The organism is Sulfitobacter sp. KMM 9851 (assembly GCF_057178245.1).
Genome location: NZ_CM169991.1, coordinates 1759923 through 1816944 on the forward strand (window position 1 = coordinate 1759923; position 57022 = coordinate 1816944).

54 protein-coding genes (1 of these 54 running past the window's edge) are annotated in these 57022 nt (G+C 61.1%); 29 read left to right on the top strand and 25 right to left on the bottom strand.

Features of this window, described 5'->3' with window-relative positions:
- Positions 1–53: 53 nt before the first annotated feature.
- Positions 54–1772: an extracellular solute-binding protein gene (locus AC1965_RS08655; RefSeq protein ID WP_483887013.1), complete on the top strand. Its 1719-nt coding sequence runs from the start codon at positions 54–56 to the stop codon at positions 1770–1772.
- 20 nt (positions 1773–1792) lie between these two features.
- On the opposite strand, the gene AC1965_RS08660 is transcribed toward AC1965_RS08655, so the two are convergent.
- The gene (locus tag AC1965_RS08660; protein ID WP_483886873.1) at positions 1793–2416 is read right to left on the bottom strand and encodes a helix-turn-helix domain-containing protein; all 624 of its coding nucleotides are present in this window, start codon (positions 2414–2416) and stop codon (positions 1793–1795) included.
- 114 nt (positions 2417–2530) lie between these two features.
- On the opposite strand from AC1965_RS08660, the gene AC1965_RS08665 reads away from it, so the two are divergent.
- The 3 genes from AC1965_RS08665 (at position 2531) to AC1965_RS08675 (ending at position 5230) form a co-directional block, all read left to right on the top strand.
- A complete protein-coding gene (locus tag AC1965_RS08665; protein ID WP_483886874.1) occupies positions 2531–3175 on the top strand; it encodes a DsbA family oxidoreductase in 645 nt (214 codons plus the stop codon).
- Positions 3176–3441: 266 nt separating this feature from the next.
- The gene (locus AC1965_RS08670; RefSeq protein ID WP_483886875.1) at positions 3442–3873 is read left to right on the top strand and encodes an adenylyltransferase/cytidyltransferase family protein; all 432 of its coding nucleotides are present in this window, start codon (positions 3442–3444) and stop codon (positions 3871–3873) included.
- 151 nt (positions 3874–4024) lie between these two features.
- A complete protein-coding gene (locus AC1965_RS08675; protein ID WP_483886876.1) occupies positions 4025–5230 on the top strand; it encodes a multidrug effflux MFS transporter in 1206 nt (401 codons plus the stop codon).
- A 3-nt stretch (positions 5231–5233) separates the two neighbouring features.
- Here AC1965_RS08675 and mfd read toward each other — a convergent pair whose 3' ends face one another.
- Entirely contained in the window at positions 5234–8695 is a 3462-nt protein-coding gene (mfd, locus tag AC1965_RS08680) for a transcription-repair coupling factor (protein WP_483886877.1), read from the bottom strand.
- 31 nt (positions 8696–8726) lie between these two features.
- A complete protein-coding gene (locus AC1965_RS08685) occupies positions 8727–9254 on the bottom strand; it encodes a component of SufBCD complex (protein WP_483886878.1) in 528 nt (175 codons plus the stop codon).
- Positions 9255–9374: 120 nt separating this feature from the next.
- On the opposite strand from AC1965_RS08685, the gene hemB reads away from it, so the two are divergent.
- Together hemB and AC1965_RS08695 are read left to right on the top strand one after the other, a co-directional pair.
- The gene (gene hemB, locus AC1965_RS08690) at positions 9375–10376 is read left to right on the top strand and encodes a porphobilinogen synthase (RefSeq protein ID WP_483886879.1); all 1002 of its coding nucleotides are present in this window, start codon (positions 9375–9377) and stop codon (positions 10374–10376) included.
- Positions 10377–10494: 118 nt separating this feature from the next.
- Positions 10495–11061, top strand: coding sequence for a lipid-binding SYLF domain-containing protein (locus tag AC1965_RS08695; protein ID WP_483886880.1), 567 nt, complete (start codon positions 10495–10497; stop codon positions 11059–11061).
- Positions 11062–11439: 378 nt separating this feature from the next.
- On the opposite strand, the gene AC1965_RS08700 is transcribed toward AC1965_RS08695, so the two are convergent.
- Positions 11440–12324, bottom strand: a complete 885-nt coding sequence (locus AC1965_RS08700) for an NAD(P)-dependent oxidoreductase (protein WP_483886881.1) — start codon at positions 12322–12324, stop codon at positions 11440–11442.
- A 98-nt stretch (positions 12325–12422) separates the two neighbouring features.
- On the opposite strand from AC1965_RS08700, the gene AC1965_RS08705 reads away from it, so the two are divergent.
- Together AC1965_RS08705 and AC1965_RS08710 are read left to right on the top strand one after the other, a co-directional pair.
- Positions 12423–14888 carry a penicillin acylase family protein gene (locus AC1965_RS08705; protein WP_483886882.1) on the top strand — a complete coding sequence of 822 codons (2466 nt, stop codon included), beginning with the start codon at positions 12423–12425 and terminating at the stop codon, positions 14886–14888.
- A 2-nt stretch (positions 14889–14890) separates the two neighbouring features.
- Positions 14891–15454: a pseudouridine synthase gene (locus tag AC1965_RS08710; RefSeq protein WP_483887014.1), complete on the top strand. Its 564-nt coding sequence runs from the start codon at positions 14891–14893 to the stop codon at positions 15452–15454.
- On the opposite strand, the gene AC1965_RS08715 is transcribed toward AC1965_RS08710, so the two are convergent.
- The 5 genes from AC1965_RS08715 to trkA form a co-directional block, all read right to left on the bottom strand.
- The gene (locus AC1965_RS08715) at positions 15451–15852 is read right to left on the bottom strand and encodes a DUF2177 family protein (protein ID WP_483886883.1); all 402 of its coding nucleotides are present in this window, start codon (positions 15850–15852) and stop codon (positions 15451–15453) included. The genes AC1965_RS08710 and AC1965_RS08715 overlap by 4 nt on opposite strands.
- Positions 15853–16018: 166 nt before the next feature.
- Complete coding sequence (hflX, locus tag AC1965_RS08720; RefSeq protein WP_483887015.1) at positions 16019–17272, bottom strand: GTPase HflX; 1254 nt, start codon at positions 17270–17272, stop codon at positions 16019–16021.
- Between the two features lie 41 nt (positions 17273–17313).
- Positions 17314–17553 carry an RNA chaperone Hfq gene (gene hfq / locus AC1965_RS08725; protein ID WP_007119530.1) on the bottom strand — a complete coding sequence of 80 codons (240 nt, stop codon included), beginning with the start codon at positions 17551–17553 and terminating at the stop codon, positions 17314–17316.
- 129 nt (positions 17554–17682) lie between these two features.
- Complete coding sequence (locus AC1965_RS08730; protein ID WP_483886884.1) at positions 17683–19221, bottom strand: TrkH family potassium uptake protein; 1539 nt, start codon at positions 19219–19221, stop codon at positions 17683–17685.
- 17 nt (positions 19222–19238) lie between these two features.
- Entirely contained in the window at positions 19239–20615 is a 1377-nt protein-coding gene (trkA, locus tag AC1965_RS08735; protein ID WP_483886885.1) for a Trk system potassium transporter TrkA, read from the bottom strand.
- 132 nt (positions 20616–20747) lie between these two features.
- Here trkA and AC1965_RS08740 point away from each other — a divergent pair, with 132 nt between their 5' ends.
- Complete coding sequence (locus tag AC1965_RS08740; RefSeq protein WP_483886886.1) at positions 20748–21233, top strand: hypothetical protein; 486 nt, start codon at positions 20748–20750, stop codon at positions 21231–21233.
- A gap of 76 nt (positions 21234–21309) precedes the next feature.
- Here the strand turns inward: AC1965_RS08740 and ntrX are convergent, their stop codons facing one another.
- From ntrX to dusB, 5 genes are all read right to left on the bottom strand, one after another.
- Positions 21310–22722: a nitrogen assimilation response regulator NtrX gene (ntrX, locus tag AC1965_RS08745; RefSeq protein ID WP_483886887.1), complete on the bottom strand. Its 1413-nt coding sequence runs from the start codon at positions 22720–22722 to the stop codon at positions 21310–21312.
- A complete protein-coding gene (locus AC1965_RS08750; protein ID WP_483886888.1) occupies positions 22715–24967 on the bottom strand; it encodes a sensor histidine kinase NtrY-like in 2253 nt (750 codons plus the stop codon). Before AC1965_RS08750 ends, ntrX begins: the two co-directional genes overlap by 8 nt.
- 101 nt (positions 24968–25068) lie before the next feature.
- On the bottom strand, positions 25069–26439 hold the full coding sequence (locus AC1965_RS08755) for a response regulator (protein ID WP_483886889.1): 1371 nt from the start codon (positions 26437–26439) through the stop codon (positions 25069–25071).
- 1 nt (position 26440) lies between these two features.
- On the bottom strand, positions 26441–27523 hold the full coding sequence (locus tag AC1965_RS08760) for a two-component system sensor histidine kinase NtrB (protein WP_483886890.1): 1083 nt from the start codon (positions 27521–27523) through the stop codon (positions 26441–26443).
- On the bottom strand, positions 27520–28485 hold the full coding sequence (dusB, locus tag AC1965_RS08765; protein WP_483887016.1) for a tRNA dihydrouridine synthase DusB: 966 nt from the start codon (positions 28483–28485) through the stop codon (positions 27520–27522). The genes AC1965_RS08760 and dusB overlap by 4 nt, the downstream gene beginning before the upstream one ends.
- Positions 28486–28690: 205 nt before the next feature.
- Here dusB and AC1965_RS08770 point away from each other — a divergent pair, with 205 nt between their 5' ends.
- Genes AC1965_RS08770 through AC1965_RS08780 form a run of 3 tightly spaced genes read left to right on the top strand, consistent with a single transcriptional unit; the run spans position 28691 to position 30793 of the window.
- Positions 28691–29821: a bifunctional 2-C-methyl-D-erythritol 4-phosphate cytidylyltransferase/2-C-methyl-D-erythritol 2,4-cyclodiphosphate synthase gene (locus AC1965_RS08770; protein WP_483886891.1), complete on the top strand. Its 1131-nt coding sequence runs from the start codon at positions 28691–28693 to the stop codon at positions 29819–29821.
- A complete protein-coding gene (locus tag AC1965_RS08775; RefSeq protein ID WP_483886892.1) occupies positions 29818–30306 on the top strand; it encodes a phosphatidylglycerophosphatase A family protein in 489 nt (162 codons plus the stop codon). The genes AC1965_RS08770 and AC1965_RS08775 overlap by 4 nt, the downstream gene beginning before the upstream one ends.
- A 7-nt stretch (positions 30307–30313) precedes the next feature.
- Entirely contained in the window at positions 30314–30793 is a 480-nt protein-coding gene (locus AC1965_RS08780) for a CinA family protein (protein ID WP_483887017.1), read from the top strand.
- A gap of 79 nt (positions 30794–30872) precedes the next feature.
- Here AC1965_RS08780 and AC1965_RS08785 read toward each other — a convergent pair whose 3' ends face one another.
- Positions 30873–31325, bottom strand: coding sequence for a type II toxin-antitoxin system RatA family toxin (locus AC1965_RS08785; RefSeq protein ID WP_483886893.1), 453 nt, complete (start codon positions 31323–31325; stop codon positions 30873–30875).
- A 68-nt stretch (positions 31326–31393) separates the two neighbouring features.
- On the opposite strand from AC1965_RS08785, the gene hpt reads away from it, so the two are divergent.
- The 4 genes from hpt (at position 31394) to AC1965_RS08805 (ending at position 33579) form a co-directional block, all read left to right on the top strand.
- A complete protein-coding gene (hpt, locus tag AC1965_RS08790; protein WP_483886894.1) occupies positions 31394–31930 on the top strand; it encodes a hypoxanthine phosphoribosyltransferase in 537 nt (178 codons plus the stop codon).
- Positions 31927–32100, top strand: coding sequence for a hypothetical protein (locus AC1965_RS08795; RefSeq protein WP_483886895.1), 174 nt, complete (start codon positions 31927–31929; stop codon positions 32098–32100). The genes hpt and AC1965_RS08795 overlap by 4 nt, the downstream gene beginning before the upstream one ends.
- Positions 32101–32202: 102 nt before the next feature.
- Positions 32203–32682 carry a c-type cytochrome gene (locus AC1965_RS08800; RefSeq protein ID WP_483886896.1) on the top strand — a complete coding sequence of 160 codons (480 nt, stop codon included), beginning with the start codon at positions 32203–32205 and terminating at the stop codon, positions 32680–32682.
- 3 nt (positions 32683–32685) lie between these two features.
- A complete protein-coding gene (locus tag AC1965_RS08805; protein ID WP_483886897.1) occupies positions 32686–33579 on the top strand; it encodes a c-type cytochrome in 894 nt (297 codons plus the stop codon).
- Here the strand turns inward: AC1965_RS08805 and lipA are convergent.
- A complete protein-coding gene (lipA, locus tag AC1965_RS08810; protein ID WP_483886898.1) occupies positions 33576–34529 on the bottom strand; it encodes a lipoyl synthase in 954 nt (317 codons plus the stop codon). The two genes, AC1965_RS08805 and lipA, sit on opposite strands and share 4 nt — an antisense overlap.
- A 242-nt stretch (positions 34530–34771) precedes the next feature.
- On the opposite strand from lipA, the gene AC1965_RS08815 reads away from it, so the two are divergent.
- Positions 34772–35320, top strand: coding sequence for a redoxin family protein (locus tag AC1965_RS08815; RefSeq protein ID WP_483886899.1), 549 nt, complete (start codon positions 34772–34774; stop codon positions 35318–35320).
- 109 nt (positions 35321–35429) lie between these two features.
- Here AC1965_RS08815 and AC1965_RS08820 read toward each other — a convergent pair whose 3' ends face one another.
- Positions 35430–36341, bottom strand: a complete 912-nt coding sequence (locus AC1965_RS08820; protein WP_483886900.1) for a LysR substrate-binding domain-containing protein — start codon at positions 36339–36341, stop codon at positions 35430–35432.
- 97 nt (positions 36342–36438) lie between these two features.
- On the opposite strand from AC1965_RS08820, the gene AC1965_RS08825 reads away from it, so the two are divergent.
- Positions 36439–37935, top strand: a complete 1497-nt coding sequence (locus tag AC1965_RS08825; RefSeq protein WP_483886901.1) for a catalase — start codon at positions 36439–36441, stop codon at positions 37933–37935.
- Positions 37936–38026: 91 nt separating this feature from the next.
- Here the strand turns inward: AC1965_RS08825 and AC1965_RS08830 are convergent, their stop codons facing one another.
- Entirely contained in the window at positions 38027–39127 is a 1101-nt protein-coding gene (locus AC1965_RS08830; RefSeq protein WP_483887018.1) for a DUF6456 domain-containing protein, read from the bottom strand.
- A 283-nt stretch (positions 39128–39410) separates the two neighbouring features.
- Here AC1965_RS08830 and AC1965_RS08835 point away from each other — a divergent pair, with 283 nt between their 5' ends.
- Positions 39411–39710: a DUF6477 family protein gene (locus AC1965_RS08835; protein WP_483886902.1), complete on the top strand. Its 300-nt coding sequence runs from the start codon at positions 39411–39413 to the stop codon at positions 39708–39710.
- 12 nt (positions 39711–39722) lie between these two features.
- Here the strand turns inward: AC1965_RS08835 and AC1965_RS08840 are convergent, their stop codons facing one another.
- Positions 39723–41261 carry a trimethylamine methyltransferase family protein gene (locus AC1965_RS08840; protein WP_483887019.1) on the bottom strand — a complete coding sequence of 513 codons (1539 nt, stop codon included), beginning with the start codon at positions 41259–41261 and terminating at the stop codon, positions 39723–39725.
- Between the two features lie 177 nt (positions 41262–41438).
- On the opposite strand from AC1965_RS08840, the gene guaA reads away from it, so the two are divergent.
- From guaA to AC1965_RS08890, 10 genes are all read left to right on the top strand, one after another.
- Entirely contained in the window at positions 41439–43001 is a 1563-nt protein-coding gene (guaA, locus tag AC1965_RS08845; RefSeq protein WP_483886903.1) for a glutamine-hydrolyzing GMP synthase, read from the top strand.
- Positions 42998–43282 carry a putative quinol monooxygenase gene (locus AC1965_RS08850; RefSeq protein ID WP_483886904.1) on the top strand — a complete coding sequence of 95 codons (285 nt, stop codon included), beginning with the start codon at positions 42998–43000 and terminating at the stop codon, positions 43280–43282. Before guaA ends, AC1965_RS08850 begins: the two co-directional genes overlap by 4 nt.
- Positions 43279–44148: a DMT family transporter gene (locus AC1965_RS08855; protein WP_483886905.1), complete on the top strand. Its 870-nt coding sequence runs from the start codon at positions 43279–43281 to the stop codon at positions 44146–44148. Before AC1965_RS08850 ends, AC1965_RS08855 begins: the two co-directional genes overlap by 4 nt.
- A gap of 140 nt (positions 44149–44288) precedes the next feature.
- Positions 44289–45371, top strand: a complete 1083-nt coding sequence (locus AC1965_RS08860) for an OmpP1/FadL family transporter (protein ID WP_483886906.1) — start codon at positions 44289–44291, stop codon at positions 45369–45371.
- A gap of 113 nt (positions 45372–45484) precedes the next feature.
- Entirely contained in the window at positions 45485–46414 is a 930-nt protein-coding gene (locus AC1965_RS08865; RefSeq protein ID WP_483886907.1) for a DMT family transporter, read from the top strand.
- Between the two features lie 14 nt (positions 46415–46428).
- Complete coding sequence (locus AC1965_RS08870; protein WP_483886908.1) at positions 46429–47280, top strand: ATPase; 852 nt, start codon at positions 46429–46431, stop codon at positions 47278–47280.
- A gap of 83 nt (positions 47281–47363) precedes the next feature.
- A complete protein-coding gene (metA, locus tag AC1965_RS08875; protein ID WP_483886909.1) occupies positions 47364–48281 on the top strand; it encodes a homoserine O-acetyltransferase MetA in 918 nt (305 codons plus the stop codon).
- A gap of 1 nt (position 48282) precedes the next feature.
- Positions 48283–49245, top strand: a complete 963-nt coding sequence (locus tag AC1965_RS08880) for an alpha/beta fold hydrolase (protein WP_483886910.1) — start codon at positions 48283–48285, stop codon at positions 49243–49245.
- A gap of 49 nt (positions 49246–49294) precedes the next feature.
- Complete coding sequence (ppk2, locus tag AC1965_RS08885; RefSeq protein ID WP_483886911.1) at positions 49295–50164, top strand: polyphosphate kinase 2; 870 nt, start codon at positions 49295–49297, stop codon at positions 50162–50164.
- Positions 50157–50774, top strand: coding sequence for a TetR/AcrR family transcriptional regulator (locus tag AC1965_RS08890; protein WP_483886912.1), 618 nt, complete (start codon positions 50157–50159; stop codon positions 50772–50774). Before ppk2 ends, AC1965_RS08890 begins: the two co-directional genes overlap by 8 nt.
- On the opposite strand, the gene AC1965_RS08895 is transcribed toward AC1965_RS08890, so the two are convergent.
- The 6 genes from AC1965_RS08895 to AC1965_RS08920 form a co-directional block, all read right to left on the bottom strand.
- The gene (locus AC1965_RS08895) at positions 50775–51761 is read right to left on the bottom strand and encodes an LLM class flavin-dependent oxidoreductase (RefSeq protein ID WP_483886913.1); all 987 of its coding nucleotides are present in this window, start codon (positions 51759–51761) and stop codon (positions 50775–50777) included.
- Positions 51762–51889: 128 nt separating this feature from the next.
- Positions 51890–54004: a methyl-accepting chemotaxis protein gene (locus AC1965_RS08900; RefSeq protein ID WP_483886914.1), complete on the bottom strand. Its 2115-nt coding sequence runs from the start codon at positions 54002–54004 to the stop codon at positions 51890–51892.
- 72 nt (positions 54005–54076) lie between these two features.
- The gene (locus tag AC1965_RS08905) at positions 54077–54541 is read right to left on the bottom strand and encodes a cache domain-containing protein (RefSeq protein WP_483886915.1); all 465 of its coding nucleotides are present in this window, start codon (positions 54539–54541) and stop codon (positions 54077–54079) included.
- A gap of 154 nt (positions 54542–54695) precedes the next feature.
- Complete coding sequence (gene rpsI / locus AC1965_RS08910) at positions 54696–55184, bottom strand: 30S ribosomal protein S9 (RefSeq protein WP_483886916.1); 489 nt, start codon at positions 55182–55184, stop codon at positions 54696–54698.
- A 2-nt stretch (positions 55185–55186) separates the two neighbouring features.
- Positions 55187–55648: a 50S ribosomal protein L13 gene (rplM, locus tag AC1965_RS08915; RefSeq protein ID WP_483886917.1), complete on the bottom strand. Its 462-nt coding sequence runs from the start codon at positions 55646–55648 to the stop codon at positions 55187–55189.
- Between the two features lie 159 nt (positions 55649–55807).
- Positions 55808–57022: the 3' portion of an aminotransferase-like domain-containing protein gene (locus AC1965_RS08920; protein WP_483886918.1), read on the bottom strand. Its footprint extends 201 nt past the window's final position; 1215 of the gene's 1416 nt are visible here — the last part of the coding sequence; its start codon lies off the right edge, out of view; it ends in the stop codon at positions 55808–55810.

Below are 57022 nucleotides of genomic sequence, written 5' to 3' on the forward strand. Positions count from 1 at the left end.
CACTGATTCTGTGGTCCGGGCTGGCACTGGCTGACCCGCAGCACGGGATATCTATGTATGGGGACCCCGCTTTACCCCCCGATTTTGTGTCCCTACCCTATGTGAACGCTAACGCCCCCAAGGGCGGAGACATCGTTCTGGGCAACACCGGGGGCTATGACAGCCTGAACCCGTTTGTGCGCAAAGGCACCTCTCCGTGGCAGTTACCGTTCTTTACACACGAGACGTTAATGGGGCGGTCTTGGGACGAACCTTTCGCGTTATACGGGTTATTGGCCGAATCGATTGAGGTGCCAGACGACCGTTCATGGGTCGAATTCACCCTGCGCGAGGGGGCCCGATTCTCTGACGGCAGCCCGGTCACCGTCGATGACGTGATCTTTTCCTTCGAGCTTTTGGGCAGCGAGGGGCATCCGCGCTATCATGGGCTGCGCGAACAGATCGAAACGATCGAGCAGACGGGCGACCGCAGTCTGCGGCTGACCTTTAACAGCGACAACCGCGAACTGGCGCTTTTGGCCGGTCTGCGCCCGGTGCTAAGCCGGGCACAATGGGAAGGCCGCGATTTCGCCAATGCGCCGTTGGCCGACATTCCACTGGGCACTGGCCCCTATGTGATCAGCGATTATCAGGCGGGCCGACAGGTTATCCTGACCCGCAACCCAGACTACTGGGGCGCCGCGTTGCCGTTCCGGCGCGGCACCAACAACTACGACCAGATCAAGATTGATTTCTACGGCGATGCCAATGTTCTGTTTGAGGCGTTCAAGGCCGGGCAGATTTCGGCCGTTCGCGAATTCAACGCCGAAACCTGGGCCACCCAGTATGATTTCCCCGCGATCACCCGCGGTGATGTGGTCAAATCCAGCTTTCCACACAGCAAACCGTCGGGCATGACCGGGTTTGTCATGAACACCCGGCGCGCGCCCTTTGATGATTGGCGGGTGCGGGATGCGATGATCTCGGCGTTTAACTTTGAATATATCAACGAAACGCTGACGGGCGGTGCATTGCCGCGGATCACCTCCTATTTCTCCAACTCGGACCTCGCGATGCGCCCCGGCCCCGCCATGGGACGGGTGCTGGATCTGCTCAGCGAATATGCCGATACGCTGCCCCCCGGCACCATCGACGGCTATGCCCTGCCCGTCGCAGATGGCTCCGTGCGCAACCGGGCCGGCATCCGCGCCGCGATCCAGCAGCTTGAGGCGGCGGGATATAGTGCCGAAGGCGGGCAAATGCACCGCGCCGATGGCACGCCCTTGTCCTTTACGATCCTACTGGCCAAGGGCAGCAGCGAAAACACCGCGATTGCCGAATTATATGGTCAGGCGTTGGCACGGCTGGGCATCATGGCCCAGATCGAAGTGGTCGATGACGCGCAATTTGTGGCGCGCAACAATGAATATGATTTCGACATGACGTACTTTCGCCGTTCGCTGTCGCTCAGCCCCGGCACCGAACAGAGGTTCTACTGGGGCTCTGAAGCGGCGGATGAGCCGGGCACGCGCAATCTGATGGGGGTAAAGTCACCCGCCGTGGACGCGATGATCGACAGAATGTTGAACGCCCGCGACAACGCTGAATTTGTCGCTGCCACCCGCGCGCTGGACCGTCTGCTGACCGCCGGACGCTATGTGGTGCCGTTCTGGCAGTTCGACGAGGGGCTGATCGCCCATGATGCGCGGATGAAATACCCTGAAACCCTGCCCCTGTACGGAGATGGTCCGAATTTCATGCCCGAGGTCTGGTGGTGGGAGCCTAAATCCTGATTTCAGGTCAGAACCCGGCGTTACGTCAGTGACGTCACCCATAGGATGGTGGCGTCTTCGTCGCTAAGCGATACGACATTGTGGCCCATCGTGGCGTCGTAATAGGCGCTGTCGCCTCGGCGCATATCGACGGGTTCGTAAAATTCGGTGTACAGCCGCACCATGCCCGTCACCACAAACAGGAATTCTTCGCCGTCATGGCGCACCCAGCCGTCGAATTCCTCCATTCGGCGGGCGCGGATGCGGGCGCGGTAGGGCAGCATCTGTTTCCGGCTCAAGCTGTCGGCCAGCAGTTCATGTTCATAGGTGCTGGTCGCCTTGCTTGCGCCCTCGCCCGATTTGGTGATGGCCATGCGCCCGGTGATCTTTTCGCCGGCAGGCGGTGTGAACAACTGCGGCACTGAAATCTCAAGCCCGATCGCCAACTTCTTGAGCGCGTCATAGGTGGGCGACATCAGCCCGTTTTCGATCTTGCTCAGTGTCGAGCGGGCCAGCCCGGCCTGTGCGGCGGCCTGTTCCAGCGTCCAGTTGCGTGCCTTGCGCAGTTGGCGCACCCGTGCGCCAAGGTCGACAGGCGGTGCCGTCTCGGTGCTGCCGCTTTCGCGGGCGATCTGGATCATGGATTTGGGTGCGCCTTGGGTCATGCAGAGTGCTATAGCGGCGCGCCTTGTCCCTTGCAACGGCGCTGGCACTGGACGTGCCGCCAAGGGCCGGGTATGCCGGGCCGCGACCATTGCAACACAAAGTGAGGCCCGGACATGAGCGATCCAATCAAGCTAGACATCATGTCTGATCCCATTTGCCCCTGGTGCTATATCGGCAAGGCGCATCTTGACCGTGCGCTGGCCGATCATCCCGACCACCCCTTTGTCATTGAATGGCACCCTTTTCAGCTAAACCCCGACATGCCCCGCGAAGGCATGGATCGGCGCGCCTATCTTGAGGGCAAGTTTGGCGGCAAGGAAGGCGCGGTGCGCGCCTATGCTCCGGTGGTGGAACACGCAAAAAAGGCCGGACTGACGATCAATTTCGAAGCGATGCAGCGCACGCCAAACACGCTGGATGCGCACCGCCTGATCCATTGGGCCGGCATCGAAGGGCGCCAGACCGCTGCGGTATCCGCGCTTTTCAAGGCGTATTTTGTCGACGCGCGCGACATTGGCGATGCCGAGGTTCTGGCAGACATTGCGGATGATATCGAAATGGACGCCGCCGTGGTGACACGGCTGCTCAAGTCAGACGTGGATACCGCCGACATCCGCGCGCGTGACGATCATAGCCGCAAGATGGGCATTTCCTCGGTGCCGACCTTCATCGTCGCCAATTCCCATGCCGTCCCCGGCGCACAGCCGCCCGAGCTTTGGGCGAAGGTGATCGCGGACCTGCGCAGCCAAGCAGGGTGACGCCTGGGGTGTTCGCACCGCTGGGCATAACCGCCCGCGCGCCGCACCCAAATACACCCCGCCCGCCAATAAATCCTTTGCGTTGCCCCCGGCGCTGTCATAGTTTGTTGGGCAATGAGGGGCAGCAAGCCCCCGATACATATTGAGCGGGTTACATGGCAGAGAAAACAGCGGCGCCGAATGCGGCGAATGAATGTCCTATATTTGAACGCCAACTGATTGGCTTGGCCGATAGTAGGCTCCGCCCCTCGTGGGGTATTGACCCAATGAAGTTGTCGACGCCCGCCCGCCCCCGTGTAGTGCTGACCTATGGCAGTTTCGATCTGCTTCTCCCCGGTCACGTGGACCTGCTGCGAAAACTGTCGGCCATGGGCACTGAACTGATTGTTGGCTGCGCGACCGATGCCTTTAACGCGCAAAATGGCAAACAGACGGTTGTGCCCTTTGATCAGCGCCGCGCCCTGCTGCAACGCTGTCGTTACGTGGACCGGGTGATCGCAGAAGAAAACTGGGCGCAAAAGCGCACTGACATCGTGAATTACAATGTGTCGGTGTTTGCCATCGGCGACAATTGGGCCGGACGTTTCGACGATCTTCAGGACTTGGCGCAGGTCGTTTATCTGCCGCGCGGGTCGCATGGACGCCCGGACCTGCTGCGCAGCCCCGCGCCTCGGGACCCGCAACGCGCCACCGGCTGATTACTCTGAATATGTTAACGATTGCCGAAATCGCAACCGTGGGTTATCTCTGACCCCGTTGCGGACGGTGCCATATGTGCCGCGTCAACGTATTGTGTTCAGCGTATTGTGTGGAGTGATCCCTTTGGCGATGCCTCAAAGTGATTTTAGAATGGGCCGTGTTGAATTTGTAGCGCTGGTGGCGATGATGTTTGCCACCATCGCTTTTTCCATCGACGCGATGCTGCCCGCCCTGCCAGAAATTGCCGCCGAATTGTCGCCAGAACTGGCCCATCGCGCACCGCTGATCCTGACCGCCTTTGTCTTTGGTATGGGCGTTGGCACCTTTGTCAGCGGCCCGCTGTCCGATGCCTTTGGCCGCCGCAATGTGGTCTTTGCGGGGGCGGCGCTTTATATTGTTGCCGCCTTTGTCGCTTGGCTCAGCCGCTCGCTTGAAGTCATGTTGCTGGCGCGGGTGGTACAGGGGCTGGGCGCATCGGGGCCGCGTGTCGTTGCCGTGGCGATTGTCCGTGACCTGTATTCAGGCCGTGAGATGGCGCGGATCGTTTCGATCGTGATGATGGTCTTTGCATTGGTGCCGGCCATTGCGCCCGCTCTTGGCGCCGGGATCATTGTGCTGGCGGGTTGGCGTGCAATCTTTTTGGCGTTTATCCTGTTTTCGGCTGTGGTTATGCTGTGGATGGCGTTCCGACTGCCCGAAACCCTGCCTCCCCAAGACCGCCGCCCCCTCCGCCTGCGCCTTATGGTCGGCGCGGTGCGCGAGATGTTTGCCCACCCATCGGTACGCCTGTCGATCCTTGTACAGTCGCTGGCAATGGCGATGCTGTTCACCATGCTGATGCTGGTGCAGCCGATCTATGACACGGTTTACGGGCGCGGCGACAGTTTCCCCTTTTGGTTCGGGGGCATTGCGGTGGTGTCGGCCAGTGCCAGTCTGATCAACGCGCTGCTGGTGGTGCGCTACGGGATGCGGCGGCTGATCAGCATTACGCTGTTTGGCCAGATCATCCTGTCGGCCATGATGTTCGGGTTCGATCTGGGTGCCCTGCCCGACCCTTACGGCTTTGCCGCCTTTGTGGTGTTCCAGACCTGCCTGTTCTTTCAGGTCGGCCTGACGCTTGGCAATCTCAACGCCATCGCGATGGAGCCGATGGGCCATATCGCGGGCATGGCCGCATCGGTGATCGGGTCGGTATCGACGGTGCTGGCGGCATTGATTGCGTCGCCTGTGGGGCTGATGTTTGACGGCACTGTCGCTCCGCTGGCGCTGGCAATTCTGGTGATGGCGGCGGTGGCTTTTGCCCTGATGATGTACATGGGCTGGGTCGAAACACGGGCGGGTGCTGCGGCAGAGTAACCCCTACCGCGCCGCTTTGGCCTTTTTCTCTTTGGCGATGACCTGTTCGGCCAGATCACGGGCAATGGAAAACGCGCCCTTGATCTTGTCGGTCTCTGTTGCCCAATCCCGGCGCACAACGATCTTGTTGTCTTTGACCTTGGCCATGCCGCGCTGATCCTGGATAAACTGCACCAGCCCCTCGGGCGAGGCGAACTTGTCCTTGTGAAACTGGATTGTCGCCCCCTTTGGTCCGCCGTCCAACTTGGCAATGCCAGCGCGTTTGCACATCGCCTTGATCCGCACCACCAGCATGAGGGTGTTCACCTCGCGCGGCAGCTTGCCAAAGCGGTCGATCAACTCAGCGGCAAAGCCCTCCAGCTCGACCTTGGTGCTCAGCCCGCTGAGACGGCGATATAGGCCCAGACGTACATCCAGATCCGGCACATAGGCCTCGGGGATCAGGACCGGCACCCCGAGGTTGATCTGCGGCGCCCATTGATCATCGGCCTCTGACAGGCCTTCCATCTCGCCCGCACGGATCTTGGCAATCGCCTCCTCCAGCATGGATTGATACAGCTCAAAGCCCACATCGCGCATCTGGCCGGATTGTTCCTCGCCCAGCAGGTTGCCAGCGCCGCGTATGTCCAGATCCTGTGACGCCAGCGTAAAGCCCGCGCCAAGCGTGTCCAGACTGCCCAACACCCGCAGTCGTTTCTGCGCCGTATCAGTCAGTTTCGCACGCGGTTTGGTGGTCAGATAAGCATAGGCGCGGGTCTTTGAGCGCCCGACCCGCCCGCGAATTTGATAAAGCTGCGCCAGACCAAACATATCGGCGCGGTGCACGATCATCGTGTTGGCGGTTGGGATATCCAGCCCCGATTCAACAATCGTCGTTGCCAGCAGGATATCGAACTTGCCGTCGTAAAAGGCATTCATCCGGTCATCCAACTCGCCCGCCGCCATCTGGCCGTGGGCAATGACATAGCTTAGCTCGGGCAATTGTTCTTTCAGGAAGCTTTCGATCTCGGGCAGATCGCTGATGCGCGGCACGACATAGAAAGATTGCCCACCCCGGTAATGTTCGCGCAATAGGGCCTCGCGCAGGGTCACGGCGTCGAATTCGCTGACATAGGTGCGGATCGCCAGCCGGTCGACAGGCGGCGTGCCGATGATCGACAGATCGCGCACCCCCGTCAGCGACAATTGCAACGTGCGCGGGATCGGCGTGGCGGTCAGGGTTAGCACGTGAATGTCAGTGCGCAGCGCTTTTAGGCGTTCCTTGTGACCGACACCAAAATGCTGTTCCTCGTCGATCACCAAAAGCCCAAGGTTATTGAACCTTATGCCCTTGGCCAGCAGCGCATGGGTGCCGATCACGATGTCCACCGTGCCGCGTGCCATGCCGTCACGGGTGGCGGCGGCATCCTTGGCCGATACAAACCGGCTTAGCTGGCGCACTTCGATCGGAAAGCCGCGAAAGCGTTCGGCAAAGCTTTTGAAATGTTGCCGGGCCAACAGGGTCGTGGGGGCGATCACCGCGACTTGCACGCCGGACATGGCGGCGACAAAGGCGGCGCGCATCGCCACTTCGGTCTTGCCAAAACCCACATCGCCGCAGACCAGCCGGTCCATCGGGTTGCCGCTGGTCAGATCGTCCACGACATCGCCGATCGCGCTGAGCTGATCATCGGTTTCGGTATAGGGGAAGCGCGCGCTAAAGGCGTCCCACATGCCCGGCGGCGGTTCCAGCACCGGTGCCTTGCGCAGGGCGCGTTCCGCCGCGATGCGGATGAGTTTATCCGCCATCTCGCGGATGCGTTCCTTGAGCTTGGCCTTTTTCGACTGCCACGCGCCGCCGCCCAACTTGTCAAGCAGCCCTTCCTCATGGCCATAGCGCGACAGCAGCTCAATATTCTCGACCGGCAGATAAAGCTTTGAGCTTTCGGCATATTCCAGAACGAGACATTCATGCGCCGCGCCGGCTGCGGTCACGACCTCCATCCCCAGATAGCGGCCAATGCCGTGGTCCACATGCACCACCAGATCACCGGGTGACAGGCTCTGCACTTCGCTGAGGAAATTTTCGGCCCGGCGTTTGCGTTTTGGCGCGCGGATCAGGCGGTCGCCCAGCACGTCCTGTTCCGAAATGACCGTAAGGTCGGGGGTTTCAAACCCATGTTCCAGCGCCCAGACCGCCAGATGCAGCCCGCGTTTGCCGATGCGGGTGGCATTGGGCACCGGGATTGCTTCGGCCAGCCCCTCGTCCTCGATCAGCCCGGTCAACCGTTCCCGCGCGCCCTCAGAATAGCTCGCGACCAGCACCGGACCTTTGTCCATCTTCGCTTTAATATGTGCCGCCAAAGCACCGAAAAGGCTGATACTTTCCTGCTGTCGTTCGGGCGCAAAGTTGCGTCCGATGCGCACGCCAGCGTCCAGCACACCCGGCCCGGTGGGCTGTGGCAGCGGGTTGAACTGGATCACGCGGTGATCCGCGATGGCCGCCGTCCATGCAGCATCGGTAAGGTACAGACCCTCAGGTGGGGCCGGTTTATAGACGCTGTCCATCTTTGACCGCTTTGCCATGGCCAGACGTCGGGTTTCGTATTGGTCGGCGATGCTGTCCCACCGCGCCAGACGCATCGGTGTCAGTTGATCATCCAGCGTGACGGTGGCCTGCGGCAGGTAATCGAACAGCGTTTCCAACGTATCGTGAAAGAACGGCAGCCAGTGCTCCGCTCCCTGATGTTTGCGCCCCGCACTGATCGCTTCGTAAAGCGGATCATCGGTGCCAGCCGCGCCAAATTCGATGCGATAATTCTGGCGGAACCGGGTGATCGCCGCCTCGTCCAGAATGATCTCGCTGACTGGTGCCAACTCGACAAGGTCCAGCTTTTCCGTGGTCCGCTGGGTCGCGGGGTCAAACCGGCGTGCGCCGTCCAGCGTGTCGCCAAACAGATCCAGCCGCACTGGCCCCAGATCGCCGGGCGGGTAGATGTCGATGATCCCGCCGCGCACGGCATAGTCACCCGGCTCCAACACCGTCGGGCTTTGCACAAAACCCATCCGGACCAGGAAATGCCGCAGCGCGGTATCGTCGATGCGGCTGCCGACATGGGCGGCAAAGGCGGCATCGCGCAGCGTCGCACGCGCCGGGATGCGCTGGCTGGCGGCGTTGAGCGTGGTCAGCAGCACATAGGTCTGCGGCATCCCATGGGTCAGCGCGGCCAGCGTCGCCATGCGCCGGGCGGAAATATCGGCGTTGGGTGACACCCGGTCGTAGGGCAGGCAATCCCAACCGGGAAAGGTGATCACTGGCATGTCGGGGGCAAAGAACTGCAAGGCCGACTGTAGCGCCGCCATACGTTTGTCATCGCGCGCGACATGCAGCACAGGCGCGCCGCGCTTGGCGACCTCGTCAAGGATCGCGCGGGCGTCAAAACCTTCGGGCACGCCCGACAGGGTGATATTTTGCGGTTGGGTCATCGGGTCTCAATTGGGGTTGGGCGGCGTGCTGTCAACCTGCCAAGGGTCCGACGCTCAGGTTTTGGTACATTCCCCAGAGCGCGGTGATGAAAATCGCAACCATCCCGATAATCTGAGTATAAAGCCGGTGTCGCATCAGGCGGCGTTGCAGGCGCTCTCCGCTGGCCTGTTCCAACTGGATCAGCCGCGCGGTCGACAAGCTCAGCAAACCCACCAAAGACATGGGGAACCCCAGCATCAGCACGGCTTGGGCAAATTCGACGTCATAGACAAAGCCGAGCAGGCCCAGCGTGGTCAGCAGGAAACAGGCCAGCCCCAAAAGCCACAACCCAGAGGTCTGGGCAATGTACAGAAGGCGGTTCACGTTGATCCGCACAATGTCTTCCAGATCGGTCTGGGCGTCGCCGCCATGGCGGCGCGCGCGCAGCACCATGTCAAACGGCACTCCCAAGACCCAGTGGCTGGCAGTGGACCACACGACAGCCAGCATGATCCAGAACCACAGGTTCGAGAAAGACCGCAGGTCGATCATTTCCAATAGCGTTTGATACCAGTCCAAGGGTCACTCGTCTGCCAGTCAGGGTTCGAACCTCTTAACCGGACCCCGGGGCAATTCATAGGGTTGAGGCGCGCAAAAATCCGTGGCAAGCCGATGGGAGGTTAAATTGAGGTATTTTTGATGCAGCCCGTCCATGCCCCCTTTCCCGCGACCCGCCTGCGGCGGACCCGTGCCAATCCAGCGGTGCGGGGCTTGGTGCGCGAAAACGCCCTTAACCTCTGCGATCTGATCTGGCCGGTTTTTGTGCGCTCGGGCGAAGCTGTGACAGAACCGGTGCCGTCGATGCCCGGTGTGATGCGGCGGTCGGTCGACACCTTGGTCGATGCCGCGCGCGAGGCCGCTGATCTGGGCATCGGCGCGATGTGCATCTTTCCCTATACTGGGCCCCAGGACCGCACCGCCGATTGCGCCGGTGCCTGGGACCCGCAGAACCCCGCCAACCGTGCGATCCGCGCCATCAAGGATGCGCTGCCGGACATGGTCGTAATGACCGATGTGGCGCTCGATACCTATAATATCAACGGGCACGATGGCTTTGTCGAAGACGGGATTATTGTGAACGACCGCACCGTTGCGGCGCTGGTCAAAATGGCGCTGGCCCAGGCCGAGGCCGGGGCGGATATCATCGGCCCGTCTGACATGATGGACGGGCGCATTGGCGCGATCCGGCACGCGCTGGAAAGTGCCGGTCATTCAGACGTGATGATCCTGAGCTATGCCGCAAAATACGCCAGCGCGTTTTATGGACCGTTCCGCGATGCGGTTGGTGCGTCGGCGGCGCTGACAGGCGACAAGAATACCTATCAGATGGACCCAGCCAACAGCGACGAGGCCCTGCGTCTGGTGGCCCGGGATCTGTCCGAGGGCGCGGATATGGTCATGGTGAAACCCGGCCTGCCCTATCTCGATATCTGTCGCCGGGTCAAAGATGCCTTTGGCGCGCCGACCTTCGCCTATCAGGTGTCCGGTGAATACAGCATGATCAAGGCCGCTGCACAGAACGGCTGGGTCGATGGCGACAAGGTGATGATGGAAAGCCTGATGGCGTTCAAACGCGCGGGCTGTGATGGAATCCTGACGTATTTCGCGCCAGATGTGGCGCGGATTTTGCGCAACTCCTGAACAAAAGGCGGTAATCTGCCCACTCGGGGCCAAAAGGCATGACAAAGGGCCGAATTATGCCTAATGTCTGCGTCAAGTCGGGCAAACCGGCATCAGGCAACAATTACAGGCAAAATCCATGAGCAATCAGACCTATACCCGGCGTATTTTCACCTTGGGCGCCCTAGCCGGTGTCGGCGTCACCGCAGCATGTGGCAACGGTGTTGGCGGGCGCGGCGGTGCGACGATCGACGCCCGCGTTGATGCCACATTGCAAGAAATGTACCGCAGCTTTCCCAACACCCGGCAGTTGTCGGACAAGTCCAACGGCATGCTGATCATGCCGCTGGTGACCGAAGCGGGCCTCGGCTTTGGCGGTGCCTACGGGCGCGGCGCGCTGCGGGTGAACAACGTGACGGTGGACTATTATTCGGTGACCAAAGCCTCGGGCGGGTTGCAGATCGGCGCGCAGCAATATGCGCATGTGCTGTTTTTCATGACCGAAACCGCGCTGAGCGAATTCCGCCGGTCGCCGGGTTGGGCGGCAGGGGCCGATCTGGAATACGTCATCTCGGACAAGGGCGACAGTGTGAACGCCGATACCACCACCGTACTGGCGCCGGTATTGGCCGCAGTCTTTGGCCGCGCCGGCCTGCGGATCGGTGCCACACTTGAAGGCACCAAATACACGCGCATCATCCCTTGAGTTGGGATTAAGATCGCGAATTAAGTTATTGATTTAAAACGGTAAGGCCCGGAATTATGCCACAGGCGCCGGGCCACCACCAGACCCCTTTGGGCTGACACTGGCTGACAATGGCCGTCACCGTGCGGTGCCCTCATCCGATCTTAACCGCCCAAAGGCACTCTTATCCCCGTTGCAACAAGCCTACATACGGACCAGAGGCGCAGACGATCGCGCCATTTCTGACCGGTTCAGACATGCAGGGATAAAATCCTGTCTCTTATATCCGATCTGGCGGCGCCGCCCTTTTTATCAGGCCCAAAACGATCCACATCAACCCAACATCAGGCACACTGCACCGGCGTATCCCCGGCGCAGCGATACCGGATTGCGTCTGCCTCACCCCATGGCGCGCAGGCGTTTGATCAGGCTCGATGTGTCCCAGCGCGCGCCGCCCAGTTTCTGCACATCCTTGTAAAACTGATCCACCAGCGCGGTCAGCGGCAGGCTCGCGCCTGTCTCGTCGGCGGTGTCCAGACAAATCCCCAGATCCTTGCGCATCCAGTCCACGGCGAACCCGTGGTCAAATTTGTCGTCCAGCATGGTTTCATAGCGGTTCGCCATCTGCCAGCTTCCTGCGGCGCCTTGGCTGATGACCTCGACCACGGCACGGCCATCCAGCCCCGCCTTTTCGGCGAAATGCAGCGCCTCGCTGAGGCCCTGAACCACACCTGCAATGGCGATCTGGTTGCACATTTTGGTCATCTGGCCGGCACCACTGTCACCGATCCGGCGGCAGATCTTGGCATAGGCCTGCATGATCGGCAGCGCCCGGTCAAATGCCGCCTGATCGCCGCCACACATGATCGACAGAGCACCGTTTTCGGCACCCGCCTGCCCGCCCGAGATCGGCGCGTCGATAAAGCTTATTCCCGCCGCCTCTGCTGCGGCATAAAGCTCGCGGGTCACGGCGGCAGAAACCGTCGTGTGATCGACAAAGATGGCACCCTTGGCCATCCCGGCAAAAGCCCCGTCATCGCCCAGACAGACCGTACGCAGATCGTCATCGTTGCCGACACAGGACATCACGAAATCCGCGCCCGCTGCCGCCTCGCGCGGGGTCTTGGCCATTGCGCCGCCATGGGCATCGGCCCAGTCTTGTGCCTTGCGGGTGGTCCGGTTGTACACGGTGACGGAATGACCAGCTTTTTGCAGATGGCCCGCCATCGGTCCACCCATGACACCAAGACCCAAAAACGCGAGTTTTGACCCAACTATTCCCATCTGCTTTTCCTCACCAATCAGTTGCGCTATTGCCTGTGGATACACCTATCATCCTGCGCGCTCCGGTCAATCTTACGCGCCCCGGCAAGGAACCACACATGGCCCTGATCTTTCGCTGGCTTATCCGGCTGTCCGTGCTGCTGATCACGGTCAGCGTGGTGGTGGTCGGGCTGGTCTACTGGTTCGCCGCGCGGTCCTTGCCCGACTACAACGACGACGTGTCCGTCTACGGCATCACCGCCCCAGTCGAGATCGTGCGCGACAACGCCAATGTGCCGCATATCTTTGGGCAAAGCGACGCTGACGTGTTTTTTGGCCTTGGTTTTGCCCATGCCCAGGACAGGATGTGGCAGATGACGTTGCTACGCCGCACGGCGCAGGGGCGGCTGTCCGAGGTGTTTGGCATCTCGACGCTTGCCACGGACAAGTTGATGCGCCGGTTCGATCTGCACACACTGGCGCTGCGGTCGATTGATGCGCTGGACGCCGAGGCCCGCAGCGCGCTTGAGGCATATTCCGCCGGGGTCAACGCGCGACTGGATCAAATCAACGCCGAAGCGCTGGGGCGCGGTGCGCCGGAGATGTGGCTTTTCAACGCGCCGATGGCGCCCTGGCGGCCCGCGGATTCGCTGGCCATCGCCAAGCTGATCGGCCTGCAGACCTCGGGCCATCTTGAGGCCGAAGTGATCCGCGCGCGCACCTCGCTGGCGCTGGAAGATCAGGCGCGGCTGGCCGATATCCTGCCCGATACCCCCGGCACCGGGGTGGCCGCCCTGCCCGATTACGCCGCACTTGCCCCCGGTGTGGCGCGCCACGCCGCGACGATACCGCTTGATCCGCACCCGCTGTCGCCGTTTTCGCATCTGGCCTTTGCTGGTGCCTCAAACGCATGGGCCGCGGCGCCGTCGCGGTCCGCCTCGGGTGGAACCTTGCTGGCCAATGACCCGCATATGAATTTCACGGCCCCCGCGATCTGGTATCTGGCCCGGCTGGAACTGCGCAGCGGCGGGGTGATCGGTGGCACGGTGCCGGGCATGCCTGTGGTAATGACCGGACGCAGCGCCGCCCTGGGTTGGGGCCTGACCTCCGCCTACGCCGACGATCAGGATGTCTATATCGAAGAGTTGAACCCGCTCAACAATGAGGAATACCGCACCCCTGACGGGTTCAAGAAATTTGCCAAACGGTCGTCTATCATCAACGTAAAAGACGCCGATCCCGTCACCATCACCCTGCGCTGGACGGACAATGGGCCGGTGCTGCCGGGCAATCACTACAATCTGGCCAGTATCACGCCCCCCGGCCACGTCGCGTCGGTGAATTGGACGCTGCTGAGCGACCGCGACACGTCGCTGGCGGCGGCCATCGACGTGATGCAGGCCAAATCGGTAGAGGAAGCGATTGACGCCGCAGAAGCCTATGTCGCCCCGACCCAGAACCTGATGCTGGTCGACCGTGACAAGATCGCGATGAAGACCATCGGGGCGCTGCCCCGCCGCGATGCGGCACACCAAAGTCAGGGGCGTATGCCCAGCCCCGGCTGGATCTCTGCCAACCGCTGGGACGGCATGATGCCCTATACCGCCAACCCCGAATTTCTAGAGCCGTCGGGCGGCATTCTGGGCAATACCAACAACAAGACGCTGGATCGGCCATTTCCCAACCATGTATCATTTCTGTGGGGTGATACGCAGCGTGTGCAACGCTGGCAGCGCCTGATGCAGAACCGCCAGGTTCACACCCGCGATAGTTTCATCGAGGCGCAGTTGGATACCGTCAGCCCCGCCGCGCGGTCGCTGTTGCCGCTGATCGGGGCTGAACTGTGGTTCACCGGCGCGGCCGCGCCCGACGGCACGGCGGAACGCCAGCGCCAGCGCGCCCTGACCCTGCTGGCCGGCTGGTCGGGTGAAATGAACGAACATTTGCCCGAACCGCTGATCTATGCCGCCTGGATACGGGCCCTGCAGGACCGTCTGATCCGCGATGATCTGGGCCCTTTTGCCGAGGAATTCGATCACGTCGAGCCCTTGTTCATCGAACGGGTATTCCGCGATGTTGATGGTGCGGCAGCTTGGTGTGACGTGCGCCAGTCCGCGCCGGTCGAAACCTGCCCTGACATGGCCCGGCTGGCGCTTGATGATGCGCTGCTGTGGATCAATGAAACCTGGGGCAGCCAGCTTGAATCGCTGCGCTGGGGGGATGCGCATCAGGCGACCCATGATCACCCTATTCTGGGCGACGTGCCGCTGCTGCGGTATTTCGTGAACATTCGGCAGTCGACCTCGGGTGGCGATCACACGCTGCAACGCGGGCTGACGCGCGGCGCCGGGCCTGATCCGTTCTTTAACGTGCATGGCGCGGGTTATCGCGGGGTGTATGACTTTGCCGATCCGGATTCTTCGGTTTTTGTGACATCGACCGGGCAATCGGGGCATTTCCTGTCGCGGCATTACGACGACATGGCGCAGCTGTGGCGGCGTGGCGAATATATTCCGATGTCGCTGGATGCAGGCCTCGCGCGCGCCGCCGCCGTGGGGGTGACCCGGCTGGAGCCCAAGGAATGACCATGCCGCGGGTGATCCTGTTCAACAAACCCTACGGTGTGCTGTCACAATTCACCGACAAGGGAACCGAGGGCAGCGCCCGCCCGACCCTGTCGGCCTACCTGACCGAGCCGGGGTTCTACCCTGCCGGACGGCTGGACCGTGACAGCGAGGGCCTGCTGGTCCTGACGGACCACGGCCCGCTTCAGGCCCGGATTGCGCATCCGAAGTATAAACGCCCCAAGACCTATCTGGTGCAGGTCGAAGGTGCGCCGGATGACGCCGCCCTTGCCGCGCTGCGCGAGGGTGTGATGCTCAAGGATGGCAAGACCGCACCGGCAGAGGTGGCGCAGATCGATGCCCCCGCTGACCTGTGGCCGCGCGACCCGCCCGTGCGGTTTCGCAAATCGGTGCCGGATAGCTGGCTAAAGATAACCATCCGCGAAGGACGCAACCGTCAGGTGCGGCGCATGACGGCGCATGTGGGTCTGCCCACGCTGCGGCTGATCCGGGCCAGCGTCGGGGACTGGGAATTGGCCGGGCTGCAACCCGGCGCAATGCGCTGGTCGACCGAGAACGGCCGCTAGGTCAGCGCGCGGGTGAGCCAGACGCCGCCCGTGGCGGACACAGCCGTCAGCACCGTACCCCAACAGAAATCCCGCGCGACCATCGCCCATGTCCAGTCTTTCAGTGTCGCCAGATTGGTAAACTCATAGGTGCCATAGCCCATCGCCCCGATCAGCGCGGCATTGCCCAGCACCCACATCAGGCTGCGGTCTTGGGTCAGTGCGGGCCAGGAGACAAACCACAGCAGCACCCCGACATAGAAGGCGTAGAATATCACCGCAGGCAGGATGCGGAATTCATCGAGCAGCAGACCGCCGATGTCGCGTTCAAACACTGGTTTGATGAAGAAACTCAGCCCGATGTAGTCGAGACCGAGAAACAGGATGAAGGTGGCGAGGTAGAGGGTGATCAGGGTCATCGTGCAAGGCTCCGTCCGGGGTTACGGGACCATATGAGGCGCGGCGCGGGGAATGCGATGTTTTGGGGTGAAATAAATTGGCTGAGGTGCCGGTTTCTGACCGCTGGGGGACGCTGTCCCCCAGACCCCCTGAGGGTATTTTTAACCCGGAAAAATAAGGGGACGGTCAGATTTTCTGAAACTGCGCTTCTTGGCGGGCGGACCAGCGCACGGTCAGCGCAAAGCCGTCTTCAGTCTGGCGTTCGCTTTCGACCACCTCCTGCGCAAAAAGCCAGGCGCGTTTTTTTCCTTCGGCAAAGCTGAGGGTCAGGTCGGCTTCGCGTACCGCCCCTTGCAGGGCTTCGGCGACGGTTTGTTGCAGCAGCTCCAGCCCCTCGCCCGAGATGGCCGAGATCGCCAGCACGTTTTCGTCGCGCTGTGCACGGGCGCGCACGGCATCCGCGGCGTCGGGGGGCAGCAGGTCAAGTTTGTTCCAGACCTCGAATGTGCGGGTTTCCTTTGGCACGCCCAGGGACGCAAGAATATCGCGCACGTTTTGCGCCTGCTGCTCGGTTTCGGCGTGGGAGATGTCGCGCACGTGGCAGATGATATCTGCGGCCAGCACTTCTTCGAGCGTGGCGCGGAAGGCGGCCACGAGTTCTGTCGGCAGGTCAGAGATGAAGCCCACCGTGTCGCTGAGGATGATCTCGGGACCATCATCCAGCACGAGGCTGCGCATTGTGGGGTCGAGCGTGGCAAAGAGCATGTCCTTGACCAAGACATCCGCCCCGGTCAACCGGTTGAACAGCGTGGATTTGCCCGCGTTGGTATAGCCGACGAGGGCGACAATCGGGTACGGCACCTTGGCACGTGCGGCGCGGTGAAGGGCGCGGGTTTTCACCACCTTTTCCAACTGGCGGCGCAGGCGCACCAATTGGTCGTCGATGGCACGGCGGTCAGCCTCGATCTGGGTTTCGCCGGGTCCGCCGACAAAGCCCAATCCGCCACGCTGGCGTTCCAGGTGGGTCCAGGCGCGCACCAGCCGGGTGCGCTGATAGTTAAGGGCGGCCATTTCGACCTGCAGCACCCCTTCGCGGGTGGCCGCGCGGTCGCTGAAAATTTCCAGGATCAGCCCGGTACGGTCGAGCAGTTTGACCCCCCATGCCTTTTCCAGGTTGCGCTGCTGGACCGGCGATACCGGGCCGTCGACGAGCACCAGCTCGACCTCGGCGGCCTCAAACTTGTCGTGCAGCTCGGCGATCTTGCCTTTGCCGAACAGCATCCCGGCATTCACGGTGCGCAGCGGCACGATGTCAGCGCCGACAACTTCGATCTGGGGCAAGGCTTCGGCCAAGGCCACTGCTTCGGCCAGCGCGGGGGCAGCCACGCGCCGGTCGTTGTCTGATTTGATGTCAGGATGCAGGACCCATGCGCGTGTCATGCGCGGCCCATCCGTGTTGTCGATCTGAAAGTCTGGACGGCTCAAGAAGCGTCTTCGCCCTCGTAGAGGCTGATCGGCTGGCTCGGCATGATGGTCGAGATGGCGTGTTTGTACACCAACTGGCTTTGCCCATCGCGGCGCAGCAAAACGCAGAAGTTATCGAACCATGTGATCACGCCCTGCAGCTTGACCCCGTTGATCAGGAAAATTGTCACAGGCACTTTGGTCTTGCGCACGTGATTCAGGAACGCGTCCTGAAGGTTTTGTCTGTCTGACGCCATGATAGCCTCGCCTTTGTTCTTACTGGCGTCCGCGGACCGGACCCCCCCATTACTGCAAGTATGGAGTGCGTTTGTCGGAGATTCCAGCCCAAATATCAGGCCGCTAGGTGTGTTGAGGGGGCAAGCGTGTCAGGCGCGCCACAAATCCGGGGTCAATAGCGCAATAATTGCCAAGGTTTCGAGCCGCCCGAGCACCATTGCACCGCAAAGCACCGCCTTGGCCCCGATGCTCAGCTCGATCAGGCGGATCGGGGCATCGGCGGCAAATTCGATTAACGGGCCGGTGGTCGACAGCGTTGCCACCGACATGACGATGGCCGCATCAAAGGGTGCGCCGACCAGTGTCAGCAGCAGGGTGATGCCCGCCAGAGACATGGCGAAAAGCATGAAAAGAATCCAGGCGATAAAGGCGCCGTTGCTTTGCAGGCGGCGGCCCGCCGTGCCGGCCCCGCTGACCGAGCTGGGGTGCACCAGCCGTTCCATCTCACGTACGCCGTTTTGATACAGTGCAAAAACCCGCAGCAATTTTACCCCGCCCGCCGTGGTGGCGACGCCGCCGCCGATCAGGGCCAGCCCCATCAGGATCAGTCCCGGTGTGCGCAGGCCAGACCAGCTTTGGGCCTCGGCCCAGTGTTCAGAGACAAAGCCGGTGGTGGTTAGAAAAGACATCACGGTAAAGATGGCGCCCCAGAGCGCCAGCGCGGCCTCGCCCAGGTTTTCCATCGCGGCGACATCATAGGCGCCGATCCAGTGGCGACCGAACAGCAGCAGCGGCACGCCCAGCACCACGATGATGCCGATCCGAAACTCGGGGTCTGTCATCAGACCGCCCTGTGTTGCAGTCACCGTGTCCTTGGAAAAGGTCAGCCGCGACAGGGCAAAAACCATGAACAGCATCATCACCGCCTCGCCGGTGACGCCTACCGCCGCATCCTCGACCCCGCCGATCGGAGAAATGCCAGACGTGGCCAGCACCGACATCGCGTGGCACAGCGCGATCAACGCGGATTCGCCGCCGATCACCAGCAGCAGCCACAAAAGCAGCGTCAGCCCGACATATATTGGCAGCAGGGTGCGGGTGGCGCGCAGCATCCGCGCGCGGGGGTTTATGGGGGCCATGGCGGTGTTGCGGATATCGTCCCGGCGGCCCGGTTCGGCCTGTGACGTCACCTCGAATCCGCCCAGGTGCAAGGGCGCGAGAATGGCCGAGGCCGCGACCCACATCAGCAGCCCGCCCATCCAGCCGACCTGCGCACGCCACAGGTGCAGCGTCGGGCTAAGCCGGGCGGGGTCGTCAAACATCGTGGCCCCGGTGGTGGTGAGCGCGCTGAGCATTTCGAAATAGACGTTCACAAAATGGGTGGTCGGCAGGGCCTCGATAAAGGGCACGGCAAAGAACACCGGCAGGAACACAAAGGCCGAGAGCAGCGACATCAGCGGCCCCAGCGCGCCATGACGGGGCTGTCGGCCGGCGTGGGCGATGCCGATCAGCGAAAACGCCACCAGCCCCAGCAGCCCGGCATAAAGGAACGACCGGCTGGCATTGTGATCGTTGGTGACCAGCCCATAGATCGACGGCAGGATCATCGAACATGCCGAGGCCCCGAACAGCAGCAGGAACAGCGGCAGTTGCAACACATCGTGGCGAAGGGTGGTCAGTTTGCGCAACAGCAAGTCCCTTGCGGTTAGAAAAAGTCGATCGACACCTGAAGCAGTTGTTCGACCCGCGGCACGTCTTCGGCCAGCGCAAAGAGCGCGATCACGTCACCCTCGTCGATGCGGGTGCTGCCCAGCGGGCGGATCACATCATTGCCCTTACGCAACATGCCGATCAGAACCCCCTCGGGGAATTCGATCTCGGACACGCGGCGCCCGGCGAGCGGGGATGTCGACAACACTTCGGCCTCGATCACCTCGGCCTCGGCGTCACCGATGGAATAGACCGCACGCACCCGGCCGTGGCGGATGTGGCGCAGGATCGAGCTGACGGTGGTGGCGCGCGGATTGATATAGGCGTCGATCCCTAGGGGCGTCATCAGCGGCACCAGCGTCGGGTCGTTGATCAGGGCAATGACATAGGGGCAGCCTTCGGCCTTGGCGCGCACGCAGGCCAGCATGTTGGTCTTGTCGTCGTCGGTCACGGCAAGCATGGCATCGGCGCGGCTGATCCCGGCCTCGGCCAGCAGGGCGGCATCCAGCCCGTCACCGTTGAGCACGATGGTCCGTTCCAGTGCCTCGGCCGCGCGTTCGGCGGAGCGGCGGTTTTTCTCGATCATCTTGGTCCGCACGCGCAGCGGCCCGGCTTCGAGGTGCTGTGCGACGGTCAGGCCGACATTGCCGCCGCCAACCAGGACCACGCGTTCCTGTTTGGTCGTCTTCTTGCCAAAGATTTCCATGGTGCGGGCGATGTCGTCGCGGTGGGTAAAGACATAGCAATCGTCACCGACAAAAATCTGATCCTTGGCCTCGGGGGCAAAGAGTGTGCCATCGCGGCGCACGCCCACGACAACGGCGCGCAGGGTCGAAAACAGATCGGTCAACTGGCGCAGGGGTGTGTTGACCACGGGGCAATCGGCATCAATGGAAATGCCCAAGAGATGCGCCTGCCCGTCCATGAACACCTCGGTGTCAAAGGACGCGGGGGCGCTGAGCCGTTGCAGGGCGGCGGTGGCGACTTCTTTTTCGGGGCTGATCACCACGTCGATGGGCATGTGATCGCGGCGGTAAAGGTCGGAATAGATTGCGTCGAGGTAGGATTGGCTGCGCAGGCGGGCGATCTTGCGGTTGATGCCAAAGACCGAATGGGCAACCTGGCAGGTGACCATGTTGACCTCGTCGGAATGGGTGGCGGCGATGATCATTTCCGCATCGCGCGCGCCGGCCCGGTCGAGCACATCGGGATAGCTGGCAAAGCCCGCAATGCCCTGCACATCCAGCGTATCGGTGGCGCGGCGCACCAGATCAGCGTTGCTGTCGACCACGGTGACATCGTTGCGTTCCCCGCTGAGGTGGCGGGCAATCTGCCAGCCGACCTGCCCTGCGCCGCAAATGATCACTTTCATGTAAGGCTTCCTTACCCTTGGCGAATTGCCGGTTCCGGCCCATTCAACATAGATCGGTTAGAGGGCATGACAGATGGCATGGCAAGGGTCAAATCAATTGTCTTGGGGCGCGGTTCAGCGCATAATGGTGACATGAAAACAGATCGTAATCACCTTTTCTTGGTTGTTGTGCTGGGGGGCGCCGCCTTGGCGGCCTGTGCGCCGCTCAATACCTATTACAAACCCGGTGCCACGGTGGCGCAGGTGACCCGCGACACCACAGCCTGCGAGGTCAAGGCACTGCGCGATGTGCCTGCCTCTACCCAGGTGCGGCGGATGCCGCCGCGGTTCGTGCAGGGGCCGCGTATCTGTGATGCGGCCGGCAATTGCCGCTATGGACCGGGCTATTACATCCCCGGCGAAGTGGTGACATTTGATCCCAACGATGGCTTGCGCAAACGGGTCGAGGGGCAGTGTATGGCCGATCGCGGCTTTGCCCCGGTGACGATCCCGCCCTGCCCCGACAGTGTTGCGCGCGCAGCCCCCGCGCGGGCGACGACCACCCTGCCCGCTTTGAGCCCCAAGTCCTGCGTCATCCGAAACAGTGACGGGTCGTTTCAGATCGTCACACGCGGCTGAGGCTGTGGGAGCGAGGGGCCAGCCCCTCGCGCTCCCCGGGAATATTCAGGACCAAAAAGAGAGACAAAAGCGGTGTCTAGCCCGTGACCTCGGCATCTTCGTCGACATGGGCGATGCGCACGCCGGCCTTGGCCGAGGTGACCACGCCCAGTGACTTCAGCTTGCGGTGCAACGCGCTGCGTTCCATGCCAACGAAATTCGCGGTGCGGCTGATATTGCCGCCAAAGCGGTTGATCTGGGTCAGCAGGTATTCGCGTTCAAACGCCTCGCGGGCCTCGCGCAGGGGCAAGGTGGCCAGCGCACCCGACAGGACAACGCGGCCATCGTCTTCGGCGTGGTCGTCTTCGCCGGGCAGTTCGCGCGCCTCGATCGGGCCGGTGCCGTCGCCCAGGATCAGGACGCGCTCCACGAGGTTCTTGAGCTGGCGGACGTTGCCGGGCCAGACCATCGTCTGCATCAGCGCCACGGCATCATCGCTGAGCTGGCGCAGCGGCAACCCCTGGGCGCTGTTGAATTCACCGATGAAGTGGTCGGCCAGCAGCGGAATGTCCTCGCGCCGTTCCTCAAGGCTGGGCACCGCGATGGGCACCACGTTGAGCCGATGAAACAGTTCCTGGCGGAAGGTTTCGGCGGCGATGGCGGCGTCGAGGTCCTTGTTTGTGGATGATATCACCCGCAGGTCGACGCGCACCTTGTCGTTGCCACCGACGCGGGTGAACTGCTGGTCGACCAGCACGCGCAGGATTTTGGACTGGGTGCCAAGCGGCATATCTGCCACCTCGTCAAAATAGATCACGCCACCATGGGCCTGTTCCAACAAACCCGGTTCGACCCCGCGATCGGATGTTTCGCGGCCAAAGAGCATTTCTTCCATCTTGTCGGGTGCGACGCCGGCGCAGTTAACGGTGATGAAGGGGGCCGTGGCGCGGGCGGAATGGGCGTGGATATAGCGCGCGGCCACTTCCTTGCCGGCACCGGCGGGTCCGGTCAGCATCACCCGGCCATTCGATTTAGTCACCTTGTCGAGCTGCACCAGCAGCGCGCGGAAGGCGGCGGAGGTGCCGACCATTTCCGAGGTGGCCACGTCGCGGCGTTTGAGGGTGTTGTTTTCGCGGCGCAGGCGGGCGGTTTCCATTGCGCGGCGAATGACCACCAGCAATTGATCAATGTTGAAGGGCTTTTCGATGAAATCATAGGCCCCCTGTTTGATCGCCGCCACGGCGATCTCGATGTTGCCGTGGCCGGAGATGATCACCACCGGCACATCGGGATTGTCGCGTTTTACCGTCTTGAGGATGTCAATGCCGTCCATCCGGCTGTCCTTGAGCCAGATGTCCAGAATCATCAGCGCCGGCGCCTCGGCATTGATCTCGGCCATGGCGTCATCGGAATTGCCCGCCAGGCGGGTGGCATAGCCTTCGTCCTTGAGAATATCCGAGATCAGCTCCCGGATGTCGCGCTCGTCGTCCACAATCAGGATATCACTCATCAGCCTGGTCTCCTTCGTCAATCGTTAGTGTCACAGCCAGTGGCAGCGTGATCGCCGCCATGGCGCCAAAATGGGTCTGGCCCGCAAAGACGGGCGCGTTTTCAAGGGACAGGCTGCCGCCATGTTCCTCGATGATCTTCTTCACGATCGGCAAGCCGAGGCCGGTGCCTTCGCTGCGGGTTGTCACATAGGGTTCAAACAGGCGTGCGCGGTCTTCGGGCAGGCCAATGCCGTTGTCGCAGATGGTGATCCGAAGCGTCGTGTCCTGACACGTCATCGCCACTTTTATCTGCGGCTTCAAGCCCTCTGGCGCGCCTTTTTCCTTTAGCGTTTCAATAGCTTCGCCTGCGTTCTTGATCAAGTTCGTCAGCGCCTGTGAAATCATCGTGGCGTCGAGATTGGCCATAATCGGTTGATCCGGCAGCGTCATGTCGATCTTGACCCCCGGCTGGCCGGATTGTTGCAGCAGCACGGCATCGCGCAGCAGCCGTCCGACATCCTGAAGGGTGGTTTCCGGTTCTGGCATCCGGGCGAATTTCGAGAACTCGTCGACGATGCGGCGCAGATCACCGGTCTGGCGGATGATGACGCCGGTCATCTGTTCCAATGCAGTGACGTCTTCGTCGTGTTCCAGTTTGGTGATGAACTTGCGCTTGATGCGTTCGGCACTGAGCTGGATCGGGGTGAGCGGGTTCTTGATCTCATGCGCGATGCGGCGCGCGACGTCGCCCCAGGCCGCCATGCGCTGCGCGCTGACCAGATCGGTCACATCATCAAAGGCCACAACGTACCCTTCGAGACGGCCATCTTCGGCACGGCGGGTGGCCATGCGCACCAGCAGGTTCTCCATCGCACCCTGACGCGACACCTTGACCTCGCCTTGTGCCACCTCGCCCGGGCCTGCGGTGACGGCTTCGAACATCGGGCCGAATTCGGGCACCGCAAAGGTCAGCGCCAGGGATTGCTGGTTTTCCTCCCAGTCGAGCAGCCGCATCGCGGAGCGGTTGACGAAGGTCACACGCCCTTCGGGGTCAAGCCCGACAACCCCTGAGGTGACAGAGCTGAGCACGGAATCAAACAGCCGACGGCGGCGTTCGATGTGACGCGTGTTGTCCAGAAGGGTCTCGCGCTGGCCTTTCAATTGCCGCGTCATCTGGTTGAAATAACGCCCCAGCATGGCAATTTCATCATCGCCCTCTTCTTCGCGGACCTGCACCTCAAGATCGCCGGCGCCGACCTGCTGTGCCGCACCGGTCAGCCGCCCGACGGGGCCGGACAGGCGTTCGGCAAACCACAGGCCAAGCCAGACTGCGGCAAGGATCAGGATCACGGCAAAGGCGAGATACACAAGCGCAAATTCAAACAGCAGTCGGCCGCGTTCGGATTCAAGCTGTTGATAAAGCCGCACTGTTTCCTTTGTTTCGTCCAGCAGCGACAAGATTTCGCCGTCCACATCACGCGACACATATAGATAGCGATCGACAAAGGAATTCATCGGCACCAGCGCGCGGAATTCATTGTTGGGCCAATCCTCGATCACCAGCAATTCTTCGGTCGCGGCCCGGTCGATCTGCTCGGCGCTGGGGGCTTCGTAGTCAAATAGGTACGACCGATCGCCGCGGGCACGTATCTGGGCGGTGCCGTCGATCAGATAGGCTTCGCGCAGGCCGCGCTGGATCTGGCGCTGGCCCTCGCCCAGCAATTCGCTGTCGGACAGGTTGATGCCCTGCGCACGGGCGTTGTCGATGCTGCGGGCCAGCGCCAGCGCGTCAGATTTCAGGTCTTCGCGCTGTTCCGATTCGTAGGCCTGGGCGGCGGCCAGCGACGATCCGACAACGCCGCGCACGCGATCCGAAAACCATCCCTCAAGGCCGACATTCACCGTCAGCCCGGCGAAAACCGCAACCGTGACCGTGGGGATCAGGGCCATCAGGGCAAAGACCCCGGTGAGCCGAAGATGGAGCCGCGAGCCTGCAGATTTCGCGCGGCGCGCGGCGATCAGACGCGCCACCTGGCTCAGCACGAGAGCGGCCACCAACAGCACGTAAACCAAATCTGCCAGCAAAATCAGACGCAGGTTGAGCGTGTCGGCCCCCTGCGCCAACGGCCCAAGCGCCAGATAGGTGGCAAGCGCCAGCACCGGGCCCAGCACCACCAGCCCGAGCGTGGACCAATTGCGCAGCCGTTTGATCCGCCGAAGGCGTCCAAGTCTTTCTAGTGTAAAACTGCGTGTCCGGGTTGCCACCCGAGAACCTCACCGATGTTGTGGTGCATTGCTGCACCTACCGCCATATTTTGTGGTCCTGATCGGGGTTGATACCCGATGGCCACGGTTATGTGGCGCTTTTACATCATTTTTCGGCCCCGTGTAACCTCAATTTCAAGATCGGTGATTTTCTTGCGCAGGGTATTTCGGTTGATCCCCAAAAGGTCGGCGCATTTGGCCTGATTGCCAGCAGTTGCCGCGAGCGCGATCTCGATCAGCGGGCCTTCGACTTCGCGCAGGATGCGGGCATAAAGACCCGGTGGCGGCAACATGGTGCCGTGCAGATCAAAGTAGCGTCGCAGGTGACGTTCGACCGAGGCACCCAGTTTTTCGGTATTGGCCTGCGCGCGCAACGGTTCAGGGTTGGGCTGGGTGCCGATCACCTGTTCCGCCTCGGCTTCAGAAATTTCGGCGGCGCGGCTGGTCAGGGCCAGTTGCCGCATGGCGTGTTCCAACTGGCGCACATTGCCGGGCCAGGGATAGGTGGCCAGAACGCGGGTGGCCGGGTCGGAGAGGTGGCGCGCGCCGCTGGGGCTGCTGTCGGCCTTGGCCAGGAAATGCGCAGCCAGCATGGCGATATCGTCCACCCGGTCGCGCAGCGCGGGCACCTGTACGGTTGCACCCGACAGGCGGTAATACAGGTCGCGGCGCAGCTTGCCCTCCTTCATCGCGGCGGCCAGATCGGTCTGGCTGGTCGCCAGAAAGCGGGGGCTGTGGTCGCCGGGCGCGTCCATCATCCGGGCAATGCGGGCCTGTACGTCTTGTGGAATATCCGCAATCTCGTCAATCAGCAGGGTGCCGCCTCGTACCCGCGCCAGCACCCGTGCCGGGCCTTCGATGTCAATCAGTTCGGCGGCGGTGACGGTGACAAACGGCAGGCTGCGTCGGTCTGAAAAGTCATGGATCGCCCGGCCAATCAGCGATTTTCCGGTGCCGCTTTCGCCCCAGATCAGCACGGGCAGATCGGTATTCATGATCCGCGCCACCATCCGGTAGAGTGCTTGCATCACCGGGGTGCGCCCGATCATCGGCAGATCATCGCGATCGGCCGGGTTGTCGTCCACCGGGGCGGCGCGGCGCTGCGGCCCGCCGCGCTCCAGCGCCCGGGCAGTGCGCTTCATCAGGTCCGGCAGGTCAAAGGGTTTGGGCAGATAGTCATAGGCCTCGGCTTCGGCGGCCTTGATCGCGGTCATGATGGTGTTCTGGGCGCTGATCACGATGACCGGCAGACCGGGCCGGTCCTGCGCGATCTTTGGCAGCATTTCCAATCCGTTGCCGTCGGGCATGACCACATCAGAGATCACGACATCGCCCTTGCCTTCGGCGACCCAGCGCATCAGCGTCGTCAGGCTGGACGTGGCATGGACCTTGCACCCTGCCCGTGTAAGCGCCTGGGTCAGAACCGTGCGGATCGTGCGGTCGTCATCCGCCACCAGAATGGTGCCATCCATGTCAAATCTCCTCGGGCTGGGATTGTGCGCGGGGCAGTGAAATGCGAAACACGGTGCGCCCCGGCACCGAGGTCACTGAAATCCAGCCCTGATGGTCTGAGATGATCTTGCTCACCAGCGCCAACCCCAGACCGGTGCCGTTTTCACGCCCCGATACGAAGGGGTCAAAGACATCGCTGCGGATATGATCCGGCAGGCCGGGACCGTCGTCGATCACCTCGATCTGAAGCGGCAGCGGCTGACCCGACCCATCAGCGCGGCGCAGGCGAAAGGCGTGTTCATAATAGCTGTGCAGACGGATCGTGCCACCGCCTTTGCCCGCCGCCTCAGCCGCGTTGCGGATCAAGTTCAAGAGAACTTGCAGCAGTTGGTCCTTGTCGCCCAGGGCCAGCGGCAGCGAGGGGTCGTAATCCTCGACAATCGTCATATGCGCCCCAAATCCCAGCAAGGCCGAGCGGCGGGCGCGGTCGAGCACATCATGCAGATTGATCGGCTGGCAGACCGGCGGCACCAGGTTGCCGAACTGTTCGACCTGTTCGAGCAATTTCACGATGCGTCGGCTTTCCGCGACAATCAGGTCGGTCAGTTCCAGATCCTCAGCGCTGAGGTTCATCGACAGCAATTGCGCCGCCCCGGTGATGCCCGCCAACGGGTTCTTGATCTCATGCGCCAGCATTTCGGCCATGCCGATCGCGGATTTGGCGGCGGATTTCACCGAATTGTTCTGCGTCATGCGCCCGGCCAACTCGCGCGGGTTGATCATCAGGATCATCTGGCCATCGACCCCCGTCAGGGGGGCAATCTGCAAGGCGCATTGCAGTGGCGGACGCTGGCCGCTGCCAACATCGACGTCATTCACAAACAGCGGCGTGCCCTTGGCGCGCGCGCGGGCAAAGGCGGCCTCAAGCGGGTCGTCGACCGCCAGCATGTCCCAGACCGGCACCCCGATCACCGATTTGACAGAGGCGTTCAGGAACCCTTCGGCAGCGGGGTTGATATCTGTGATCTTGTCATCCGCCCCGATGATCACCGCAGGCACGGGCAACGAGGCCCAGATCGCCCGGTCAGGCACGGCCGCGTTCACGCGGCGGCCTGACGCGGTGCGGCAAACATCGCCTCGCGGATCAGCAACCGGGTGGCGGCAATATCGGGTGCGGTCAGCAGCGCGCGACGCAGATCGCCCGGTGTGGCGCAGTGATCCATGTACCAGCCCAGATGTTTGCGCGCGACGCGTGCGCCGATCTTGGCCCCGTAAAAGGCCAGTATCGCTTCAAAATGCCCCGCCACCATCTCCGCAAAGTCGGCCCCCTGCGGGATATTAGGCGCCGGTGTTCCATAAAGATCATGCGCCACCTCGGCCAGCAGCCAGGGCCGCCCTTGCGCACCGCGCCCGATCATCACCCCGTCACCGCCGGACTGGTCCAGCGCTGTGCGCGCGGTTGTGCTACAGGTGATGTCGCCATTGGCAATCACCGGGATATCAACCACGTCCTTGACCCCGCGGATCGCGGCCCAATCGGCGCGGCCCTTGTAGAACTGGCAGCGGGTGCGGCCATGGATCGTGATCATGCGGATGCCGGCATTTTCCGCCGCCCGCGCTATCTGTGGGGCGTTCAGCATGTCATCGTCCCAGCCCAGCCGGGTCTTGAGAGTGACCGGGACGCTGACCGCGCCCACCACCGCCTCGATCAGGCGCAACGCATGATCGGGGGTTTTCATCAGGGCCGAGCCTGACGCCCCCTGTGTCACCTTCTTGGCCGGGCAGCCCATGTTGATGTCGATGATCCGCGCGCCCTGCGCTTCGATCATCCGCGCCGCTTCGGCCATTGGTGCCGCCTCGCGCCCGGCCAGTTGCACCGCCGTACCCTCGACCCCAAGACCCAGTTCGGCCTTTTCGCGGGTGCCGGGGCGGTCGGTCAGCCATTCATGGCTTGCCACCATCTCAGACACCACCAGCCCAGCCCCAAAACGCGCCACCAATGTACGGTACGGCAGATCGGTGATTCCGGCCATCGGGGCCAGAAACACTGGCGGGTCAAAACGCATCTCGGGCGCTGTCACGTGCTTAATCCTTGTGCAGTTCCCGTTGGTGTAGCGGTCTATGGCACAAAGCTCAATAAAAGAGGGGATCAAATGAGCCTGACCTGACGGCATATGCCTAAATATTAAGCGCGCACCTGCGCGATTGCACCCGTCGCCGGCTTTGCCTAGACAGAGGTATGCTGAAACGCCCTGCCTTTTGTGTGTGTCCATGTCCGTCGCCGCGCTGATTGTCGCCGCTGGCCGGGGCACCCGCGCCGGGGGTGACGTGCCGAAACAGTGGCAGATGCTGGGCGGCAAACGGGTGATCGACCACACCATTGCGGCGTTCCGTGCCCTGCCCCAGATTTCACAGATCATCGTGGTGCTGCACCCGGACGATCAGAGCCGCGCGGCGGGACTTGCGGGGCCGGATGTGACGCTGGTTACCGGTGGCGTCGACCGCGCCGGATCGGTCCGTGCCGGGCTGGCGGCGGTCAAAGATGCTGACCGCGTCCTGATCCACGATGCCGCCCGCCCCTGTGTCAGCGCCCGCGTGATCACCGATGTGATCGACGCGCTGGCCACCCATGCCGCTGCCGCGCCGGGGCTGCCGATCACCGATGCGCTGTGGCATGGGCAACAAGGCAGTGTTACCGGGTTGCAGGACCGTAGTGGCCTATACGCGGCACAAACGCCGCAGGGTTTCGATCTGACGGCGATCCGCGCCGCCCACACCGCCTATAGCGGCCCTGCCGCCGACGATGTCGAGGTTGCCCGCGCCGCCGGTTTGACGGTTGCGATCACAAAAGGCAGCGCCGATAACCTAAAGATTACCCTGCCGGGCGATTTGGCCCGTGCCGCACGTATATTGGACAGACAGATGGACATTCGCACCGGTAACGGATTTGACGTGCACGCCTTTGGCCCCGGTGACCATGTCACCCTCTGCGGCATTAAAATACCGCATGATCAGGGGCTTGTTGGCCACTCCGACGCGGATGTGGGACTGCATACAGTAACGGATGCGATCTATGGGGCGCTGGCACGGGGTGATATCGGCCAGCATTTCCCGCCCAGCGATCCACAGTGGAAAGGCGCCGAGAGCAATATTTTCCTGCGCCACGCCGCGGCACTGGCGCATACGATGGGATTTACCCTGACCCATGTCGATTGCACGCTCATCTGCGAATTTCCCAAGATCGGCCCGCATGTGCAGCAGATGCGCGCCGCAATGGCCGATATGCTGAACATCGACATCGACCGCGTGTCGGTCAAGGCAACCACATCGGAGCGTCTGGGCTTTACCGGCCGGGGCGAAGGCATCGCCTGTATGGCCACAGCAACATTGGTGAAGGTATGAAACTCGCAACCCTGATCGGCACGCTTTTGGGTGTCGGCTATATCCGCCCCGCACCCGGCACGTGGGGGTCACTGGTGGCATTGCCATGGGCCTGGCTGCTGCATGTCATCGGGGGGCTGCCGCTGCTGGTGGTCGGCATCATCGCGGCCTTTATCAAGGGGTGGTGGGCGACTGCGAAAATGACCAAAGGCAGCGACGATCACGATCCCTCGCATATTGTCGTGGACGAACTGGTCGGACAATGGATTGCGTTGTTGCCGCTGTCCTACGCCGCCTGGTCGATGGAGATATCAATCCTTGCTATGTGGCCGGGCTGGATCGCCGCTTTTGTGTTGTTCCGGCTCTTTGATATCACCAAACCCTTGATCATCGGATGGGCCGACCGGCGTGGTGACGCGCTGGGCGTGATGCTGGATGACGTCTTTGCTGGCATCTTTGCCGCCCTTGGGGTGATGGCGCTGGCGGCGCTTTACCACGGGATGTAACACGATGATGATCGCAGGCGAAATCCTTGAAATAGCGCGAAAAAACGGCGTCATGATCACCTGCGCCGAAAGCTGCACCGGCGGCATGGTTGCGGCTGCATTGACCGATCTGCCGGGGTCGTCCGTGATGTTTGACCGCGGGTTTGTCACCTACACCAATGGCGCAAAAATGCAGATGCTCGGTGTCGACGCCGCCACGCTGAACACCTATGGTGCGGTGTCTGAGCCGGTGGCGCGCGAGATGGCCAAGGGCGCGCTGTCGCATTCTGACGCCGCACTTGCGGTGTCGATCACCGGCATCGCAGGCCCCGGTGGATCAGAGCACAAACCAGAAGGGCGCGTATGCTTTGCCACCGCCACCACAGGACGTATCGAGGCCGAGACTGTCGAGTTCGGCGCGCTGGGTCGCGATGCCGTCCGCCGGGCTGCGCGCGATCACGCGCTGGCCCTGCTCTACAGCAGATTGATCGCGCTACCTGACGCGTAACCGCGCCGCCTTTGCTGTTCTTTTTGGTCTTATATATTCCCCGCCGGAGGCATTTTTCTTTTAGATCCCCCGCCTTCTTTTATATCCCAGACCCGTAAAGCGCTGCCGCCCGCGTTTCAAACGCCCGGACAACCCGCGTCATCGCTTCGTTGAAAACCACGCCGATGATTTTTTGCAAGATCGCGTTGCGGAATTCGAAATCGACAAAGAAATGCACTTTGCAGCCGTCTGGCGCATCTTCAAAGGCCCAGTTTGACTTCATATGTTTGAACGGCCCGTCGAGATATTCGGTGTTGATCTTCATCGCTTCGGGCCACAGCACGACGCGGCTGGTGAACCGTTCGCGGAACACCTTGAAGGAGATCACCAGATCGGCCTCCATCACACGGTGATCGCCGCGGTCCTCGTCGCTGCGGATACGGGCGGCAGCGGTCCAGGGCAGAAATTCGGGGTAACGCCCCACGTCGGCCACCAGATCGTACATCTGTTGCGCGGTGTAGGGCAGATTGCGGGTCTCTGAATGTGTTGGCATTGCTTTCCGTCATTTGGCAGGTTACCCCCTATCTCACTGTTGAGGCGCGCAGATTCAAGGGCAAAGCCATGTCAGACAAGCCATATGTTATCGACGAAATGATCTCGGCAAAGTCCATCGCGGCCCGGATCGAGGCGCTTTCCAAGTCTATCCATGATGAATTTGAAGGCACCGACAAACTGGTGGTTGTGGGGCTGCTGCGCGGATCTTTCGTGTTTATTGCCGATCTGGTGCGCGAGTTGGATCTGCCGATCGAGGTCGATTTTCTCGAAGCTTCCAGTTATGGCGACAGCACCGAAAGCAGCCGCGAAGTGCGTATTCTAAAGGATTTGCGCGGCGCCATCGAGGGGCGTGATGTGCTGGTGGTCGAGGATATCGTCGACACCGGGCACACCCTGCACCATGTCACCAACATGTTGCGTTCACGCGAACCGGCGCGGCTGAAATCCATTGCGCTGCTCGACAAGCCCAGCCGCCGGGAGGTCGATCTCAAGGCCGACTGGACCGGGTTTGAAATTCCCGACGAATTTGTCGTGGGCTACGGTATCGACTTTGCCCAACGCAACCGCAACCTGCCGTTCATCGGCAAGGTTCGTTTCACATGAACCCGATCTGGCTGCTGCGCATGTCCCGCTGGGCGCGCAATCCGCCATCGTTGAAACGTGTTCTTTTGGTCTTTGGCGTCATTGCATTGGCGCTGATCATCGGTGGAATCGAATGGATGGGCTGGTGGCCGGAATGGGCCACCGCCGAACGTATACCGCGCAAGTTCTGAGACCGGATTTGGGGCGTCACGGCACTGCGCCATTGTTCACGTTTTTGTTTTTTGCACGCTCACTTTCCCGTGTTACGCTAGGTCAGCAACAGGGAGATACCGATGAATTTTGCCAGCAAAACAAGCGCGCTCTGTCTTGGTACAGTGATCCTAGCCACTGCCAGCTTTGCCGCGTCGCACAGTGACAAGGCCGCCGCTGCCGCGGTGGAAGCGCGTCATGCGCAGATGGGGCTGATCGCCTATCACACCGGAATTCTGGGTGGCATGGCCAAGGGCGAGGCGGATTATGACGCGGACCTGGCCCGTGCCGCCGCGACCAATCTGCACGCCGCCGCCAGCTTGGCACCCGCCACGATGTGGCTGGAAGGCACCGAACAGGGCGCGGTTGACGGCTCGCGTGCCAAACCCGAAGTCTGGAGCGATGCGGCCGGGTTCGCAGATCGGCTAAACGCGCTACAGACTGCAAGTGCGGCCATGATCGACGCCGCTGCCACCGATCTGGACAGCCTCAAGACGGCGATGGGTGATGTTGGCAAGGCCTGCGGGGCCTGCCACGACGATTATCGCGGCCCCAAGAACTGATCCTTGCGCCGTTATGCCATCTTGCTGATGGGCTGCGCCGTGATTGGCGCGGCAGCGGGGTGGGTGCTGACGCGCCCTGCCCCGCTTGATGCAAATTATGCCGCAGGGCTGACGCCCGATGCGCAGGCCGGGCAACTGATCTTTGCCGCCGGGGGGTGTGTGTCGTGCCACGCCAAACCGGGCGCCGAGGCGGAGGCCAAGAGGGTGCTTGCCGGCGGGCTGGCTTTTGCCAGTGATTTTGGCACCTTCTATGCGCCCAATATCTCGTCCGATCTGGACCACGGTATCGGCAGATGGTCCCTGCCGCAGTTCGCCCGTGCGCTGACGCGGGGCGTGTCGCCGGAGGGTCAGCATTATTACCCTGCCTTTCCCTATACCGCCTACAGCCAACTTGCCCCGCAGGACGTGGCGGATCTGTTTGCCTATATGCAAAGCCTGCCTGCCGCTGCCACACCCGACGTGCCCCATGATGTGGGGTTTCCGTTCAACGTCCGCCGTGGGCTCGGCCTGTGGAAGCTGTTATTTTTAAAAGATGATTTTTTTCTGACGGGGGATCATGATGCGGTGGTCAGCCGGGGCCGATATCTGGCCGAAGCACTGGCGCATTGTGGGGAATGTCACACGCCGCGCAACGCTTTGGGGGCGCTGGACATGTCAAACTGGCTGGCTGGGGCGCCAAATCCGTCGGGCAAGGGCAAAATTCCCAACATCACACCCGGCGGGCTGGACTGGTCCGAGGCCGATCTGGTGGAATATTTCACCTCAGGTTTCACGCCTGAGTATGACAGTGCCGGCGGCGAGATGGCCGAGGTGGTCAGCAACCTCGCGCAATTGCCACAAAGCGACCGTGCCGCGATTGCTGCCTACCTCAAATCCGTGCCTGCGGTGGCGGATTAAGCCAGCCCCAACTTGCGGTTGCGGGCCTCGCGCAGACGGGCGAAATCATCGCCGGCGTGATAGCTCGACCGCGTCAGGGGTGTGGACGACACCATCAGGAACCCCTTGCCATAAGCCGATTTTTCATAGGCGGCAAATTCGTCAGGATGCACAAAACGGTCGACGCGGTGGTGTTTCGGCGTGGGTTGCAGGTACTGGCCGATGGTCAGGAAATCAATGTCGGCGGCGCGCATGTCTTCCATCACCTGAATGACCGATTGCCGGTCTTCGCCAAGACCGACCATGATGCCCGATTTGGTGAACATCGAGGGGTCCAGTTCCTTGACCCGCTGCAACAGGCGCAGGGAATGGAAATAGCGCGCGCCAGGGCGCACCTCTGGATAGAGGCCGGGCACGGTTTCAAGATTGTGGTTGAACACATCCGGGCGCGCCTCGACGACCTTTTCCAGAACCGACGGGTCGCAGCGGATGAAATCGGGTGTCAGAATCTCGATTGTGGTGCCGGGGCTGCGGTGGCGCACGGCGCGGATGGTCTGGGCAAAATGCTCGGCCCCGCCGTCCTTGATATCGTCGCGGTCAACAGAGGTGATCACGACGTGGTTCAGGCCCAGCTTGGCCACGGCATCAGCGACGCGGCCCGGCTCAAACGCGTCCAGCGCCTCGGGCGGTTTGCCGGTGGCGATGTTGCAAAAGGTGCAGGCGCGGGTACAGACCTCGCCCATGATCATCATTGTGGCGTGGCCCTGCGACCAGCATTCACCGACGTTGGGACAACCCGCCTCTTCGCAGACAGTGACCAGTTTATTGTCGCGCATGATCTTGGCGGTTTCGGCATATCCCTTGCCACCCGGCGCCTTGACCCTGATCCAGGCCGGCTTTTTCGGCTGGGCATTATCAGGCTTGCGGGCCTTTTCGGGGTGGCGTTGTTCGGGGATCTTCAGGTCGCGCATTACTTGGGCCTCTGCGGAATGGTCACTTGGTGCATAACATAGTTATCTGGCGGCTGAACACCACCGTCCTTTTATCTGTCACCGCAAGGCTGCCATGCATTTGATACAAGGCTCTGTGCGGGCGGGTAACATGCTGTTTATGCAGGGTATCATCATTGTGCAGTTGCAGCATTTCTGAATTGAAACCAAGGCGAATTTCCAATAGGAGGACGGCAAAGACCAAATACTGAAAGGAAGACGCGATGAAAACCGGTATCAATGTTCCAAATGTCACCTTCCGCACCCGCGTGCGTGACGACAGCATCGAGGGCAACAACCCCTACCGTTGGGAAGACAAGACCAGCGCGGATTTCTTTAGCGGCAAGCGTGTAATCCTGTTCTCCTTGCCCGGCGCCTTTACCCCCACATGCAGCACCTACCAGCTGCCGGGCTTTGAAAACAACTTTGACGCCTTCAAAGAGCACGGCATCGACGCGATCTATTGCCTGTCTGTCAACGACAGCTTTGTGATGAACAAGTGGAAAGAGATGCAGGGCGTGCAGAATATCGACGTGATCCCAGATGGGTCCGGTGAATTCACCCGCCGCATGGGCATGTTGGTGTCCAAGGACAACGTCGGCTTTGGCCCGCGCAGCTGGCGTTATGCCGCCATCGTCAACGACGGTGCGATCGAGGCATGGTTCGAAGAGCCCGGGATCTGCGACAACCACGCTGAAGACCCCTATGGCGTGTCCAGCCCGGAAAACCTGCTGGAGTATCTGGGCGAACAGGCCAAGACCAAAGCGGCGTAAATTTGGCTGATGATGATCGGAAGGCCGGGGTATTTCCCCGGCCTTTTGCGTTTGCCGGGGCTGAGAAAGTCCGGGCGTTAGCTACGGCTTGTTTCCGTGCGCCCTTCACTCAGCCGCGCATTGCCGCCGTCAGCCCCTCGCCGACCTGGCGTAGTGCGCCTGCCAAATGGGTCAGCCAATCGCTGTCGGGGGTGCTGGCGCGGCGGACCAGACCGATGCGGCGCGACGGTTCTGGGTCGTTAAAACGGGCCACGCGCAGCCCCGGTGCCGCGTCCATTTCCGTTTTGGCAGCGATTTCGGGCATCAACGTCATGCCAAACCCCGCCTCGACCAGCCGCGACAGGGTGGCGAGTGACGAAGCACCGGTATTGATACCAGCCTGGGTGCGGTCGCGCTGACACACCTCAAGCGCCTGATCGGTCAGACAGTGGCCATCTTCGAGCAGCATCAGCGGCGTGCGGTTCAGATCGGTCGGATGGGACACGTCGGCTGCTGCCATCCGCTCGGCCGAGCCGGCCAAAAGAAAGCGGTCCTCGAACAGAAATGTCTCTTTCAGGCTACCCTCGCCGCTGGGCAGTGCCATCACCGCGACGTCGAGCGCCCCTTCGCGCAGGGCGGTCAGAAGTTGATCGGTCTGTGCCTCGCGCACCTCGACGCGCAGCGAAATATCCTGTGCGCGCAGCGCCGCCAGAACGCCCGGCAACAGATAGGGCGCGATGGTGGGGATCAACCCCAGCGTCAGCGTGCCTGCCAGCCCCACCTCCCCGCGCGCCGTGGCATCCAGCAGCCTTGCGCGAATCAAGATGTCGTCGGCCTGCCCCAGCACCTGACGGCCCAGCGGCGTCAGCACAGAGGCGCGGGTCTGGCGTTCGATCAGTCGGCCGCCCAAGGCGTCTTCTAACGCGCGTATCTGTACGGAGAGTGCGGGCTGCGAGATATTGCAGGCCTCGGCGGCGCGGCCGAAATTCCCCAGCTTTGCCAAGGCTTTGAAATATTCGAGCTGTTTGAGAGTGAAGTTCATAACCAAAAGCTATCAAAAGTAGAGAAAACTGCAATTGGAAATTATTGCATACCGCTGTCATCCTGCTTTGGAATGATTCTAACCAGAGGGACGACTCATGAGCAACCGCCTGACCACATCCGCCGGCGCGCCAATGCCAACCAACGAGACCAGCCAAACCGCAGGAGAGCGCGGCCCGGTCCTGCTCGAAGACTATCAACTGCTGGAAAAGCTTGCGCATCAAAACCGCGAGCGTATCCCCGAGCGTGCGGTCCACGCCAAGGGCTGGGGCGCCGAGGGTGTTTTCACGGTCACCCATGACATCAGCCAATACACCTGCGCGTCGATCTTTCAGAAGGTCGGCAATACCTGCGATATCCTGTCGCGCTGGTCGACTGTGGCGGGCGAATTGGGTGCTGCCGACAGCGAACGTGACGTGCGCGGTTTCTCGATCAAGTTCTACACCGAAGACGGCAACTGGGACGTCGTGGGCAACAACACCCCGATCTTTTTCGTGCGCGATGCCTATAAGTTCCCCGATTTCATCCGCACCCAGAAACGCCACCCCAAGACGAACCTGCGGTCACCAGAGGCGATGTTCGATTTCTGGGCGGCGCAGCCGGAATGTGTCCACCAAGTGACTATCTTGATGTCCGACCGCGGCATCCCGGTGAACCCGATGCATATGCACGGCTACGGCAGCCACACCTATTCGATGTGGAACGCCAAGGGCGAGCGGCATTGGGTCAAGTTCCATTTCCGCTGCCAGCAGGAGATCCGCAACCGGACCAATGAAGAGGCGGAAAAGCTGATCGGTCAGACGCGCGAAAGCTTTCAGGAAGATCTGTACAACGCCATCGACGAGGGCAAATTCCCGAAATGGGAGCTGAACATTCAGGTTATGCCAGAGGCCGACGCCGAAACCGTTGGGTTTAACCCGTTCGATCTGACCAAGGTCTGGCCGCATGGTGACTATCCGCTGATCCCGGTCGGGATGTTGGAATTCAACAAGAACCCGGACAACTATTTCCAGATGGTCGAAAACGCGGCTTATTCGCCGTCGAACAAAATCCCTGGCATCGGTTTTTCACCTGACAAGATGTTGCAGGCTCGGGTGTTTTCCTATGCCGACGCGCACCGCTACCGGTTGGGCACCCATTACGAGGCCCTGCCCGCCAATGCGCCCAGGGCCGCAAAGGTACAGCATTATCACAAGGACGGGGGCATGCGGTTCTTTCCGCAGATCACCGGACACCCGGACGCGTACTATGAGCCGAACCAATATGCCGAGGCCGCCCGCCCCGATCCGTCGGTGATGGAACCGCCCCTGCGCATTTCCGGCGACGCTGACCGTTACAAGCAAGAGGAATCGGACGCAGATTACGTGCAGCCGCGTAAATTGTATCTGGAAGTGTTCGATCAGGGCCAACGTGATCGCCTGCATTCGAACATGGCCGGCGCGCTGGCACCCTGTTCGCAGTCGGTCAAGGAGCGTTGGTATGCTGTTTTGGAAAAGGTGCACCCCGACTATGCCGTCGGCGTGCGCACGGCCTGTGAAAAGGATGCGGTTGCGATTTCCGTGACCGATGACACGCCGACCACAGTGGCCGAGTAAACGCACTAGGCGCGCGCCCGTTAATGGGGCGCGCGCCGTATCGCCAAAGCCAAGCCGCCAGCGGCATCTTTCTAAAGAAACATCGCGGCGATCACCCGATCATCGGCCCGCCCGGGCCGGTTGTGGTGTCGTAATGCCGCTTGAGCCGCATGAGCGCGATGCGCAACACAATCTTGCCCGAGCGCGCCGACCAGCCCAGCCGCTTTTCCGTGGTTTCCAACCCTTCGAGAAAACAGCAGCAGCGCAGAACAACGTCTGACAGACCCGGCCCCAGTTCGGCCATCGCCTCGGCCACGCGGTCGCGGGCTGCGGTCGACGCGCGGTTGCCGCCGCTGCCGGGCCGAGGGCCTGCGCCCGTGCCCTGAGTCAGGAAATGATCCCAATTCTGCGCCACGCGTGGCCCCATTTGGGCCAGTTCAAAATCCTCGCGCAGGCGTTCGCCCGCGTGGACCAGTGCGTCATCCAAAAACGGCTCGCCCTTTTTGTCGCGACGGCGCGCGAGGGCGGTCAGCGGACTTTCGGTCAGGGAATAGCGGGTGCGGGTGTCGCGGGTGTCTTCGTGTGTGTCGGGCTGCGTGGCCCAACTGTCTGCGGCAGTGACAAACGCGGTCTGATCTTCGGCAAAGCCCAGAGGTTCGCCGCCTAGATCGCCATGTTCCTCGATGATTTGAGCCAGGGCGGCACGCCCCGCCGTGGTGATGTGGTAGCGTATGATCCGGCCGCTATTTCCCGGCGCGATCCAGTTCTTCAACGCCATCGCCTGCGCCACAGCCGTGTCGACCACCGCCGTTCGCGTGCTGCCACCGGCCGCGCCGTCGCGCACCACCACGGCCTTGTCCATATCGGTGGCCACCGCCAGAACCGCCCCCGTCTCGCACAGGCGGCGCAGGACGCGCCGCGCCTCAACGGTGAGGGTCTCTTCGTCCAACAGCGGTGTTTGCGGGGTGTCACTCATTGCGGCAGCCTTTTTTGTTGGGGGGTGACGGTCATCTCTTTGGCGCAGGTGAACCGCGCCCAAGCGGCGCAAGGCGGCATCCACCAGAGGATCATCGCGGCGGGTCTCTATGCGGCGGATCTGGCGCATGATGGTCGAGGCGTGACATCCCGCCGCCCGCGCCAACGCCCGGATCGGCTCGCCTTGTTCGGTATGGGCCAGATAATGCAGCGCCCCGTCTGGCACCCATCCGGGCAAACAATTGGTATCAAAGTCAAAATGCGCCGTCACGAGATTGCCACTTCCATGCTGGCGGGCCCCCAAAATCTGATGGATTTTATCCACAGACACCTAACAACCTAAAGATGTATTGGTTACCCGTTCGTTAAAATGAGGTCGTAGGGTAAGCATTGTTTACAAAAGATAAACAGTAATGAAGGCGGCGAACGGGGATTGAGGACAGCGCGCAACACCCGCTTAGGTTGTGCAACACTCGGCAGATCAGGGCGATTCATGCCCAGTTTCAACCAAAGGAAACGCCATGCAAGATCTGCTGACGATGCTGCACAAACTTCACCGCCCCCGCCTGTTGATGCGCGCTGCCCGTATCGGGGCCGAGGACTACCGCCGCACCAGCCACCTGCCCCGCATTCTTGGGTTTGGTGTGCTGCCACGCCACGGCACGGCCTTGCTGAAACTGATGGAGATTGAAGCGGTGCTGGACGAACAGCGCCAACAGGCGGACGCAGGGTATAGCCTGGTCCGCCACGTTGACGTGTTGATCGCGATGGTGGGCGAAGCCCGCGTGCTTAAGGCGGCGCAGGCATCGGGTGGGGAATAGCGCCCCTTTGCGTTACATAAAGCTGTCTGGCTCTGCCGCTTTTTTCTGCGCGACATAGGCATCCAATGCTTCGCGGATGGCGGGGTCAAGGTGCGGCTGCTGATAATCGCCCAGCATCTTTTCAACCCGCGCCGAAGCCAGCGCTTGGGTATCGCGCGCGCCTTCATCTTCCCAGGTTTCAAAGGGTTTGTAATCCAGCAGGTCGGATTTCCAGAAGGCCGCTTTGAAGTTTTCTTGGGTATGTGCGCAGCCCAGATAATGCCCGCCGGGGCCGACCTCGCGGATTGCGTCCATGGCCTGCGCGTTTTCGTCAATCTGCACGCCGCGCGCCAGATGATGCAATGTGCCAAGCTGGTCGGCGTCCATCACGAATTTCTCGAACGAGCTGACCAGCCCGCCTTCGAGCCAGCCGCACGCGTGCAGCATGAAGTTCACACCCGACAGCAGCCCCATGTTCAGGCTGTTTGATGTCTCATACGCAGCCTGTGCATCCGGCAGTTTCGATCCGCAGAAAGAACCGGCAGAGCGGTATGGCAGGTTCAACCGGCGCGCCAGTTGCCCGGCGCCATAGGTGATATGTGCCGCTTCGGGCGTACCAAAGGTGGGCGCGCCGCTGTTCATGTCGATCGACGTCACGAAAGCGCCCATGATCACCGGTGCTCCGGCGCGGATCAGCTGGCTATAGGCGATGCCGGCCAGAGTTTCGGCCAGCACCTGCGTCAATGTGCCTGCGACAGACACCGGTGCCATCGCGCCACCGACGATAAATGGCGAAATGATGCAGGCCTGATTATTCTCGGCGTAAATCTTGAGCGCGCCCATCATCACGTCGTCGAATGTCATCGGTGAATTGATGTTGATGAGCGATGTCATCACCGTGTTTTCCTGCACGAAATCCTTGCCGAACAGGATGCCGGACATATCGACACTGTCCTGCGCGCGGCTGGGTTCGGTGACCGACCCCATATAGGGTTTATCGCTCAGCGTCATGTGGGCGTGCAGCATATCAAGGTGCCGCTTGTTCACCGGGATATCCGTCGGCTCGCACACCGTGCCACCCGAGTGATGCAGCCATTTCGACATATAAGCCAGTTTCACGAACTTGTTGAAATCCGCCATCGTGGCATAGCGGCGACCGCCGGCGGCATCGCGCACGAAAGGCGGGCCATAGACCGGGGCCAACACGAGATTGCGGCCACCGACGACGACATTGCGTTCGGGATTGCGGGCGTGCTGCGTATAGTGCGACGGCGCAGTGGCACATAGTTTGCGCGCCAGCCCACGCGGGATGCGGACCCGTTCGCCTGTTACGTCTGCCCCGGCATTGCGCCACAGGGTCAGCGCCTCGGGGTTATCGGGAAAGTTTACGCCGATCTCTTCGAGCACGGTTTCGGCGTTATGCTCGATGATCTGAAGCGCCTCTTCGGTCAGCACCTCGAAATTGGGGATATTGCGTTCGATGAAACGTGCCGTTTCAAATGAAACCGCCGTCCGTTCGGCCCGCCGCGCTGCTCCGCCACCGCCCCGCGTGCGCCGTGCTGATTCCACCATGATCTCTTCCTTCATCAAAAACTTAGCTGTCACTACCGCATTAACTTGGGCCGCTTCGCGCGGATAACGGCCTTGCCGGGAAAAAAGCGACATCGCGCGCCGCGGTTGGTTCTTTCACGCGGTGTCATATGGCCATTCACACTTGCCAGCAGGAGCCTGCGCGCATAATCAACGCTCATGACAGATATCACCCATGACCGCCTCCTTATCATCGACTTCGGCAGCCAGGTGACGCAGCTTATTGCGCGGCGCCTGCGGGAACTGAACGTCTTTTGCGAAATTCACCCGTTTAACGCGGTGGATGACGCCTTTCTTGCCGATTTCGCGCCAAAAGCGGTAATCCTGTCCGGTGGGCCGTCCTCGGTCTTTGCCGACGGGGCACCGATGCCGCCGCAAAAGGTCTTTGATCTGGGCGTGCCGATCCTGGGCATCTGTTATGGGCAGCAGGTGATGATGCATTGCCTTGGCGGACATGTGGAACGTGGCCACGGCACGGCTGAATTTGGCCGCGCCTTTGTGACCCCAACGGGGCAGAGCCTTGATCTGTTGCAGGGTTGGTTTGCAACCGACCGCGAACAAGTCTGGATGAGCCACGGCGACCACGTCAGCAAAATTGCACCAGGGTTTGAGGTTTACGGCACCTCGCCCAATGCGCCCTTTGCCATCACCGGCGATGCGTCGCGGCATTTCTACGCGGTGCAGTTCCACCCCGAAGTGCACCACACGCCCAACGGTGCAAAGCTGTATGAAAACTTTGTGCGCATTGCCGGGTTCAAGGGCGATTGGACGATGCGCGCCTACCGCGAAGAAGCGATTGCCGCGATCCGCGAACAGGTCGGTGACCAAAAAGTCATCTGCGGCCTGTCCGGCGGGGTCGATTCCTCGGTCGCGGCGGTGCTGATCCACGAGGCGATCGGCGACCAGCTGACTTGCGTCTTTGTCGACCATGGCCTGCTGCGCAAAGGCGAGGCCGAAGAAGTCGTCAAGATGTTCCGCGACAACTATAACATGCCGCTGATCCACGCCGACGAACAGGAACTGTTTTTGGGTGAGCTTGACGGCGTAAGTGACCCGGAAACAAAAAGAAAAATCATCGGCAAGCTGTTCATTGACGTGTTCCAGAAACACGCCAAGGACGTGGGCGATGCCACCTTCCTCGCGCAGGGTACGCTGTACCCCGATGTGATCGAAAGCGTGTCGTTTTCCGGCGGTCCGTCGGTCACGATCAAGAGCCATCACAACGTCGGTGGCCTGCCCGAAAAGATGGGCCTCAAGCTGGTCGAGCCGCTGCGCGAGTTGTTCAAGGATGAGGTGCGCGAGCTGGGCCGTGAGTTGGGCCTCCCGCCCTCGTTTATTGGCCGTCACCCCTTCCCTGGGCCCGGCCTTGCCATCCGCTGTCCCGGCGAGATCACCCGCGAAAAGCTGGCGATCCTGCGCGAGGCGGATGCCGTCTATATCGACCAGATCCGCCGCCACGGGCTTTATGATGATATCTGGCAGGCCTTTGTGGCCATCCTGCCGGTGCGCACCGTGGGCGTGATGGGCGATGGGCGGACTTATGATTTTGCCTGCGCCCTGCGCGCCGTGACGTCCGTAGATGGCATGACCGCGGATTATTTCCCATTCAGTCACGAATTCCTTGGCGAAACAGCCACCCGTATCATCAACGAAGTGCCCGGCATCAACCGTGTGACATACGACATCACCAGCAAACCTCCCGGCACGATTGAGTGGGAATGACGGCAACGGTTGCCCTGAACGGATTTTTGCGCTGCGCGGATGAGCGGCAGGCGGATCGTGTACGCGCCGCTTTGCACACCCATGTGCAGCTTACGCGTGCCGAGCCGGGCTGCCTTTTTTTTGAAGTGACGCCAACGGACGACCCGCTGGTCTGGCAGGTGCGCGAAGAATTCAGCGATGCTTCCGCATTCGAGGCACATCAGGCGCGTGCTGTCGGCTCTGACTGGGCGTCGATGACCGCCGGGATCAGCCGCGATTACCAAATAACGGGTCTGACATGAGCCCGACGTTGCGCGCAGCACTGTGGATGACGGGAGCGATTGCATCGTTTTCGACCATGGCGGTGGTTGGGCGCGAATTGTCGGGACAGTACGACACGTTTGAAATCATGATGTACCGCAGCGTCTTTGGCGTTCTGGTGGTGGTGACGCTGGCTTGGGCCACAGGCGCATGGCGCCAGATCAACACCCGCAACTTTGGGCTGCAAGTGGTGCGAAATCTGGCGCATTTCACCGGTCAGAACCTGTGGTTTTTCGCCGTTACCCTGATCCCGCTCGCGCAGGTCTTTGCGTTGGAATTTACCTCGCCGCTGTGGGTGATCGTTTTGTCCATCTTTCTGTTGGGCGAACGCATGACGGCGATGCGCGGGTTGGCCGCTGTGCTGGGGTTTATCGGCATCCTGATTGTGGCCCGCCCCGATATCGACAACATCAACATCGGTGTCATTGCGGCGGCATCCTGCGCGCTGTTCTTTGCGCTGACCAATGTGTTGACCAAACGGCTGACCCGGACGCAGGGAATTACAACGATCCTGTTCTACCTGACCACGCTGCAACTGATCTTTGGACTGATCACTGCCGGATATGACGGCGATATCGCTCTGCCCACCGCCGCCAGCCTGCCGTTTCTGGCGCTTGTCGGTGTGTGTGGCTTGCTGGCGCATTACTGCCTGACCAACGCACTGTCGCTGGCACCTGCCACGGTGGTGGTGCCGATCGACTTTATCCGTTTGCCGGTGATCGCGGTCATCGGAATGCTGCTCTATGCCGAAGCGCTGGATGTATGGGTTTTTGTTGGCGCTGCGGTTATTTTCGCCGGTAATTACCTCAATATCTGGTTCGAAACCCGCAAGCGCCCCGTTACATAGACCCCGTGTCATAAACTCTGACGTTGGGTCATAACCTGTGGTTGACCTAAGGTCACTGATTGACCCAATAGCCCCTTGTCATGCTTCCTGTCTCCACCCTGTCCGATAGACGCTGACAGGCGCTTCTGGGGAGGAGAAACATGAAAAAACACATTCTAACCATCGCCGCATTGCTGGGGTCCACCTGTGCGGCGCAAGCCGGTGGGATCGACCGCTCTGGTCAGTCCATCACGGCACTGTTCGAAGCGGGGCGTTACGCCGAATTCAGCCTTGGCAGCATATCGCCAAGCACCTCGGGCGTCGGCACCGTCTTTTCCGGCACGCCGGGGGCAAACTCCGGCGACATCACACCAAGCTATTTGCAGTTTGGTGCCGCCTATAAGGCAGACATCAACGAACAGCTGTCCTACGCGATCATCTATGATCAGCCCTTTGGCGCAGATATCGCCTATCCTGCTGGATCAGGCTATGTCGCACAGGGGTCCACGGCTGATCTGAAGGCCCATGCCATCACCGGCCTGCTGCGCTATAAGCTGCCCAGTAATTTCAGCTTTCATGGTGGTGTCCGGGTGCAAAGCATCGAAGCCACCGCCGCGGTGCCCTTTGTCGGCGGCTATACGGTAGATGGCCAGCGTGACACAGGTGTCGGTTACGTGGCGGGTGTTGCCTATGAACGGCCCGACATCGCCCTGCGCGTGTCGTTAACCTATAGCTCCAAGATCAAACATGACGTCGCCACCACTGAATTTGGTGCGCTGCAAACCACGACCGAGATCGAAACACCACAATCGGTCAACCTTGAGTTCCAGACCGGGATTGCCGCCGACACGCTGCTGTTTGGTGGGGTGCGCTGGGTAGATTGGTCGTCGTTTGACATCACGCCAGCCAATTACCCCCCCGGCGCGCTGGTCAGCTATGAAAATGATGTTTTCACCTACTCCTTGGGGGTTGGGCGCCGGTTGAACGAAAACTGGTCGGTATCGGCGTCGATTGGGTATGAAAAATCCAACGGTGGCTTTGCATCCAACCTCGGGCCAACCGATGGCAACAAAAGCCTGGCGCTGGCGGCGATCTACACCCGCGACAACATGAAAGTCACAACGGGCATCCGCTATGTGAACATCGGTGACGCGCAGACGACATTGAACGGTGTCAACGCGGCCAGCAACTTTAACGATAACGATGCCGTGGCGATCGGTGTAAAGGTCGGCTACACCTTTTGATCTGCAACGATAATTGTCTGATGAACGCCGTCCGGGATACCCCCGGGCGGCGTTTTTCCATGTTGCGCAGCTTTCGGGTCGTCCGTCGCCGCGATATCGCCTAAACCCTGCACATGATGGTTCAAAAACAAATCCCGCCCCGCGCCTGGATCGAAATGGCTGTGCTCGCCCTGCTATGGGGGGCGTCGTTCCTGTCGGTACGGGTGGCGCTGGACGAGGTGGGGCCGCTGACGTCGGTAGCGCACCGGGTGTTCTGGGCGATGCTGGTGCTTTGGGCGGCGGTCGTGGTGATGCGCCTGCCCCTGCCCCGCGATCCCAAGGTCTGGTTTGCCTTTGGCGTCATGGGCCTGCTCAACAACGCCGTGCCATTTTCGCTGATGGCTTGGGGGCAGTTGCATATCGCCTCTGGGCTGACGTCGATCCTTAATGCTGCCACGGCCGTGTTTGGCGTTCTGGCGGCCGCAGTCTTTTTCGCTGACGAACGTATCACCCCGCGCAAGGCTGTGGGTGTCTGCTTGGGATTTGCCGGGGTCGCGACGGCCATCGGGCTGGAGAACCTGCGCAATTTCGACCTGCGCAGCCTTGCACAGCTCGCGGTGCTGGCGGGAACGGTGTCCTACGCGATGTCAGGGGTTTGGGCACGCAAAATGCTGTCGGGCCAACCGCCGCAACTGGCCGCTGCGGGCATGTTGACCGGGGCGAGCCTGATCATGGTGCCGATGGCCTGGTGGGTCGAAGGTCCACTGACGCTTGACCTTGCGCCGATCACGTTGGTTGCCATCGCCTATTACGCGCTGGCCGCCACGGCGCTGGCCTATCTGCTGTATTACCGGGTGCTGGCAATGGCAGGCAGTGGCAATCTGATGCTGGTTACACTGTTGGTCGCCCCGGTGGCGATCCTGTTGGGGGCCTGGCTGCGCGACGAGGCGCTGCGTCCGGCGGCCTATGGCGGGTTTGCCCTGCTGGCCCTGGGATTGCTGGTGCTGGATGGCCGCATCTGGCGTATCGCGCGGCGCTGGGGTAGTCAGGGGAAACATAGCTAACAGCCGGATTGCCCATGCTTTATCCCACCGCTCAAGACTGGCGCCGCGCGCCGCGCCGCAAAGTGCTGATTTTCGGCATGTCGGGCCTTGGCAAGACCCACCTATCGGGCCTGTTGCGACGCAGCGGCGACTGGTTTCACTATTCCATAGATTACCGCATCGGCACCCGCTATCTGGGTGAAATCATTGCTGACAATGCCAAGGCCGAGGCGATGAAAGTGCCGTTCCTGCGCGAGCTGCTGCTGAGCGACAGCATCTATATCGGGTCCAACATTACCTTTGAAAACCTGACGCCCGTCGCCACCTGGCTGGGCAAACCGGGCGACCCCGGTCAGGGCGGGCTGCCGATGGCCGAATACCAACAGCGCCAAGACGCCTTTCGCCGCGCCGAAATATCTGCCCTGCACGACACCGCCCATTTCGCAGCGCGTGCCGAGGCGCTTTATGGCTATCAGCATTTCATCTGTGACACCGGCGGGTCGATCTGTGAATGGGTCGATCCCGAAAACCCCGACGATCCGCTGTTGCGCGCGCTGGCGCAGGAATGTCTGCTCGTCTGGATCAAGGGCGACGACGCCCATACCCAATCGCTGATCGAACGCTTTGACAAGGCACCAAAGCCTATGGCCTATCAGCCGGAGTTTCTGGCCGCGGCTTGGGTTGAATACCTGAACGAAAACAATATGTCAGAGGATGACGTTAACCCCGACAGCTTTATCCGTTGGACCTATGCGCGCGCATTGTCGCATCGCCAGCCCCGCTATGAGGCGATGGCGAAATGGGGCGTCACGATCACCCCTGATGAAATCGGACAGTTGCAGAACCAGCAGGATTTCACCGATATGATCGCCCGCCACTTGCCCTGACACGGCCATTGATTGCCGACCTGACCGACCCTATCTCACAGACCCTGATAGTCTGACAGACGCTGACAAACGGAACACCGCCCATGCCCATCAAGATCCCCGCCACCCTACCTGCCTTTGACGTGCTGCGGCGCGAAGGCGTGATGGTGGTCGACGAGGAACTGGCGGCACATCAGGATATTCGACCGCTGCGCATCGCACTGTTGAACCTGATGCCCAAGAAAATTCAGACCGAGAACCAGTTTGCCCGGCTGATCGGTGCCACGCCGCTCCAGATCGAACTAAGCCTGCTGCGCATGTCGGATCACCAGACCCGCAACACCGCCGCAGAGCATATGGAAAGCTTTTATCGGCCCTTTCAGGAGGTGCGCGATGAGAAATTTGACGGGCTGATCATCACCGGCGCGCCGATTGAGCACCTCGAGTTTGACGAAGTGACCTATTGGGACGAGTTGCGCGAGGTGATGGAGTGGACCCAGACCAATGTGCATTCGACCTTTGGCGTCTGCTGGGGTGGGATGGCGATGATCAATTATTTCCACGGGGTCAAGAAACACATCCTGCCGTCCAAGGCCTTTGGTTGCTTTCGGCACCGCAATCTTGCCCCGGCGTCGCCCTATCTGCGTGGGTTCTCGGACGAATGTGTGATGCCGGTGTCCCGCTGGACCGAGATGAAACAGGACGAAGTCGACAGCAAACCGGCCCTGACCACGCTTTTGGGCAGTGAAGAGGTCGGCCCCTGCCTGATCGAAGATCCGGAGCACCGCGCGCTCTATGTCTTTAACCACTTTGAATATGACCGGGACACGCTGAAACAGGAATACGACCGCGATGTTGAAAGCGGCGTACCGATTAACATTCCCGGCAATTACTATCCCGGTAACGATCCGACCCAGACGCCGGTGAACCGCTGGCGCAGCCATGCGCATCTGCTTTATGGCAATTGGATCAACGAGATGTACCAATCCACGCCCTTCGACATGAATGAAATTGGCCGCTAGAATGGGTCTTTATGCCCTGGTGGTCATTATATTGGCCGTGGCGGTGGTACAGTGGCGCGCGCATCAGCGGGAAACTGCGGCAGAGGCGGCGCATCCGCCCAGTGGCGACATCGTGATGGTTGGCGATGTGCCGGTGCATGTCAAAGTCATCGGGAGCGGGCCGGATTTGGTGCTGGTGCACGGGGCCAGCGGCAACATGCGCGATTTCACCTTTGGCCTCGCCGATCAACTGGCCCAACAGTATCGCGTGATCCTGTTCGACCGCCCCGGTCTGGGCTGGACCGGGCGTTTGCCCGGCAACCAAGGTGCGTGGAATACCACCATGGAATCGCCGCAGGCACAGGCGGCGCTGCTGCAACAGGCGGCCGATCTGATCGAGGTGCACAATCCCATTGTGATGGGCCATTCCTTTGGCGGGGCCGTCGCACTTGCTTGGGGGCTTTCGCGGCCTGATGACACCGCCGCACTGGTGCTGGTCTCTGCCGTGTCAAAGCCGTGGCCCGGTGGGTTGGGATGGCTTTATGGGGTCAGTGCCTCGGCGCCTGGCGGCGCACTGATTGTGCCGACGATCACCGCCTTTGTGCCGAAAAGCGTCGTCAGTTCCAGCATCGCGTCCATTTTTGCCCCGCAGCAGCCCCCCGAAGGCTACAACGCCCATATCGGCACCGGCCTGACGCTGCGCCGGACCTCCAGCCGGGCAAACGCCCAACAGGTCAACGGACTGCGGCCGCATGTGGTTGAAATGGCGGCGCAATATCATACCCTGACGATGCCGATAGAGATCCTGCACGGCACCGCCGACACCATCGTGCCTGCCCATATCCATGCGGAAAAACTGGTGCATGATGTGCCGAACGCTGTGCTGACCACACTGCCCGGCGTCGGTCACATGCCGCAGCACAGCCATCCACAAGCGGTGATTGACGCGATTGACCGTGCCGCGGCACGTGCGGGTTTGCGTTAAACCCCTTAACATCCCATATTGAAGTGTACACGGCCACTCAGGAGCCTTCATGACCCTGCCTTTTGACGGTGCCATCAGCGCCTTTTTCGAAAATGACGCCCCGGAGGACATCCGCAGCGCCATCCGCCGCGCCGACAAGGAGGACATCCTGACCGCGTCCTATCCCCATCCCGAACGGCTGGCCCGCAAGCCTTACGAACGGGACTATGAAAAGTTGCAGATCGAGCTGGTCAAGCTGCAAGCCTGGGTGCGTGACAGCGGCACCCGCATTGCCATGGTATTCGAAGGACGTGATGCCGCCGGCAAGGGCGGCACCATCGGGCGTTTCCGCGAAAACCTGAACCCGCGGGCGGCGCGCGTGGTTGCCCTGTCAAAACCGACTGAAACGGAACGCGGCGAATGGTATTTTCAACGCTATATTGCCCATCTGCCGACCGCAGGCGAAATGGTGTTCTATGACCGGTCGTGGTACAATCGCGGCGTCGTTGAGCCGGTGTTCGGCTTCTGCACCGACGACCAGCGCGAGCATTTTTTCCGCCAGGTCACCCCATTTGAAGAAATGCTGGTCGAAGACGGTATTCATCTATTCAAGTTCTGGCTGAATGTTGGCCGGGCCGAACAACTTCGCCGTATGTTGGCGCGTGAGGGTGATCCGCTAAAGCAATGGAAACTCAGCACAATTGATGTTCAGGGGCTCGCCAAATGGGATGCCTATACGACCGCGATACGCGATACGCTGACCCGCAGCCACAGCATCGCCGCCCCGTGGACGGTGATCCGTTCAGACGACAAGCGTCGCGCCCGGCTAAGCGCGATGCGCCATGTGCTGCACAGCTTTGATTACCCCCAAAAAGACATCAAGGCGATTGGCAAGGTTGATCAGGACATCTGTGGCGGGCCGGACATCTGGGATGTCTAAACGTGGCTATCACCACGGCAACCTGCGCCAGGCCCTGATCGACGCGGCGCTCGAGTTGATCGAGTTGCGCGGGCCGACTGGGTTTACCCTGTCAGAGGCTGCCAAACAGGCCGGCGTGACCCCAGCGGCGGTCTATCGGCATTTCGAGGGGCGCGAAGACCTGATCGCGGAAGCGGCCCTTCAGGGCTACGAGATTTTTGCCGATTTGATGGAGTTTGCCTATCAATCCGGTCAGCCCTCTGCGCTAAAGGCCTTTGAAGCGGCGGGCCGGGCCTATCTCGCATTTGCGCGTAAATATCCCGGCCATTATATTGCGATGTTCGAAAGCGGCATTTCGGTCAACCGCTCGCCCGAACTGGCCCGGGTCGCCAACCGCGCCAACGGCGTGCTGGAGAAAGCGGCGGCAGACCTCAGCCAGCACATTCCGGCTGACAAACGCCCGCCCGCCTCGATGTTTTCGGCACATATCTGGGCCATGAGCCACGGCGTTGTCGAACTTTTCGCACGCAACTCCCCCGGCCGCGCGTCGCCGTTTCCACCCGACGACCTTTTGGAAACGGGTATTGGCATCTATCTGCGCGGGCTGGGTCTGGTGCGGCCGGACGAGTGATCAGCCCAGATCGTGCAATACCTCTGCGGCAATTTCGAACGACCGCATCCGCGCGCTGTGATCGTGGATCTGCCCGGTCAGGATCAGCTCATCCGGCTGATATGTATCAATAAAGCCTGTCAGCTGCGCCTTGACAGTCGCGGCACTGCCCACGGCCGATATGCGCAAGGCGTGATCAACGCCGGCGCGCATCGCAGGCCCGATGGCTGCGTCAATGTCGGTAACGGGGCGCGGCAGTTTGCCGGGCATACCGCTGCGCAGCCGGGCAAAGGCTTGCTGCATTGAACTGCGCAAAAATGCACCTTCAGCGTCAGTTTCGGCGGCAAAGACGTTGACCGCGAGCATGAAGTGAGGTTTTGCCACGCCCCCCGATGGTTTGAAATCGCGCCGGTAGATCGCGGTGGCCTCTTCCAGCGCATCAGGGGCAAAGTGCGAGGCGAAGGCATATGGCAGGCCAAAATGCGCCGCCAATTGCGCACCATAGAGCGACGATCCCAATATCCAGACCGGCACATGGGTGTCCTGACCGGGGTGGGCCTGAACCGGCGCGCCAGCCGGGGCCGCCCCCAAAAAGGCGATCAATTCAGCGACGTCGTCGGGAAAACGGTCGCCGCCCTCCATCCCGCGACGCAGTGCGCGCATCACCGCATGGTCGCCACCCGGCGCACGGCCAAGCCCAAGGTCGATCCTTGGACCGTGGATGGTGGCCAGCGTTCCGAATTGTTCAGCAATGGCCAGCGGCGCATGGTTGGGTAGCATCACACCCCCGGCACCGACGCGGATCGACGTGGTGTGATTGGCGATATGCCCGATCAGGACCGAGGTCGCCGCCGAGGCGATCCCGGGCATATTGTGATGCTCTGCCAGCCAGTACCGATGAAACCCCCGCGCCTCGGCCAATTGCGCCAGTTCAACCGAGTTGCGGATCGCCGTCGCGGCATCATCGCCCTCGGGAACGGGGGCCAAATCGAGTACGGAAAATTTCATGGGAGATCCTCTATATCTTCCCCCGATGTATGGTGCCCGGGCCAAAACAGAACCCCACCCGCGCGAAAAAAGGGCCACGTCTGTGACGTGGCCCGGCAAATTGGTGAAATAGTCTCAGATCGCGGTGTTCAAAACTCTTCCCATTCTGCAGCTAGTGGTGCTGTCTGGGTTGATTGAGTTACCCGCATCTGGGCCACCGGGGTGTTGACGACAGATGCCGGACCCTGCTGTGGTCTGGCGCCGGTGCCGACACTCGCAGGTTTGGACCCGGTGTTAAATTCCCGCGACAAGGCAGTCAGCGCTTCAGCGGCGGTCGACAGCGACACGCTGGCGGCGGTGGTTTCCTCAAACATCGCGGCATTCTGCTGTGTTGCCTGTTCGATCTCGCCAATCGCCGCATTTGCGCTTTCGATGCCCGACGATTGCTGAGCCGCCGATTCCGCAATCGCCGAAACATGCTGTGTCGCAACATCAATCGACTGCGACATGTTGCGGATCGCATTGCCGGTCTGATCCACCAGATCAACACCGCGACGTACCTGTTCGGAACTGCGGCTGATCAGCCCTTCGATCTGCTTGGCCGATTCGGCCGCCCGGACGGCCAGCGCGCGCACCTCGGACGCCACGACGCTAAAGCCGCGCCCGGCATCGCCCGCCCGCGCCGCTTCGACCCCCGCGTTCAACGCCAGCAGATTGGTCTGGAAAGCGATGCCGTTGATCACGTTGACTGTTTCCGAGATTTGCTTGGAGAACTCCGCGATATCGTCCATCGCGGCCACGGCTTCGCGCACGACGGCTTCGCTGTCGCTGGCCTGTTGTTTGGTGCCGCTGACCAGTTTGTTGACGTCACGTGCGGCCTGCGCGGCGGACCGTACCGACGCCGTCAGCTCCTCCATCGCGGCCGATGTTTCCTCCAGGCTCGCCGCCGTACGTTCGGTCCGCCCGGCAAGTTCGGCGGCGGCTTCGCTGATTTCCGTCGAATCGCTGTTGATGCCCTCGGCGCGGTCGGCGATTTCATTCATCGCATGTTCGAATTTCTCTGCCGTGAGATTTGTATCATTTTGCAGATCGGCAAAGGCGCCACGGAATTCCCCGGCCATGCGCGCCGTCAGATCACCATGTGCCAGATCGCGCAGTACGTTGCGTGCCGAACTCAAGCCCGCCTCGACAGTGGTGAGCAAGGCGTTGACCCCGGTTTTCACATCATCTAGCGCCTTTTCGTTAAAGTCGTCGGCGATGCGCTGCTTAAAATCACCGGCCTCTGCGGCGCTGATGACGTTTGCCAGCGCAGTTTCCAACGCGCTGCTTTGTGCGGCGCGCAGATCGGCCGTCTCTTTTTCGACGCGGATGCGGGTGGCTTCACGCTCGGCCTCGGCCGCCTTGTTGGCCTGCGCGGCCTGTTCAGCCGCCAGCTTTTCGGTGCGCGCGCGCTCTTCGGCAGCGCGTAAATCGTTAGATTCGCGGGCGGTGTCGCGAAACACCTCAAGGGCAGCGGCCATCTGGCCGACCTCGTTCTTTGTGCCTGCCCCTTCGATTTCAACGTCCAGATCACCCTGCGCAAGATCGCGCATGTTGCCGGTCATGCGCAGGATGGGCACGGTGATCGAGCGGAAGATCGAAACCGTCGCGCCCAGGCACAGGATCATGCTGAGCAGTGCGATAGCGGTGAAAACAAATTTGGCTCGGTCAGCAGACGCGACACTGGCCTGGGTCTGATCGGCAATCTCGCGCATGCGCGTGGCTTCCAATTCTTTGGCCAATGCCGATACATCCGCAAAAAGTGAATCGGCGGCGTTGATCATGATCGTGCCGGTCATTGGCTCGATCGCCAGCATCGACAATGCTTCGTCGTTGGCCGTAAAGTATTCTGCCAGCTGTTCCTGAACGCGGCTGACGATCAGATTCTGCGCGGGGTTTTCAACCGCGTCGACCGCCGCCTGAAAAACCGCTTTGGTCTCGGCTGCGATGTCGAACTGGTTTTGCAGCGCGCTACCGCTCATCCCGGAGTTGGCAAAGGCGCTGGCGCGGATCAATTCGAGATGAGCATCGTTCATCATGCCCATGGTGGCGGCAATCGTTGCCACTTCGGTCAGGCCGACCAGTGCCTCATCCTCAAGATCGCTTTGCAGGCCAGAGATCGAATAGCGCGCAAGCCCGGTGGTACATAGCAGTGCGATGATGGTCACGGTGACCATGGCACCACCCTTTTTCAGCAGGGACAGGTCAGAAAAATAGCGGCGCATGGCAACCTTCCAGATGTTAAGAGAGCCTGCGCCGATCCGTTGAACCGGCGCAGATTAGGGCGCGTGGTACCGTCAGGACGCTGAGGAATAGATGCCAACACCGGCCCAGCTGCCATCGTCAAGGCGCAGCACGAAAGATGTCTTTGGGTCGATCTTTTTGGTCTGCGGATTTGGCCAGTGATAATCGACCGTGCCGGACCCCGGGCCGCGGGCAAGTGCGATCATCTGAACGATAAAGGCGTTCCCGTCAGAGTCCTTGACCCCCAGCAGATTGCGCCCGATCAGCGCAGTATTGGCGCCGTGGCTCAGCATGTTGCCCTCGTAATCCAGAACAAAGACATAGAGATCGCGGTCATGGAAGTCGCCGTTATCGGGGTCTTTGACCGCGTTGAGCACGGCGTCAAGGCCGCTTGACTGGTGTAGCGCCGCCACCCGGTCCAGCATGGCCTGTGCCTCTTGTGCGGTGCCGCGTTCTGTTGCTGACGCCGCGAAAGGGAGCAGTACCAGGGCCAGCACGGCCCAAAATCTGTTGAACATTGTTTGGTCTCCAAAGTTGTTGTCTTTGGAGATGTCGGTCAAAAACCTGAATATTGCCCTAACAGGAACCCAGCTCCGCCAGAATTCGCGCACTTACACATGAAAAAGGCCGCCTCCAACGGAAGCGGCCTTGATCGTTTTGGTTTGAAAAAGCTTAACGCTTGGAGAACTGGAAGCTCTTACGCGCTTTGGCCTTACCGTATTTCTTACGTTCCACAACACGGCTGTCGCGTGTGAGGAAACCGGCCGCTTTCAGTGCGCCGCGCAAGGAGGGTTCGTAAAGCTGCAAAGCTTTGGAAACACCATGCTTTACCGCGCCAGCCTGGCCAGACAGACCGCCGCCCTTGACCGTGGCAACCACGTCAAATTCGCCAACTGTATTGGTGATCGAAAAAGGCTGGGCCAGGATCATCTGCAGCACGGGGCGTGCAAAATATTCGTTCTGCGGCTTGCCGTTAACGGTTACTTTACCTGAACCTGGTTTGATCCAGACGCGGGCGACCGCATCTTTACGCTTACCAGTTGCATAGGACCGGCCCAGTTCGTCGCGCACGGGTTCACGTGGGGTCAGTTCGACTTCGGGTGTTGCGGCAACGCCAGCAACGTCTGCCAGGTCTTCGAGTGTGTTGATTTCGTCAGCCATGCTCATGCACTCCGCGTGTTTTTGCTGTTCATGGATTTGACATCCAGAACTTCGGGGCTCTGCGCCTCATGGGGATGATCGCCACCGGCATAGACGCGCAGGTTGGTCATGATCTGACGGCTCAGGCGGTTGCCAGGCAACATGCGCTTGACGGCCTGGGTTACGATGCGCTCGGGGTGGGCACCTTCGAGGATCTGCGCTTTGGTGCGCGATTTGATCCCACCGGGGTGGCCAGTGTGCCAATAGAAGTGCTCTTCGCGCTTCTTGCCGGTCATCTGGATTTTCTCAGCGTTGATCACGATGACATTGTCACCACAATCCATGTGAGGTGTGAACGACGGCTTGTGCTTGCCGCGCAGGCGCATGGCAATGATCGACGCGAGACGGCCCAGCACGACGCCTTCGGCGTCAATGATGATCCATTTCTTGTCGATATCTGCCGGTGTTGCAGAAAAGGTTTTCATGTACGGAATTCCCGTTTGGAGTTGGCCGGACAGAGATAACGCTGCCCGATGTCTGATGAGCGGGTTATACGCGCCTGTCTTGTCGCGTCAAGCGCATCCAATCGCAATTAAACATTGGATTTCAATGGGTTATAAAATAGGTATTATAATACCCCAAATCTAGACGCTGATTTGCTCCGGTGGGTTGTCCAACAGTGTCCGCAACCGCCGCATTGCGGCATCGAAAGACGCCAGCGAGACATGGGCATTCACGGCAATCCGTACGGCGTGGGGCGCGCGGCCATCGCGCAGGGCAAATTCATCTGCCGACCGGATCTGCACGCCCTGCGCCTCTGCCGCGCGGCAAAACCCAGCGGCGCGCCAGCCCGGCGGCAACTGTAGCCAGACAAACGGTACATCGCGATCCCATTTCAGCTCGTAACTGCCTAGATTATTCACTGCGATCTGAATGTATTTCCCCAGACGGTCGCGGATATCGCGGCATATCTGCTCCATACGTGGATCGGTGAGGATAATCCGAGTGGCTTCTGCCAGCGGGCGGGCCAACCCGAAAAATCCGTATTCCGCCACGCGCCGCAAATCTGCAGAGCGCCCAATCGGGGCAATGGCGAACCCTACCCGCAAGGCCGGGGTCAGTTCCTTGGAGATCGACGAGATATGCCAGACGTGCTCTGGCCACAGCGCCCGGTAACTGGGCGACTTGGCGCGGCCCATGCGATAACAGTCGTCCTCGAGAATTTCCAAGCCATAGCGGCGCGCCACGTCGAGCAATTCGCGTCGCCGTTCCAGACCGGTGTGGCCACAGGTGGGGTTTTGTACCTCGGGTGTGGTACAAAACACCTGCGCGCCACTGCTGCGCGCCGCGGCCTCTAGCGCGTCGGGTATTACCCCGTGTTCGTCCATGGCGACCCCGACCACCTCGGCGCGCAATACCTCGGCAGCGCGTCGAAATCCGGCATAGGATAGGTCTTCAACCAGCATGACGGGTTTCGGCCCGGTGAAAATAGCCTGCAAAACCAGCACGATCGCGTTCTGCCCGCCATGCGACAGCACGACGTCACGCTCTGACAGCGGTCCCAGGGGCAAATGCGACAGCCATTTGACCACCGCCTCGCGCACCGGCAGGTAGGCATCACGGGTCGGATAGTTCATCAGGTCTTCGCTGGGCCCATCTGCCACCTGCCGAAAGGCGGCGCGAATTGCAGCCACCTGTCCCATATCGGGCAAGCGCGGGCTGAACAGGCTGACGGCATCGGTTTCGGTCTCATCCAGTTCGCGCGGCCACTTGTCCTGCTCCTTGCTCCAGACGTCATCGCGCAGGGGCGCACGCGGCGCCGCGACAAAGGTGCCCCGGCCGACCTCTGCCTCCAGCAA

Bases quoted from the DNA above. Each gene is read 5' to 3' on its own strand.
- AC1965_RS08820 (WP_483886900.1), bottom strand. From the start codon at position 36,341: ATGAACTTCACTCTCAAACAGCTCGAATATTTCAAAGCCTTGGCAAAG.
- AC1965_RS08850 (WP_483886904.1), top strand. From the start codon at position 42,998: ATGACGGCAACGGTTGCCCTGAACGGATTTTTGCGCTGCGCGGATGAG.
- AC1965_RS08890 (WP_483886912.1), top strand. From the start codon at position 50,157: ATGTCTAAACGTGGCTATCACCACGGCAACCTGCGCCAGGCCCTGATC.
- AC1965_RS08865 (WP_483886907.1), top strand. From the start codon at position 45,485: ATGATGGTTCAAAAACAAATCCCGCCCCGCGCCTGGATCGAAATGGCT.
- hpt (WP_483886894.1), top strand. From the start codon at position 31,394: ATGTCAGACAAGCCATATGTTATCGACGAAATGATCTCGGCAAAGTCC.
- AC1965_RS08855 (WP_483886905.1), top strand. From the start codon at position 43,279: ATGAGCCCGACGTTGCGCGCAGCACTGTGGATGACGGGAGCGATTGCA.
- AC1965_RS08840 (WP_483887019.1), bottom strand. From the start codon at position 41,261: ATGGTGGAATCAGCACGGCGCACGCGGGGCGGTGGCGGAGCAGCGCGG.
- rplM (WP_483886917.1), bottom strand. From the start codon at position 55,648: ATGAAAACCTTTTCTGCAACACCGGCAGATATCGACAAGAAATGGATC.
- AC1965_RS08655 (WP_483887013.1), top strand. From the start codon at position 54: ATGTATGGGGACCCCGCTTTACCCCCCGATTTTGTGTCCCTACCCTAT.
- AC1965_RS08880 (WP_483886910.1), top strand. From the start codon at position 48,283: ATGGGTCTTTATGCCCTGGTGGTCATTATATTGGCCGTGGCGGTGGTA.
- AC1965_RS08740 (WP_483886886.1), top strand. From the start codon at position 20,748: ATGAAAACAGATCGTAATCACCTTTTCTTGGTTGTTGTGCTGGGGGGC.
- AC1965_RS08870 (WP_483886908.1), top strand. From the start codon at position 46,429: ATGCTTTATCCCACCGCTCAAGACTGGCGCCGCGCGCCGCGCCGCAAA.
- hfq (WP_007119530.1), bottom strand. From the start codon at position 17,553: ATGGCGTCAGACAGACAAAACCTTCAGGACGCGTTCCTGAATCACGTG.
- AC1965_RS08860 (WP_483886906.1), top strand. From the start codon at position 44,289: ATGAAAAAACACATTCTAACCATCGCCGCATTGCTGGGGTCCACCTGT.
- AC1965_RS08800 (WP_483886896.1), top strand. From the start codon at position 32,203: ATGAATTTTGCCAGCAAAACAAGCGCGCTCTGTCTTGGTACAGTGATC.
- AC1965_RS08815 (WP_483886899.1), top strand. From the start codon at position 34,772: ATGAAAACCGGTATCAATGTTCCAAATGTCACCTTCCGCACCCGCGTG.
- AC1965_RS08780 (WP_483887017.1), top strand. From the start codon at position 30,314: ATGATCGCAGGCGAAATCCTTGAAATAGCGCGAAAAAACGGCGTCATG.
- AC1965_RS08665 (WP_483886874.1), top strand. From the start codon at position 2,531: ATGAGCGATCCAATCAAGCTAGACATCATGTCTGATCCCATTTGCCCC.
- ntrX (WP_483886887.1), bottom strand. From the start codon at position 22,722: ATGAGTGATATCCTGATTGTGGACGACGAGCGCGACATCCGGGAGCTG.
- AC1965_RS08795 (WP_483886895.1), top strand. From the start codon at position 31,927: ATGAACCCGATCTGGCTGCTGCGCATGTCCCGCTGGGCGCGCAATCCG.
- dusB (WP_483887016.1), bottom strand. From the start codon at position 28,485: ATGCGTTTTGACCCGCCAGTGTTTCTGGCCCCGATGGCCGGAATCACC.
- AC1965_RS08895 (WP_483886913.1), bottom strand. From the start codon at position 51,761: ATGAAATTTTCCGTACTCGATTTGGCCCCCGTTCCCGAGGGCGATGAT.
- AC1965_RS08825 (WP_483886901.1), top strand. From the start codon at position 36,439: ATGAGCAACCGCCTGACCACATCCGCCGGCGCGCCAATGCCAACCAAC.
- AC1965_RS08905 (WP_483886915.1), bottom strand. From the start codon at position 54,541: ATGTTCAACAGATTTTGGGCCGTGCTGGCCCTGGTACTGCTCCCTTTC.
- guaA (WP_483886903.1), top strand. From the start codon at position 41,439: ATGACAGATATCACCCATGACCGCCTCCTTATCATCGACTTCGGCAGC.
- AC1965_RS08715 (WP_483886883.1), bottom strand. From the start codon at position 15,852: ATGACCCTGATCACCCTCTACCTCGCCACCTTCATCCTGTTTCTCGGT.
- metA (WP_483886909.1), top strand. From the start codon at position 47,364: ATGCCCATCAAGATCCCCGCCACCCTACCTGCCTTTGACGTGCTGCGG.
- AC1965_RS08900 (WP_483886914.1), bottom strand. From the start codon at position 54,004: ATGCGCCGCTATTTTTCTGACCTGTCCCTGCTGAAAAAGGGTGGTGCC.
- AC1965_RS08775 (WP_483886892.1), top strand. From the start codon at position 29,818: ATGAAACTCGCAACCCTGATCGGCACGCTTTTGGGTGTCGGCTATATC.
- AC1965_RS08770 (WP_483886891.1), top strand. From the start codon at position 28,691: ATGTCCGTCGCCGCGCTGATTGTCGCCGCTGGCCGGGGCACCCGCGCC.
- trkA (WP_483886885.1), bottom strand. From the start codon at position 20,615: ATGAAAGTGATCATTTGCGGCGCAGGGCAGGTCGGCTGGCAGATTGCC.
- AC1965_RS08675 (WP_483886876.1), top strand. From the start codon at position 4,025: ATGGGCCGTGTTGAATTTGTAGCGCTGGTGGCGATGATGTTTGCCACC.
- AC1965_RS08835 (WP_483886902.1), top strand. From the start codon at position 39,411: ATGCAAGATCTGCTGACGATGCTGCACAAACTTCACCGCCCCCGCCTG.
- AC1965_RS08660 (WP_483886873.1), bottom strand. From the start codon at position 2,416: ATGACCCAAGGCGCACCCAAATCCATGATCCAGATCGCCCGCGAAAGC.
- AC1965_RS08705 (WP_483886882.1), top strand. From the start codon at position 12,423: ATGGCCCTGATCTTTCGCTGGCTTATCCGGCTGTCCGTGCTGCTGATC.
- AC1965_RS08670 (WP_483886875.1), top strand. From the start codon at position 3,442: ATGAAGTTGTCGACGCCCGCCCGCCCCCGTGTAGTGCTGACCTATGGC.
- AC1965_RS08695 (WP_483886880.1), top strand. From the start codon at position 10,495: ATGAGCAATCAGACCTATACCCGGCGTATTTTCACCTTGGGCGCCCTA.
- lipA (WP_483886898.1), bottom strand. From the start codon at position 34,529: ATGCGCGACCTGAAGATCCCCGAACAACGCCACCCCGAAAAGGCCCGC.
- hemB (WP_483886879.1), top strand. From the start codon at position 9,375: ATGCAGCCCGTCCATGCCCCCTTTCCCGCGACCCGCCTGCGGCGGACC.
- AC1965_RS08710 (WP_483887014.1), top strand. From the start codon at position 14,891: ATGCCGCGGGTGATCCTGTTCAACAAACCCTACGGTGTGCTGTCACAA.
- hflX (WP_483887015.1), bottom strand. From the start codon at position 17,272: ATGACACGCGCATGGGTCCTGCATCCTGACATCAAATCAGACAACGAC.
- ppk2 (WP_483886911.1), top strand. From the start codon at position 49,295: ATGACCCTGCCTTTTGACGGTGCCATCAGCGCCTTTTTCGAAAATGAC.
- rpsI (WP_483886916.1), bottom strand. From the start codon at position 55,184: ATGGCTGACGAAATCAACACACTCGAAGACCTGGCAGACGTTGCTGGC.
- mfd (WP_483886877.1), bottom strand. From the start codon at position 8,695: ATGACCCAACCGCAAAATATCACCCTGTCGGGCGTGCCCGAAGGTTTT.
- AC1965_RS08785 (WP_483886893.1), bottom strand. From the start codon at position 31,325: ATGCCAACACATTCAGAGACCCGCAATCTGCCCTACACCGCGCAACAG.
- AC1965_RS08755 (WP_483886889.1), bottom strand. From the start codon at position 26,439: ATGGATGGCACCATTCTGGTGGCGGATGACGACCGCACGATCCGCACG.
- AC1965_RS08700 (WP_483886881.1), bottom strand. From the start codon at position 12,324: ATGGGAATAGTTGGGTCAAAACTCGCGTTTTTGGGTCTTGGTGTCATG.